At 46.2% G+C, this 43,467-nt stretch carries 37 protein-coding genes; 9 read left to right on the top strand and 28 right to left on the bottom strand.

All coding sequences use genetic code 11. The annotated features are described in order from the left end of the window. Nucleotides 1–307: 307 nt before the first annotated feature. The 16 genes from IT291_03310 to trxB form a co-directional block, all read right to left on the bottom strand. Nucleotides 308–1,477 carry an ATP-binding protein gene (locus tag IT291_03310; GenBank protein MCC6220251.1) on the bottom strand — a complete coding sequence of 390 codons (1,170 nt, stop codon included), beginning with the start codon at nucleotides 1,475–1,477 and terminating at the stop codon, nucleotides 308–310. A 391-nt stretch (nucleotides 1,478–1,868) separates the two neighbouring features. After that, on the bottom strand, nucleotides 1,869–2,855 hold the full coding sequence (locus tag IT291_03305) for an LOG family protein (GenBank protein MCC6220250.1): 987 nt from the start codon (nucleotides 2,853–2,855) through the stop codon (nucleotides 1,869–1,871). A gap of 219 nt (nucleotides 2,856–3,074) precedes the next feature. Next, on the bottom strand, nucleotides 3,075–5,822 hold the full coding sequence (locus IT291_03300) for a cation-translocating P-type ATPase (protein MCC6220249.1): 2,748 nt from the start codon (nucleotides 5,820–5,822) through the stop codon (nucleotides 3,075–3,077). Between the two features lie 40 nt (nucleotides 5,823–5,862). Continuing rightward, on the bottom strand, nucleotides 5,863–7,197 hold the full coding sequence (locus IT291_03295) for a hypothetical protein (protein MCC6220248.1): 1,335 nt from the start codon (nucleotides 7,195–7,197) through the stop codon (nucleotides 5,863–5,865). Continuing rightward, nucleotides 7,194–8,627: a DnaJ domain-containing protein gene (locus tag IT291_03290; protein ID MCC6220247.1), complete on the bottom strand. Its 1,434-nt coding sequence runs from the start codon at nucleotides 8,625–8,627 to the stop codon at nucleotides 7,194–7,196. Before IT291_03290 ends, IT291_03295 begins: the two co-directional genes overlap by 4 nt. A 22-nt stretch (nucleotides 8,628–8,649) precedes the next feature. Then, nucleotides 8,650–9,693, bottom strand: coding sequence for a DUF1573 domain-containing protein (locus IT291_03285; GenBank protein ID MCC6220246.1), 1,044 nt, complete (start codon nucleotides 9,691–9,693; stop codon nucleotides 8,650–8,652). Beyond that, the gene (gene accC, locus IT291_03280) at nucleotides 9,690–11,048 is read right to left on the bottom strand and encodes an acetyl-CoA carboxylase biotin carboxylase subunit (GenBank protein ID MCC6220245.1); all 1,359 of its coding nucleotides are present in this window, start codon (nucleotides 11,046–11,048) and stop codon (nucleotides 9,690–9,692) included. Before accC ends, IT291_03285 begins: the two co-directional genes overlap by 4 nt. A gap of 46 nt (nucleotides 11,049–11,094) precedes the next feature. Continuing rightward, the gene (gene accB / locus IT291_03275; GenBank protein ID MCC6220244.1) at nucleotides 11,095–11,577 is read right to left on the bottom strand and encodes an acetyl-CoA carboxylase biotin carboxyl carrier protein; all 483 of its coding nucleotides are present in this window, start codon (nucleotides 11,575–11,577) and stop codon (nucleotides 11,095–11,097) included. A 52-nt stretch (nucleotides 11,578–11,629) separates the two neighbouring features. Further along, the gene (efp, locus tag IT291_03270; protein MCC6220243.1) at nucleotides 11,630–12,187 is read right to left on the bottom strand and encodes an elongation factor P; all 558 of its coding nucleotides are present in this window, start codon (nucleotides 12,185–12,187) and stop codon (nucleotides 11,630–11,632) included. A 13-nt stretch (nucleotides 12,188–12,200) separates the two neighbouring features. Next, complete coding sequence (gene aroQ / locus IT291_03265; protein MCC6220242.1) at nucleotides 12,201–12,674, bottom strand: type II 3-dehydroquinate dehydratase; 474 nt, start codon at nucleotides 12,672–12,674, stop codon at nucleotides 12,201–12,203. A 22-nt stretch (nucleotides 12,675–12,696) separates the two neighbouring features. Further along, a complete protein-coding gene (locus tag IT291_03260; protein ID MCC6220241.1) occupies nucleotides 12,697–13,194 on the bottom strand; it encodes a hypothetical protein in 498 nt (165 codons plus the stop codon). A gap of 109 nt (nucleotides 13,195–13,303) precedes the next feature. Next, a complete protein-coding gene (locus IT291_03255) occupies nucleotides 13,304–14,314 on the bottom strand; it encodes a hypothetical protein (protein MCC6220240.1) in 1,011 nt (336 codons plus the stop codon). A gap of 102 nt (nucleotides 14,315–14,416) precedes the next feature. Continuing rightward, nucleotides 14,417–15,163, bottom strand: coding sequence for a hypothetical protein (locus tag IT291_03250; GenBank protein MCC6220239.1), 747 nt, complete (start codon nucleotides 15,161–15,163; stop codon nucleotides 14,417–14,419). A 74-nt stretch (nucleotides 15,164–15,237) separates the two neighbouring features. Beyond that, entirely contained in the window at nucleotides 15,238–16,962 is a 1,725-nt protein-coding gene (gene aroB, locus IT291_03245) for a 3-dehydroquinate synthase (GenBank protein MCC6220238.1), read from the bottom strand. Between the two features lie 62 nt (nucleotides 16,963–17,024). Continuing rightward, nucleotides 17,025–19,520: a type IV pilus secretin PilQ gene (pilQ, locus tag IT291_03240; protein ID MCC6220237.1), complete on the bottom strand. Its 2,496-nt coding sequence runs from the start codon at nucleotides 19,518–19,520 to the stop codon at nucleotides 17,025–17,027. Between the two features lie 364 nt (nucleotides 19,521–19,884). Then, nucleotides 19,885–20,802 (bottom strand): thioredoxin-disulfide reductase, encoded by a 918-nt coding sequence (gene trxB, locus IT291_03235; GenBank protein MCC6220236.1) that lies wholly within the window; start codon nucleotides 20,800–20,802, stop codon nucleotides 19,885–19,887. A 145-nt stretch (nucleotides 20,803–20,947) separates the two neighbouring features. On the opposite strand from trxB, the gene IT291_03230 reads away from it, so the two are divergent. The 7 genes from IT291_03230 to IT291_03200 all read left to right on the top strand — a co-directional run bounded on the left by IT291_03230 (nucleotide 20,948) and on the right by IT291_03200 (nucleotide 28,309). Next, on the top strand, nucleotides 20,948–22,342 hold the full coding sequence (locus IT291_03230; GenBank protein ID MCC6220235.1) for an ATP-grasp domain-containing protein: 1,395 nt from the start codon (nucleotides 20,948–20,950) through the stop codon (nucleotides 22,340–22,342). Between the two features lie 430 nt (nucleotides 22,343–22,772). Next, a complete protein-coding gene (locus IT291_03225; GenBank protein ID MCC6220234.1) occupies nucleotides 22,773–23,069 on the top strand; it encodes a hypothetical protein in 297 nt (98 codons plus the stop codon). A 76-nt stretch (nucleotides 23,070–23,145) separates the two neighbouring features. Next, a complete protein-coding gene (locus IT291_03220; protein ID MCC6220233.1) occupies nucleotides 23,146–23,928 on the top strand; it encodes a DUF3365 domain-containing protein in 783 nt (260 codons plus the stop codon). An 18-nt stretch (nucleotides 23,929–23,946) separates the two neighbouring features. Then, nucleotides 23,947–25,302, top strand: coding sequence for an ammonium transporter (gene amt, locus IT291_03215; GenBank protein MCC6220232.1), 1,356 nt, complete (start codon nucleotides 23,947–23,949; stop codon nucleotides 25,300–25,302). 34 nt (nucleotides 25,303–25,336) lie between these two features. Next, nucleotides 25,337–26,086 (top strand): hypothetical protein, encoded by a 750-nt coding sequence (locus tag IT291_03210; GenBank protein MCC6220231.1) that lies wholly within the window; start codon nucleotides 25,337–25,339, stop codon nucleotides 26,084–26,086. Nucleotides 26,087–26,096: 10 nt separating this feature from the next. Then, nucleotides 26,097–27,431, top strand: coding sequence for a DUF4388 domain-containing protein (locus IT291_03205; protein ID MCC6220230.1), 1,335 nt, complete (start codon nucleotides 26,097–26,099; stop codon nucleotides 27,429–27,431). Between the two features lie 2 nt (nucleotides 27,432–27,433). Then, on the top strand, nucleotides 27,434–28,309 hold the full coding sequence (locus tag IT291_03200) for an OmpA family protein (GenBank protein MCC6220229.1): 876 nt from the start codon (nucleotides 27,434–27,436) through the stop codon (nucleotides 28,307–28,309). Between the two features lie 40 nt (nucleotides 28,310–28,349). Here IT291_03200 and IT291_03195 read toward each other — a convergent pair whose 3' ends face one another. The 10 genes from IT291_03195 to IT291_03150 are packed head-to-tail and all read right to left on the bottom strand — an operon-like array spanning nucleotide 28,350 to nucleotide 38,987. Continuing rightward, nucleotides 28,350–29,819, bottom strand: a complete 1,470-nt coding sequence (locus IT291_03195) for a hypothetical protein (GenBank protein ID MCC6220228.1) — start codon at nucleotides 29,817–29,819, stop codon at nucleotides 28,350–28,352. Continuing rightward, nucleotides 29,785–31,650, bottom strand: a complete 1,866-nt coding sequence (locus IT291_03190) for a hypothetical protein (GenBank protein ID MCC6220227.1) — start codon at nucleotides 31,648–31,650, stop codon at nucleotides 29,785–29,787. Before IT291_03190 ends, IT291_03195 begins: the two co-directional genes overlap by 35 nt. Nucleotides 31,651–31,663: 13 nt before the next feature. Continuing rightward, entirely contained in the window at nucleotides 31,664–32,431 is a 768-nt protein-coding gene (locus IT291_03185; GenBank protein MCC6220226.1) for a hypothetical protein, read from the bottom strand. Between the two features lie 3 nt (nucleotides 32,432–32,434). Then, a complete protein-coding gene (locus IT291_03180) occupies nucleotides 32,435–33,352 on the bottom strand; it encodes a type II secretion system F family protein (protein ID MCC6220225.1) in 918 nt (305 codons plus the stop codon). After that, the gene (locus tag IT291_03175) at nucleotides 33,349–34,221 is read right to left on the bottom strand and encodes a type II secretion system F family protein (GenBank protein MCC6220224.1); all 873 of its coding nucleotides are present in this window, start codon (nucleotides 34,219–34,221) and stop codon (nucleotides 33,349–33,351) included. Before IT291_03175 ends, IT291_03180 begins: the two co-directional genes overlap by 4 nt. Nucleotides 34,222–34,230: 9 nt before the next feature. Next, nucleotides 34,231–35,640 (bottom strand): CpaF family protein, encoded by a 1,410-nt coding sequence (locus IT291_03170; protein ID MCC6220223.1) that lies wholly within the window; start codon nucleotides 35,638–35,640, stop codon nucleotides 34,231–34,233. Then, nucleotides 35,637–36,545 (bottom strand): Flp pilus assembly protein CpaB, encoded by a 909-nt coding sequence (cpaB, locus tag IT291_03165; protein ID MCC6220222.1) that lies wholly within the window; start codon nucleotides 36,543–36,545, stop codon nucleotides 35,637–35,639. The genes IT291_03170 and cpaB overlap by 4 nt, the downstream gene beginning before the upstream one ends. Nucleotides 36,546–36,595: 50 nt before the next feature. Beyond that, nucleotides 36,596–36,793 (bottom strand): hypothetical protein, encoded by a 198-nt coding sequence (locus tag IT291_03160; GenBank protein MCC6220221.1) that lies wholly within the window; start codon nucleotides 36,791–36,793, stop codon nucleotides 36,596–36,598. 25 nt (nucleotides 36,794–36,818) lie between these two features. Beyond that, complete coding sequence (locus IT291_03155) at nucleotides 36,819–38,213, bottom strand: AAA family ATPase (protein MCC6220220.1); 1,395 nt, start codon at nucleotides 38,211–38,213, stop codon at nucleotides 36,819–36,821. Nucleotides 38,214–38,240: 27 nt separating this feature from the next. Beyond that, complete coding sequence (locus IT291_03150; protein ID MCC6220219.1) at nucleotides 38,241–38,987, bottom strand: hypothetical protein; 747 nt, start codon at nucleotides 38,985–38,987, stop codon at nucleotides 38,241–38,243. A gap of 218 nt (nucleotides 38,988–39,205) precedes the next feature. Between IT291_03150 and IT291_03145 the strand changes: the two genes are divergently transcribed. Both IT291_03145 and IT291_03140 read left to right on the top strand, forming a co-directional pair. Then, nucleotides 39,206–40,861 carry a hypothetical protein gene (locus IT291_03145; GenBank protein ID MCC6220218.1) on the top strand — a complete coding sequence of 552 codons (1,656 nt, stop codon included), beginning with the start codon at nucleotides 39,206–39,208 and terminating at the stop codon, nucleotides 40,859–40,861. 165 nt (nucleotides 40,862–41,026) lie between these two features. Then, nucleotides 41,027–42,286, top strand: coding sequence for an ATP-binding protein (locus tag IT291_03140; GenBank protein MCC6220217.1), 1,260 nt, complete (start codon nucleotides 41,027–41,029; stop codon nucleotides 42,284–42,286). Nucleotides 42,287–42,400: 114 nt separating this feature from the next. Here IT291_03140 and IT291_03135 read toward each other — a convergent pair whose 3' ends face one another. Both IT291_03135 and IT291_03130 read right to left on the bottom strand, forming a co-directional pair. Continuing rightward, the gene (locus IT291_03135) at nucleotides 42,401–42,799 is read right to left on the bottom strand and encodes a clan AA aspartic protease (protein ID MCC6220216.1); all 399 of its coding nucleotides are present in this window, start codon (nucleotides 42,797–42,799) and stop codon (nucleotides 42,401–42,403) included. Then, entirely contained in the window at nucleotides 42,775–43,050 is a 276-nt protein-coding gene (locus IT291_03130; GenBank protein ID MCC6220215.1) for a hypothetical protein, read from the bottom strand. Before IT291_03130 ends, IT291_03135 begins: the two co-directional genes overlap by 25 nt. Nucleotides 43,051–43,467: the final 417 nt, after the last annotated feature.

Below are 43,467 nucleotides of genomic sequence, written 5' to 3'. Positions count from 1 at the left end.
TATAGCATTTACAAAAAGGATTTTTGTAAATGCTATAAACAGCAAGTGCGTAAGCACTTGCCAATAAACAACAAATACCGTTTCCAAAAAGTAAAATATTTAACTTACTTTTTGGAAACGGTATACAAAAATCATTTTTGTGAATGCTATAAACAGCAAGTGCGTAAGTGCTTGCTAATAAACAACAAATACCGTTTCCAAAAAGTAAAATGTCTAACTTACTTTAAAAAATTTCTCGATGAGTGCTTTGGGCGGGTGGTATTTGCTTAGGACAACAAAGCAATACCGCGCGCTCCAATTGCTAGCGTCAAGAGTCGTCGATTTTGAGAATCTCTCTTATTCCATTCTGCCACGGCATGATTTTTACGTTATCGATTTCGCTTGTTAAGGGAACCTGTGATAAGCAGTAGCATTTGGTGTCTATGAACTCTTTAGACAACTGTCGAAGATTTGAGATGTCGGACGCATCGATTGAATCTGAAGATTTTATTTCGACAAAAATGCGATAGCTGCCGGGCCGCTCTAGCACTAGGTCAATTTCTAAGCCATCCTTGCTTTGAAAATAGCTCAACTGAAATTTTTTTCGCAGATACTCATTTAAACGAAAGATTTCTAGTATAACCAATTGCTCGAATCGCTTGCCATAAGAATATGTCCCGGCAACGACATCTAAATGTAGATGATTGGCTAATGCACGACTAACTCCGCAGTCAAAAAGATAGAACTTAGGACTCTTGATATACTGTTTGCGAAGCGATCTATCATAAGCTGAAAGCCTAATTCCTATTAAAGTATCTTCGAGAATCTCGTAATACGTCACAACAGTTTTATCGTCGACGCCAATTGCCCTAGCAAGCTTAGAATAGTTTATGATATCGCCATCCTGTTGAGCGGCAATCTCTAGAAACTTGCGAAAAGGCCGCACATTTCGCACCAATTGTTCAGCAACTACTTCCTCGCGCAGATATGTATGGCAATAACTCTCCAAAAATCGTTCCCTTTCCTCACGTTGCTGATAGCGCTGCAAGCGTGGCAACGTTCCCCATGTCAATGATTCTTTTAGAGAAAATTGATCGCCAAATTCAATGTGAGTTAAGGGGTAAAGATTATATATAAAAGCTCGACCTGCTAAAAGGTTAGCTCCTCCGCGCTTTAGCTTTCGTGCGCTCGAACCCGTAAGGGCAAATTTTACGTTAGTTGACTCTATTAGTTTGTGAACAACATCGAGCAAAGCAGGTATTTTTTGCACCTCATCGATTACTACCCATTCAATCTCCGACGCGACACTGCGAACCTCTATCAGCAGTTTTTCCGGCGATAAGAAATATCGATCAGCCGCACTTGGCTCAAGAAGATCAATCCAAAGTTTTTTCTCTCCCTCAAATATGCTCTCAAGCAGCGTGGTTTTCCCGCTACCCCTAGGGCCAAACAGAAAAAAACTGTTAGTTTTCAGTATATTAAGAAGCCTCGGATACATACTCCGAAAATATACGCGGAATCCGGAGTTTAGGCAACGATAAAGCGGCAAGACCAGAAATCGTTAACTGCTCAAAAACACAGAGTAGCTATATCGCTTAGTAATTTAAACTTTATTTTATAGAGAGATTAAGAAATAAGCACTGTGCAAATTACAAACTATATTGTAATTCGCACAAATATGCTCCAAAGGCTTCAAAAAACTAACATTATTAAGCGATTAGCACCTCGTAGCTAGACATAATTGTTATATGATAATAATCTGATATTTATCAACCATGATTGGTGCGCTACGCGAGAGGGGAGAGAGCTGACTAGGCCGCTCACGCCATGCCATATAAATATTTAAAATGAGGTTTGGGCCCCCTGAACCAAAACCTCTAAAAAACGGACTACCTTACGAGTTCTCTTGCAGTGGGAATTAACTTGGCCGAATTCAGCCTCTCCCACTCTTCGACGAAAGAGAACCCGTAGATTCTCTGTGCCGCTTGATCTTGGATCGACATGATCCGATCAAGCGCACCAACTTCCTCTACGCAAACCTCCTCAATGAAGTCTGGGTAGTTTGCCCCTATCATCCCCTCCTTGGCCATCCTGGCCAACTGAGACATGAAGGGCTGATAATAACTTGTCCCCGTATCGTCCATCGACGAAACAAGAACAATCTTTGCTCCACGGGTAACTATTGTATTTACACCCGTGTTTTCCAGAACCCTGTCAACCAGGATCCTGAAAATCTCCTCGCTCGTTCCATACCCGCCTGGGTAGGCATAGACAGCGAGGACGTTCCCTAGAGCCATAAGCATAGCGGTTCTGCTCATAAGACTACCCTGGCTCCAAGTTATTAGGTCAGCCGAACCCCATTCGTTCGGTTTCTCCCCGGGAATTCCAAGCCGGACTTGCACAACATCCGACTTGGCAGCAATTTTGCCGCTGCCATTAACCTCGTACGATGGAGCTAAAAAACTGCTCTCTCGCACCTTGTTAATGGCATGTCTGAGGTGCATGGAATCGAGCCCCATGACTCCGGGGCCTCCTCCATTCGTGCCAGAAATGCCCAACAAGGCATCGCAAGCACGATGGAGCTTGTTAAACTCCACCACCTTTGGAGCCGCCTTCCCTCTAGCACCACCCAGAACAAGCGTGGTGGGATGGCCCTCCATACTAAGGAAAACTTCCAGGAAAGGCCGCCCTGGATGTTTGGCCTCCCGGATTGTCCTCTCCCTACCTTGCGCAACTAACTCGGCGCCAAACACCGAGTCGTAAAAAACCAGCGCTTGAATAGCCGCTGGTAAACAGCAAAACCACGCGCCAAGCTTCTGGCGCATGGCGAGGAAGGTTTCGTCGACCCTCCTCAGATCGTAGCTATGACTCTTCATAGCTACCTCCTTTCAAAAAAAGTTTACAAACCTAAAATTGGGCCCAATAGCCCTCACGTGAAGACGGCGACACGCACTTGCTCACGTAAAAGGACTACTAGAAAGTAAAATCTACTCGGTATTTCGTTTAGAAAAGAGCTTAAGAGAACTTACTATGCCTATCAAAATCGCAATTCAACCGCAAACGACCCCTGCAATTTGGAAAACTGACTCAACAAATCAGCGATTTGCACTAACTTTAAGACTCGCTCGACAGCGTAAAAACTTGTGTAATTCGATATAGATAAACCCTAAAGTAGATGCCGCTATAACCGTCATTAGGAGACTAAAGGGCAAGGGCGTTAGGCTCATTACGGCTTGGAGGGAATGGTTCGTGTAGGGGATATTCACGGGTAAGTAAAGAAGAGCACAGACAAAAATAAACGAAAGACTCATGGCCAAGAGCAAGTATTTGTTCTGAGTAAAGCCTACTTTCCACACTGGAAAGCGAGTGGAACGGGCGGAAAAACCGTGAAATAGTTCAAATATCGCAACAGAAATAAAAGCCGTAGTTTGGGCTTGCGCCAAATTGGCATTACTAGAATCGTAAACCCAATACACCAGGAGCAAAGTAATAGTCGCCATCACTAAGGGATAGCCTAGCAAAAATGGGCTAAGGCCCCGATAAATGGGCTCGTCTTTAGGGCGCGGTCGGCGAGTCATGGCATTTGGCTCAAAAGGATCGAGACCAAGAGCTAAAGCCGGCAAACCATCACTAATGAGATTAATCACTAGAATCTGCGACGCAGTAAGAGCTACGGGAAGAGAAGTTAGCGCACTGCTCACAAAAACCAAAATTATTTCGCCTACATTGCCAGAAACCAAATACGCAAAGAACTTACGAATGTTATCGTAAATCCCTCTCCCCTCCTCTACCGCCCTAACAATGGATGAAAAATTGTCATCCGCTAGCACCATGTCAGCTGCCTCTTTGCTAACATCCGTACCCGAAAGACCCATAGCTACGCCTATGTCGGATTTTTTTAGAGCCGGCGCATCATTTACGCCATCGCCCGTCATGGCAACGACGTGACCTCGCGCCTGAAGAGCTTCGACAATCTTTAACTTGTCGCTTGGGGAAACTCGCGCGTATACTGAAACCTCTTCTACGGTTTCTAAAAACTCTGCGTCACTCTTCTGCGCCAACTCGCCACCAGTTAAGATAGTATCGCTATCCTTAAATATACCCAAATCCTTGGCAATAGCTTTAGCCGTAAGCTGATAGTCGCCAGTAATCATGACTACCTTTATACCTGCCGCTACGCACTTACTTACAGCCTCCCTTACTTCCTCGCGCGGGGGATCTATAATGCCTACTAGCCCAATAAAGACATCGCTTGGTTCTAAATCTTCCAACAAAACGCCATCGGCACAAGGGCGATATGAAAAACCCAACACTCTATAAGCATCGCTTGCAAGGCCGTCATACGTAGCGAGCACTTTGTCCCGCAACAATGGCGTTAACAACTCTACTCTTTCCGCGGAAATGATTCTATTAGACCTACCTAAAATTACCTCCGGCGCACCGAGCGAATATACGTACCTGCCGTCAGGCGCACCATAAAGAAAACTAGCCATCTTGCGCTTTGAATCAAATGGAATTTCATCCAAGCGCTCATAGTCATTTACCAAGCTGCTTTTAACAAAACCCAGTTTTGCACCAAGAGATACGAGAGCGGCTTCCGTGGGATCTCCGCTTACCGAGCCATTTTGCATAGTGGCATGATTGCAAAGCACACCAATCAATACTTGCTTTTTCACCACATCTGGTATCGCTCCACACTTATTCCCATTCTCGTCTAATAAGGCACCAACAGTGCCAACCCCTTTATCTAAGAGCGAATACATTTTTCCATCGGCCCAAAGCTTCTTAGCTGTCATCTCATTTTTCGTAAGAGTTCCAGTTTTATCTGTGCATATAACAGTGGTAGAACCAAGGGTTTCAACTGCAGTAAGTTTTCTAACTATGCAGTTAATTTTAACCATGCGCCTAACTCCTCGCGCCAACGCTATTGTAACCACACCCGGTAAACCTTCCGGAACTGCGGCAACACCAAGAGCAACGCTAATCATAAATATTTCGATAAAAGATTTTGCCTGGCCAAAATACCCCAGCAAAAACATTGCTACGCAGAGAACTAATGTCGCTAGGCCAAACTGCTTTCCCAGCTTGTCCAGGCGCTCCTGCAAGGGGGTTTTTTCCTTTTTTATAGCCTGCAAGGAACTAGCTATTATACCTAGCTCGGTCTTCATTCCTGTTTCAACTACTAACGCCAATGAATGGCCATGCACAACAGCAGTGCCGCCAAAGAGCATATTAGTTCGATCGCCAATTAAAGTAGACTCATCTAAATCTCCAAGGATCTTTTCGACCGGGAGAGACTCACCGGTAAGAGATGACTCATCTACTCGAAGTTGATTAGACCTTATTATCTTGCAATCTGCTGGAACTTTCTTGCCCTCAACTAGTTTGACTACATCTCCCACAACTAAAGTCGACGCATCGATTTCGCTTTCACCGCCGTCCCGAATAACGCTTGCAAGAGGTGACAATAGATTTTTCAAAGCTTCTAACTCTCTTTCAGCGCGATACTCTTGATAAAAACCCAGTGCGACAATAAAACCAACAATTAAGAGAATTAAAGATGCCTCAATGGCCTCCTGCATACTTCCCTCAAGGACTCCTAGACTTGCAGAGATTAGAGCCGCTGCTAAAAGGATAAATATAAAATAGTTATTGAATTGCTTTAGAAGGAGTTCAGCAACAGTCGTGCGAGTAGCTTGCTCGATTACGTTCTTGCCATCTCTCCTTAGCCGCGACATAGCCTCTGCGCTGCTTAGACCGCTATCGCTCGAATCAAGTTTGGCATAGGCATCCGCAACTGAGAGCGAATGCCACTTAATCGTTCTTTCTTTTATTTGCACCATGATGCGACAATTCCCCGACAGAACAAATCATTCAACTCTTTCACGCGACACCGAAAAAATAAGACAACTGAAAATATCCGCTGACCGCAATATTAGACGATGACACACCTACACCTTCCGGGCTTTTGCCGAACTCGCTACCCAGTGGGCCAAAAGGCAATCCGACACTTGCAGTAATTTGCAAATTTTCAAGGCAATCATAACTTAAATTTATCCACGCTTGGCCACTCTCATCGCCTAAATTAAAAAAAGCATTAGCGTAAGCATTCAGCAATGGAGTTAGTTCTAACCTAAGGCCAGTGCCGAAATAATCGCATCCGATAGTAAACATTTCGCCTCGCAACAAGCGAGATATTAGGAAATCGGGCGGCGCCTTGTAATCCCCTGAATCAATGCCGAAGCCATTATAAAAATACTCCACAAAACCATATAAGTTTTTGGCAAAAATCACCCAAGAGCGATCGTAGTTAAAGACATAACTAAACTTCCAATCCCCATTTACCAGCTCCACACTCGAGACATCCAACCTAAACATTCCATCCCAGAGATCTCGCGAGACGCCGCCACCTAGCAAATTCTCGTCAAAATGCCTAGACAGAAGAAAATCGAAGCTTAGCTCATCTACATTTGTGCGCCATTTTACAACATATGAACTCTCTTTACTCTCTATAGATTGCGTTTGAAAATCTCGCCGGGGAACTACCACAAATTGGATATCGCTTTCGTCGTTCAATAACCATTGAGAATAGAGCATATCAGTGCCGACTTTATAGTCTCGATCGAATTGAGTAGGCGAAAACGGATTAAAAAAATCCAAGACGGGAAATAAAATGGCATTTCCCCAGGTAATTGCCTGTCTTCCCACAGAAGCAACGATCCTTCCCTTAGCATAACTAAACATTAATCGGTCGACTCTATTTACCCAAACAATGTCATCACCTTCTTTACCTTGAAGAGTTAAATCAAAAATTTGCCGTTTGTCGTCATCGTTAGAAGCTGAGGCTTGCAATAATGGCAATAAGCCCTCGCCGGGCGCTAGATCGCTAGACCTAAAACCAGAAATGGCAAAAACCTCGTCGTGGACGATAAATTTAAGGTATTCGCGCTGATAGGCTGTCTTTAGGCGAAAATCTAAAATGTGCAGTGGCAATGATTCTAAATAACCATTGTCAAGAAGCTCATCCTCGCCGTGCCATAATCTATATTTTAGATGCCCCTCAGTTTCGAAATTCTCGGCATCTGCGCGTTCAGAAAAGAAAAACAATATCAAAAGAAACATGGCAGTTTTTCGCCATGCGATAATGCTAACATCCGTCTTATATGTAGCGAAGTGCTTATAGAATACAGTTCGCGGAAAGCTAGTATTTAAACTCACTTCTTCTTAAAAAACATTCCCTTTTTCATTATCAAGAGTTGTTCATAAGCTTCTCTAAGTTCTAAAAACCTTGCAGAATAGAATTCTTCTTTTTTCACATTGCCAGGATTATGTTGCATATCAGGGTGATACGCCTTAACCATATCCCTATAGGCATGTTTTATGTCCTCTTCGGTTGCAGTATCGTCAAGGCCAAAAAGCGCGAGTAAGCGGGAATATTCGTCCTCGCGCTCAATCCTGCCTAAGACCACCTTTTCGGGCATCTTGCTTTGGATATACCTCACTGCTCGCAACACAAAATAAGCAACTACAACAACAAGAACCAGGCCGCATACTGTAAACAACAAAACAAAAAACCATCCAAAGTAATATCCGTCAAAAAATAGTCTAATTTTCGAGAAGAAAGAAAGGCGAGAACGAGATTCAAGCTCGGCTATGCGCGCCTCCGCAAACGCACGCGACTTATTATCACTAGCTACAAATGCAATATCTAATCTAAGCTCGTCATTCTCGCGATTATCATCGGGACGAAGCCTTAAAACTTCCTTAAAATAAGCTGTGGCGGAGAAAATGTCCTGGCTTTTAACGAGATACAATACTCTCCGCGAATAGAGCGCAGCCAATTTCTCAACAACATTTGGCTCCCGTCTTGCAAGTTCCTCGACTAAACTTTGAACATTTTTAGCATCAAATGGCCATACCTGCATAATTGCTAACAGAGAAGAATCATTCTGAGAAAATTTCCAAAGTTTTTCAAAACTCTCGCTAGCCAGCGAAACTGTATTGTCTGTCCGCCTATTTGCGCTTACCTCGGCTAGCTGCGCAATCGCTACCTCCGGCCTCCCCTGCTCCAAGCTATCTTTGGCAATAAGGTGTAGCCATTTAATTAGCTTGTCTAAAAATAGGTGATTTTCCTCCTCTCTTTCAATCCTCTCGCGCAATTTTGCAACAACCACTAAATCCTTCGTTGCCTGAACATACTCAAATCGCTCGAGCATAAAGACATAGCGAGAAATGCGCTTTGTCGCTTCATCTCGCGCGCCAAAATGCTTTTCGGCAAACTTTTTAAATACAAGTAAGTCGAGCGAAGAACCGTTCAGCGCTAGCCGCTTGACTCGCTCGACCAACATTTCTCTAAGAACATCTGCAACCGACTGATTTTCTAAGAGAAAATCAATCAAAGCCGGGGAAAAGTCGAATTTCTTTTCGACCATATCCAGCACAGCAGTAGAAAAATCAGCCGCTCCGATACTTCCCGCACTAACAGAATCGGTTAAGGCTTGAGTATCGGCCTGCTTAATCGCCGCGTCCTCCGCATAGACACAAGCTGGAAGCATTTTACAGACAAGAAACACAACACTAAGGATAGACAAAACTAGAGAGCGACGAGCTAAGCGGCGAGGAAAATCAAATGATTGTGTTTCGCACATTGGTCTTAACTCATAACGTTCATTATCCACCTTTTGAAGCAACTATAGCATAGACGGGAATACTTAGCTCTCTTTGCTGAGGATCGGGATGATTTGTTAGAATCTTCACTTGCTCTTTTAAGGTTCCATTAGCTCCGGCAAGAAGCTCAATAGATAGCTCGAACTCACGACCCTTGTTTTTTTCTGTAAAACTCACGCCAATTTGCTTATTGCTAGTAGAGGCAGACAATATCTGCACAGCTTGTGAGCCACCGTTACTTAGCCTTACTTTTCGCGCTATAGCTCGAGCCAATGGCCCCTCTAGTAGTCCAAAGGAAACATTTGATGGCGACCATTTAAGATCGCCTTCTACTCGCGCGAAAACCGGTAAATTTATTACTGGCCTCTCTGCACTTGTCGTCTTAATAACAACTTTTGACTTAAGCAAACCAATAGGAACATTGTCTCTTAACCTAACTATAAAGCTTTGCGAGCGAGCGTCAGGTTGCTGCTCCTTTGGACGCTCAACTAAAATATCGTCGGAAAGCGCCACTATATCGAGGATATTAGCACTTGACGCCTCAGAGAAGCGCACTTCAACGGACTTCTCGACCGGGTCACCTTTATTTACATTCCCAAAATACAAACGTGGTGGATCGACGTCGACATCGGTAACTACAGTCCCGCGGAATCCTATGACTGCAGTCGCATTCTTTGGATCATTTGTATATATTCGGATTGTCTTAGTTTTATACGCGTAAAAACCTGCTGTATTAAAGGTAGCAGCAATTTCGCTTTCTTCCTGCGGGGCAATTTCCTTAACCTGAGCCGTCGCAACTGTGCAACCGCAATCTGCTAAAATTCTATGAATGATAAGCGGTGCCGTACCAATATTTTTCACCTTAAACGCATGATTCACGACCGTACCCTGAGCAACCTTACCAAAATCATGCATGGGTTTTTCTATTGCTATTTTTGGAACTAGCTCTTCAGCGTTAGCCGATAGAGCAGAAGCAAGAAGGCAAAAAATCCATACAGCAAACTCAATTCCAGTGGAACTAAATCTAGAAAGCGAAACTCCATTCATCGCTGAATATTAATCTCCTCTAATAATTTTGTATGAACATTGCCGGAAAGGAAATCGGGATGAGCTAAGACCTTGCGGTGTAGGTCTAGGTTAGTCTTAATACCTCCAATAATACATTCGTCAAGCGCCACAGAGAGTTTTCTTATTGCTTCAGCTCTCGTCTGTCCACGCGCAATTATTTTAGCAATTAGCGAATCGTAATAGGGAGGAACTGTATACCTATCATACAAGGCCGAATCTACGCGAATTCCCGGCCCCCCAGGCATATGAAAGCCTACAATTTGACCTGGAGACGCCATCTGCGTAACAGGATCCTCAGCATTGATTCTCGCTTCTATAGCATGTCCAACCATTTTTACCGAATTCTGAGAAATAGCTAGTTCCTTGCCCGCAGCAACCCAAATTTGCTCCTTTACGAGATCTACCAGAGTTATCATTTCAGTAACGGGATGCTCGACTTGAAGCCTAGTATTCATCTCTATGAAATAAAACTCCTGCGTAACCGTATCTACGAGAAACTCAATAGTACCTAAACTAGCATAACTTATAGCGCGCGCTAAATGAATTGCGGCATCGTATAATCGTTCGCGAGTCTCCTTGCGAAGACCTATTGCTGGCGACTCTTCTACTAGTTTTTGATAGCGACGCTGAATGGAACAATCCCTTTCGCCCATATGAAGGGTATTTTGAAATTGGTCGCCCAATATCTGGATTTCTACGTGACGCGCTTTCTCTAAATATTTTTCTACGTATATCCTTGGATCGTTAAAGGCTGCGGCAACTTCTCTTGTTGCCTGATTAAAAGCCGCCACGAAATCCGCCGGATCCCTCACTATCTTCATCCCCCTTCCGCCGCCACCAGCACTTGCTTTAATCAAGACCGGGAAACCTATCTTTTCGGCCTCGAGCAGGGCCTCGCGCGTGTTTACTCCAGCTTCCTCGCTTCCGGGAATGACGGGCACATCGTTTTTTATAGCGACGCGTCGGGCCCGAGATTTATCTCCCATAAGGCGCATGTTTCGCACTGTTGGACCAATAAAAATAATGCCGCACTGGCTGCAAATCTCTGCAAAAGAAGCATTCTCGCTCAGGAAACCATAACCTGGATGAATTGCCTCGGCGCCAGTTGCAGCAGCCGCAGAAATAATTGCAGAAACATTTAAGTAAGATTCGCTAGCCTTTGCTGGCCCGATGCAAATGCTCTCGTCCGCTAATTTGACGTGCAGAGCGTCGGCGTCAGCAGTAGAATATACAACTGCCGTTCGTATGCCTAATTCGTGACATGCTCGCAGAATCCTAACAGCTACTTCACCGCGATTGGCAATTAATACCTTGCGAAATGGGGGTTTCGGCATTGTCTAAATATCCGCTAGTTAATCTGCCATACCGGCTTACAAAATCCTACGCTGGCTCGATTTGAAAGAGGACTTCCCCATATTCGACCATTTGCGTATCCTTTACGCAAATCTCAACTATCTTGCCGCTTACATCCGCCTCGATTTCGTTCATCAATTTCATAGCTTCAACAATACAGAGCACATCGCCCTTGCTCACTGAGTCTCCTACGGCGACATAAGCTTTCGCATCGGGCGAAGGTTTATCGTAAAAAGTTCCAACCATCGGGGAAAGCACTTGATGCCAATGATGCTTACCTACCGTCTCTTCAGCAGCTCCTCCCTGAGTAAGCGCCCTTTGTTCAAGTTCCCCCTGAATGGCGTTGCGAGAAACAACTGGCGAGGCGAATCCTTCACTGGCCCCAAGGAACTGAACACCTCGTCCACTGCCAACAGTAGTTACACCACCAGCCTCGCGCTTTATCTTTAATACTTCCCCTTCTCTTTCAAATTCAAATTCTGTAACGTCTGACTCCTTTAACATCCGCATAATAGTCGCCAGGTCGCTAAGATTAAATAAACTCGTCACGCAATGACTCTCCTTAGGCTCGTTCAATATACTCACCAGTTCTAGTATCAATTTTTAGGTGATCTTTTTCATTTACAAACAGTGGAACCTGCACAACGGCACCTGTTTCCATTATCGCTGGCTTAGTTGCACCAGAAACAGTATCACCTCTCACCCCTGGATCGCACTGTGCAATCGCCAAAATGACAAAGCTTGGAAGCTCGATACTTACTACTTTCTGATTAAACAGCAACACTTTAACCACTTCGTTTTCTTTTAAATAGAGCCTTCTGTCGCCGACAGTAGAGGCAGGTACGACTATTTGCTCGTAGGTATTAATATCCATGAAATGAAAGCCGTCATCAGATGCATACAATAGCTGCATTGAGCATTCTTGAATATCTGGCCTTTCCACTCGCTCGGTGGCTCTAAAGGTTTTCTCAACAACCGACTGATTGAGAAGGTTCATTAGTTTAGTCCGAACAAAGGCCCCTCCCTTACCGGGCTTTACGTGCTGAAAATATGTTATTTCATAGGGAATCCCATCAACTAAGATCTTCAAACCATTTCGAAAATTACTTGTCGTATACATAAACTAATAATTACTAAGTTTTTTTGTTTTCGAGCTGTTCAATAAGCGCTCTAAGAGCTAACCTATAGCCCTGTGTTCCAAGTCCACATATCAACCCATCTACCACTGCCGTTATGTGCGAATGATGTCGAAACGACTCCCTAGAAAACACATTTGAAATGTGAACCTCAATCACTGGAAGGCTAAGGACTGCGATAGCATCCCTTAGCGCGATGCTGGTATGGGAGTAGGCAGCCGGGTTAATAATGAGTGCAGATATATTTTGCTGTATGCGCTTATTGGGCGCCGTCATGACAGCTTGCACTGCATCCACGAGCTCGCCCTCCGAATTGCTCTGATATGACCATATGTCATATCCTTGCCCTGCCGCCTCTTTTACTAAACCTTCCAGCAATCCTTCTAATGTCTGGCTGCCATAAATTTCCGGTTCACGGCTTCCTAGAAGGTTTAGATTGGGTCCATTTATTACTGCTATAACCTTTTCCATCTAATGGCTGCTTATCCGCTTTCTATTCGTCGATCTCGTCGAGCAGTTCTGCAAAATCCGCCTCAATGTCCATCTCTGCAACCACTTTCGACTTAATATCTTCATTATCGGGATTGCTTACAGCACCTCCGCCACTCTGATTGCCATGCTTAAAGTGACTGCTTGCAACACATGCTGAATCGCTAAGCCCCGAATGAGGGCATAGTATATCGCCAAAGGAAGCAATAAGTCTATCTAATGACAAATTTTCACGGTCATTTACGAGAAGTCCGAATCTTCTTCTTAATTCTAGAAGCTCCTTTAGACAGAACTCATTCATCCCATCCAGGTAAAACAATCTAGCTAGCAATAGCCGAGCTTTTAGGTTACTAGGATCTCGCGCCAAACCGGCAAAACACACCTCTCTCGCTTCTGGTCGCGTCTTAGCATCAGTCGACAGCATTTCAGCAAGCTCAACAAATTCCGGACACTCTGGTCTCGCCGCCACGAGCAGTCGGAGTCGTTCTAGTGATTTTTCCACAACTACCTCCAGTCAATATACGGACGAGATTTTTTTCAACAAATAAAAATGGGGCCGAATGCAAGGGCCCCATTTTTTTAGAATGTTTAAATGTTGGTATCTATCGAGACTATCCGCAGTTATTTACTCCAAACAGCGTAATTGTGAACGAGTCGGTTAGCGTAAACGCCTCACCGGACTCCGTCTCTCCGGTCAACACCACATCGACAACATAAGTTCCATCGATAAGCGCCATTCCAGTTCCAGCATACGACTTTGAGCCCCCATCGAAACTCGCTAGGAACGTCGTTACGCTACCAACTGTCCCAGGAGCAACTTCTGTGGTTACTGCCTCGGTTATTGTTAGACCCGGCCGACCATCGTATACAACAAACGTAGCCTCCCCGAATATTAACCGCTCGGCAGTATCATTCGAAACTTTAAGCGTAACAAGCGTATCCGTAAAGGTCTCCGGATCGTCATGAGTTCCATCAGCGTTGCAATCCGTGGTAAACACAGTATCAATCGGATCAGTTTCAGACGCCTCGCCAAGACCATCCGCAATTAGCACAGATGAGATACTGATTCCGCCATCTGTTACATCATCCGGTGTTAAATCCACTATTAAGCCCCCGCCCATGTTTCCACCAGCCGCTCCTGGCCATCCCTCAAAGCCTTGTGGAACATCGCCAACGCATTTTACCTGTGCGCGAGTTTTCAGGCCGTAGCCATCGGGCCCACGGCACTCCATCATAAAGCTCCCAGGCGTAGTGCATCCAATCACGCCGCTCATCATGCCATTTGTTCCAGTGCTCTCGAAGCTAGTTCCCCCGGCTGATGGCTCAAGTATGGCAATGCCGCGTTCCGATTCGCAAAACAATCTTAGCCAGGCCAATGGCGCTCCCAGTGGATCTAAGGCTGTAACCGAAAAACCAGATGTCGACCCAGTCGCCAGCGTTGTGGGAGCAGAAATCGTAAGACTCGCTCCCGCGCCACCATCCGCAACAAACTGAGCGCCAAGCCCCGCAACATCATTCCCCTCATCGCCATCAGTGCTACCCTGTGAACAACTAACAAGCCCAACTGCTACTAGAACCAGCATGACCCTAGCAAGTTTTTCCCTCATTTTGGCTCGCAACATTTTCTTAATTTCCCTTAAACCAATCTACGACTTATCTGTCTCTACCATTAGCTCTGGCCGTTCTAGACCACAGCGACAAAACATCATTACCTAGCCCTAGTCCTAAGACTCTTCATCCTCAGTCAAGACTTCCTCAACAACAGCTTCCTCCTCTGGATCACCGAAGCTATTAATGTCCCCACCTACTCCTGCGCCTTCTTGGAATCCTCCGCCGAAGCCTTCCCCTACTCCTTCACAGCACTCTGGCAGCTCCGCGAACTGAATCTGATAAAACACCGGATTAGTCTCAAATACATCGCCGGCCTGAGACACTCCCACAACTGTGCACTCCGCCACCATGCGATACGGCAATTCCGGTAGCGAGTTAGTATTGACATTAAGGTACGCTATTATATCTGGAGATACAATTTCCACCTGACTATATGAGGTAGCAGGCTCTTCTCCTTCTGACGCTGGGAGCACCGTAGTAAAATGCCATGAATCGCATGGTATATTTAATGAGCTATCAGCCCCTGGTACCGTATAGCAGCAGTCTATTCGCTCAGATCTAATAAACTGGGCTGACAAATTATTCTGCAGACCAATATAGCCACCCTGCAAGCCTTCTTCCTCCGGATCCTTATCGATTGGCACAAAAAGAGGAATCACTCCCTGCAAGCCCTCCACGTCGTTATTTAGATAAACGACAGTGCCAGCATCGCCGGCATCGCCATCGCCAGTTTCAAAAAAACCAAGCGCCAAGAAAGACGTTCCCTGGTCATTATTGGTCGCTGAACCACACCCAAGTGCCGCAGCCACTGTCATTGCCATCACTACATTCTGCAGACGAATCCGCTTAAGAATCGACATTCGGTCGCCCTCCTAACAAACTACCTGTTACAATTCCTGGTCAATACCACTTACTATTTTTTTCCTGAGGCTCACTACACAATAGACGCCTCGATATTTCGCACTCCCAAACTATGATACACCGACGACAGAGGCACTACCTGTTGCGTAGCCTTACCCATCTCGCTCAGCAAGATGAAATTCAAACCACTTGAGCTTCGCTTTTTATCTGCCCACAAAGCTCTAACCCACTTCTCACTTGCCAGGGCTCCACCTACCAGGTCAGCCGGCACTTCGACAGGCAGATGAAATTTCCTAAGGAGAGATTCCACCCTGTCAAGAAGCCCTGACTCACTAACCCCAAGGAGCTCACCAATCTTTAGAGCCTGCACCATCCCAATCGACACCGCTTCGCCATGCAGGATCTCCCCAAAACCAAGTAGCCCCTCAAGCGCATGCCCAATCGTATGTCCGAAATTTAGCTGTGCCCGCTTGCCCAAGGTATCGTGCACATCCTGCGCCACGAACCTTAGCTTCTCCTTCACGCAGCGAGCAACCATCTCGCATACAACTTCTTCATCTCGAGCAGTTATTTTATCCGCCTTCTCTTCAAGCCAGATAAAAAAATCACTCGATCCAATCAGTGCGTACTTAACTACCTCCGCCAGTCCTTCGCGATACTCTCGCTCTGGTAGTGTCGACAATAACCTCACATCCTCCAATACCAGCGCGGCTGGGTAAAAGGTTCCGATAATGTTCTTGCCACCCTTCGCATTAACAGCCGTCTTTCCACCTATCGCCGCATCTACCTGCGCCAACAAGGTCGTAGGAACCTGCACCAGTCCAACGCCACGCATATATAGCGACGCGGTTAATCCAGCCAAATCTCCGACCGATCCGCCACCCAGCGCCAGAATTACGTCGTCCCGATTAAACCCATTTTCAAGCAGCAAATCCACAAGCCTCTCAACCTCAGCAAGCTGCTTTGCAGCCTCTCCTCTAGGAACCGTCGCTACAACAACGCTTCTCCCATCTCGCTTTGCTACCCGCTCCACAGTCTCACCCCACAGACCATTCACCACCTCATCGGTAAGTAACAACACCTTCGTCGCCGATGCGTATATCTCATCAAGATACAACCCAACGCAATCCAGCAATCCTCGGCCCAACACCACTCTAGCGAGTCTCTTGCCTAAAGGTCTTATGTCCGGCGAAACCGGAACAACAACCCTTCGCTCACTAACGAGAACCTTAGCTTCCGCCTCGACTACCTCACTTACCACTTCAATATCCGCCCAATCGGCGAACACCTGAATATCGGCGCAATCATAGGCAGTAGCCCTAGCCCTAACAAGCCTTTCAACCGCCTTGCAGAAGTCCTCCTCGTCAAGGAACTCGCTAACTGACTCGACGAGTAGCGGCCTAATTGCCCCCTTACCCGCTTTCCTCGCTGCCAGTTCCTGCAGCCACAAGCGACCTGCAAGAGTCCCTGGAGAACTAGTTAAACAAACTACCTGCGCAGCATTGAGGGCCGCAATGGCATCGACATTTTCCGATCGAGTGGTTAACCCTCCACCAACCGAGAGCAACTGCACATCTCCGCGTTGAAGAACCACTCGCAGCGCCTCAGTCTCATACTCCCTAAAGCGACTCTCTCCTTCTACCCTTATTATTTCTGACACACCCCTTCCCAGCCTCTCCTCGACAAACTCGTCTAGATCTACACATTTTAGCCCCAGCCGCTTACATAACGACGACGCTACCGAAGACTTACCTGCCCCCGGCGGGCCTATCAATATCACTAGACCACAACCGCCCATGCCACCCAAACGGCCCTACTGCTACTTCGCCACTAGGTAACAACTCACCAAACTGCACTGCACTACATCAGACTTGCGTCGAAACTACCTTCGACAATGTGGGGGGTAATGAAGAATATTAGCTCCTCATCTCCCTTATCCACCAACGACCGTCTAAACATGTGCCCTAAGAATGGAACATCCTTCAAGAACGGCACACCGTCTATGCGATCGTTATCCTCTATTCTATAGACGCCGCCCAAAGCGAAGGTTTGGCCACTCTTAACTAGGATAGTCGACGTTGCCTGACGCTCAAGCGTCGAAGGTATGTTGTCAACTATCCTATCACCAAAGGTGCTCGATTTTGCAAAGATATCGAGCAGCACATAGTAATCGGGCGAGGCCTGAGGAGTAACGTGCAATTCTATACCAACGTCAATTTCTTCAAAAGCCGAACTCCCACCACCAGAAGCAGTCGCTCCAGCACCGGTAGCAACCGACAGACCCGAGTTAGGAAGCTTAACGCGTACGGTTTCTACGCTCTTTATCTCTGCTTCTTCGTTATTAACCGTTGCTACTTGCGGACGGCTGATTACGCGAACCTTACCCTCAGTCTCTAGCGCGCTAAGGCGAGCCGACAACATTCTACTCCCATCAGCCGAGTCTAGAACCGCGCTTACCGCACTACCTGCAGCATCAGTTAAGACTGCTGGGAAGTTTACCGCCTGCGGGTTCGCAACGTTCCCGGTTGCTCCGCCGCTAGTTATACTATTTGGGAAATTGAGCCCAGTTGCGTTCCCAGTTTCGGGAGATTTTGCATAACTAAAATTCCACTGAAAGCCGAGATCCCGCAGTATGCCGCGTTGAGACTCAACTATTTGAGTCTCCAACAACACCTGAGGCGTCCTCAGATCAAGCTTGGAGGCGAGCTCCATTACCGCTTCCTGTCCCTTTTGTATGTCCTTAACGATTAGCTGATTTGTTCTCTCGTCCACGCTCACAGTGCCGCGCTCAGACAGTACCGTCTCGACTTGCTCCTGAATATCAGTTGCTCGCGCGTAACTAACTCTAATGTAGTTAATCGACAGATCCTCTAGCTCCTCCAGCGCTTGCTTAGCTTGCTTAAGAGCCTCGCGCTCCTGTCTTAGCTTTTCAATTGGAGCGATTCGCACTACATTTCCCTCGACAACCTGCCCAAGGCCATTCGTCTTAAGTATCACATCAAGAGCCTGATCCCAGGGAACATCTATTAGGCGCAACGTAACCTTACCGCTTACATCGTCCGCTGCTATAATATTGAGGTTAGACACCTCCGCAATAATGCGAAGCGCATTGTCGATATCTGTGTCTTGCAGATCGAGCGATATTAAGCGGCCTACGTATACCTTTGCACCATCGGCCGAACGAACTCCAGTGACATCAGAACCACTAACGCCAGTTGCGGCTCCTGGAATATCGTCCTCAAGCGCTTCTGCGCCTGCGGTCGGTTCGCCATCGGACTTCTTATCATCTTTGGCTTCTTTTGCCTTACTATCATCCGCTAGCTGCGCCCGAGCTTTCGACTTGTCGTCAGCAGACGGCAACGCAGCTACTTCTATAGTATTACCTTGGCTTTTTGCCTCCAGATCAACGCCAGCTTCCACAAACATGCGAACGACGGCGTCTGAGCCCTCTTGTACTACCCTAGCGGTTCTAATCCCCGGCGTCGTCGCTGTGGTAATTTGCGGCACTTTTGTTGACTCGACTGCCATAGCCCCGGGAATCGTGAGCACATATTCGGTTGGCGCTGCCTTTTTAAGTTGATAGGCGGCTTTATCGCTAAGGGCAACTACAATCTTACCATCCGTGCTGCCATCCCTAGCGGCGAACTGTAGAGAATCTACTGTCAGATTAGCGGCGGCTGGTTTAGCGTCTTGCTCTACCAGACTAGAGACTTGATCGACCTTGTCGATACTTCCTTCAGCAACAGCGTCAATATCTGAACCGCTCGCTAGAGCTTTCTCGTCAGCTTCGGGCCTCGCAGCGAGTTGCTCTGAATTTCCGGCACTAACGACATCAGCATTTGCGCTATCCTGGACAAAGGTTACAATCACTCTGCCCTCAGATGTCTCTACGCTTTGCTCAGCGGCTGACTCATTTGCCTGTCTAGCTAAGTCGATCACCACCCGCGTTCTATCGGCATGACTGCCAACGCGAACAGCCTTAAGGAAGTCGTCGTTTTCTACCGAGTAGGCGTTATTTTCGGCAATCGCCTTGCCAAGCAAGTCAACGACTAGTCGAGCTGGCTCCTCCACTGAGGACACGTCGATTTGAGGCTGTTGCTCGTCCGTAGAGATTATCAAACGAGTAAAACCTACGCCTCTCTCGAGCTCTAGACCTACGCCGGCGTCAGATGCGGACGCTATCTGATGCAGCTCTAATACCTTTGATAGGTCCGGGCTTGCGCTAGCCAATACATCCGACTGTCCTTTTACTTCCGCAGTCGAGTCATTAACGCCTTCTAATGTCGAATTAGCTGCACAACCATTTATAACTGCTAATAAGGCAACACAGCCAAGAGCTTTGCTAAGCACGCTCATGAAGTTCTCTCCTCACCCTCGGGTCAATCTTAACGAAAATTCTTTCGCAATATCACTGGCGTTACTTTGCCACGCCAGTGAAGGCTTAATTATTTAACCAAAGCCCGAGAAGCCTCATCTAGCTTGCTCAGGCGAATACCGTCGAGTATCAAAACTGGCGGTAAACGAGTCTTTCATAGCCTGCAATTGAAGGTGAGTAAAGGAAAAAAATGACAAAATTCCAAGTTCATTTAACTTTTAGTTGCTTTTTTTTACCAAAAGCTCGGTAAACAAGCATTAAAAAAAGAGCAAATCAACAAAAAAACCCTCTTTACGTCCGGCTACGCACAGCTACTAGGCCAATTCGCATGCTTGCAACACATGCCTATCTAGCTAAAAAAGCTTGCGCCTCTAAAGCTGCCATGCAGCCATTGCCGGCAGCCGTAATTGCCTGGCGAAATACGTGGTCCCTTACGTCGCCGGCAGCAAATACACCGTCAATATTAGTTAGCGTGCTATCAGCTCTTGTTAATAAGTAGCCGTTACTATCCATGTCTAGCGCTCCTTTAAACAAGGCCGTGTTGGGGACATGTCCGATCGCATAGAATATAGCATCGCATTCGACTGTTTGCTTTTCAAGAGTTTGAGCGCATTCCACTACGAGGCCAGTAATGCCGCCTTTCCTTTCTCCTATTAACTCGACTGGCTTCTTGTTCCACAGCACTTCTATCTTTGGGTGAGCCAAAACCCTATCGGCCATTATCTTAGATGCGCGCAGTTCATCTCGCCTATGGACTAGTCGAACGCGACGTCCGAATCTCGTAAGGAACAAGGCCTCTTCGCACGCCGAATCTCCTCCCCCAATCACGACGATTTCCTTATTGCGAAAGAAGGCGCCGTCACACGTAGCGCATGTCGATAAACCATAGCCCATTAGCTCAGATTCCCTAGGCAATCCTAACAGCCGGGCCGATGCGCCGGTAGCAACTATGAGAGCTTTAGCCAACACCGAACCGCCATCGAAACTTACGACAAACGGCTGTTTGCTTAACTCCACCTTAGTTACTAGCCCCTGGACGATCTCCGCACCAAATTTAACAACTTGCTTTTGCATATCCTCCATAAGCTGCGGGCCCATTACACCTCCTGGAAATCCTGGAAAATTTTCTACCTCCGTCGTCGTGGTCAATTGCCCACCAGGTTGCGGCCCATGCATAATAAGAGGCGATAGATCTGCCCGACTAGCATAAAGCCCCGCGGTTAGCCCTGCTGGACCGCTCCCAAGAATAATTATGTTTCTAATGTTTTCTGACATATCAACCTCCTATATATTGAGACATTGCCACACAGCATCATTGGCGCAACTTCGACTTCGGCGAACTATGTTAATTTGATACTAATGCAACTACAATTACAACAACCTTTAAGCAAATTTAAATAGGCAACTCATGAAACGTTTATTGGTAGCCAATCGGGGAGAAATAGCAGTTCGCATTATCCGCGCGGCTAGAGAGCTAGAAATAGAAACCGTTGCAATTTACAGCGACGCCGATCAAGGCTCGCTACATACTAGACTAGCCGATTATCGCATTGCGTTAAATGGGCGCAGCGCTACGGAAACATATTTGAATGTTGACAAAGTTATCACGGCCGCCATTCAGTCAGGAGCGGACTCGATTCACCCTGGATATGGCTTTCTGTCGGAGAATCCTTATTTTGCCGAGGCAGCAAAAAAAAATGGGCTTATTTTTGTTGGCCCGAGACCAGAAACAATTTCTTTAATGGGAGCAAAAGATCAGGCTAGAAAAACAGCCTCGCTAGCCAATGTCCCAGTGCTACCAGGAACGGAGGTTCACTCATGCCAAAAGGCGACACAAGCCGCAATTAACGAGTTCGGCTACCCCGTCATGCTTAAGGCAATATACGGCGGAAGTGGTAGGGGAATGCGAATCGCGACAGATCCAAGCCAACTTAAGGAAAAATTTGAAGAGGCATCGCGCGAGGCGCTAGCTGCATTTGGAAATGGCGGCATCTTTGTAGAGAAATACCTCCCAAATCCTCGTCACATAGAGGTGCAAATTTTTGGCGATGCGTACGGGAATGTCGTGCACCTCTTCGAGCGAGACTGCTCACTTCAGCGTAGGCACCAAAAACTAGTCGAGGAATCACCTGCGCCAAACTTACCTGCGAACCTTCGCGACAGAATATGCAAAGCAGCCGTAGAGTTGGGAAGGCACGTCAATTATATAGGGGCTGGCACAGTAGAATTTCTAGTGGAGACTGATGAGGAGAACTCTGCTAGGGGCAACTTTTACTTTCTAGAAATGAATACGCGGATTCAAGTAGAACACGCTGTTACAGAGCAAACAACCAGCATAGACTTAGTAAAACTGCAGCTTCTAATCGCTGATGGCAAAAAACTTCCGTACTCACAGCAGGAAATTTCAAACCGTGGCCATGCGATTGAATTTAGAGTATATGCAGAAAATCCCTCGAAAAATTTTAGCCCAACGACGGGACAAATCAGCTACATTTCGCGACCTTTTGGGATAGGCGTTCGAGAAGATAGCTGGATTGAAGCCGGAACCGCAATAACGCCTTACTACGATTCACTATTATCCAAACTAACAATATATGGGAATACCCGCAGCGAAGCACTCGCAAGAGCCGGATCACTTCTAAGCGAATATCGAATCGAAGGGGTAAACACTACACTTGAATTCCATCGTTGGCTGCTCAAACAAACTGAATTTATTCAGGGGCAAGTGCATACTAATTGGACAGAAAAAAACTACAACAATCAAACAGTTTACCCAGACATGGTTGGCCCGTTGAACGCATAATCTCAGCTGCACATAAAGAAACCAATCAAGGAAGTTCTGTATCTAATCTAACTATAGGTGCGTGGATAATCAGTAGCTTTCCGACCCCACGCTTAACAAAAGGCTTTTGCGTTAGGAAAAACATGCCGTTACCATACCGTATAGCGGAGTGGTATCAGCTATTGCGCCGTAATTGGAACAGGCCGAGGGGGCAGATAGGTAAACTAAAGCTTCCTCAATCAACCAACAGAAGTGGTTGAAAAAAACAATTGTTTCGTTCGGTGTTTGACACCTTAGTAAAAAGTAGTAAGAGAGAGTTAATTGGTTTCAGGTAGTTAAGGTTTAGTGTGGTTTCGTTTTTAAATAAAGGTTGAACTCATGAGTGTCCAATCTCTACTATTAAAATCAATAAATAATTACTAAGGGAACGAATCGAACACGGAGAAAATTCATGCGCGTTTTGATTATTTTGCTTCTTTTTGCTGGAGTAGGCCGTTTTGGCCCGCAAAATTACTATCAATGCATTTTAATGAAAATTGAAAAAGGTGGTTCTTTTGAATTTGTGCAAAAAGTCCTGGACGACTGCGATAAAAGTTTCCCGAACAAAGAAACCAAGAAGATGGGTCTTGGCATGTTTGGGCCACAAACTGCGGACGAATGTATAGCGATTTACACTAAAAACGTCAAAGGAGACGAAGCTCGCGAAATCGTTAAGAAAGCTTGCGAAAGGCTTTTTCTCCTACAATGACAGGCGCTCACTAGAGATAAGACTTAAGAGAGTGAATAATTTTAATAGATAATAATTTTTTTAAATACACAGAATTATGGTTACAGCAATTTTCCGAAGGCAAGAAATCAAGAATAAAAAGCAACAGTTCTCAGCGGGAGTTTATTGTTTATTCTTATTTATTATAATTTCGCTATTCATTTCGCCAACGGGAATAGTTTCAGCGCAGCAAGTAAACTACGAACAAATATCAACTGAGATAACTACTTACTTTCGGGCAGCTCGAGCTGTTATTTCAGACAACCAGGATCTGATAAATAACCCCGATATTGGCAATAAAGATCTTACGGCTACAAAAGTCGAAGAAATGGCAAAGAACAAGTACTACGACATGACGAGCATGCCCCTACCGTTTAACGAAAGTGTCGTAGCGCTCACTAACGCAATCCGCTCAGTCATGGATCAAGCTCAAGACAACATAAACAAGCCGGGCGTGCGTTATAAAAACTTTTTACCGGCAGTTTTCGCCAAGAAGGTAGCCGATGCATTTAACAGAGAGATGCGAGACAAAATGTTTATTAAGCTTACAGCTCCAAGTACATACGTGCGCAACTTAGCTAACCATCCAGACTCCTGGGAGGCAACAGTGCTGGATACGAGATTTAGCCTGCCAACATGGACAAAAGGGAAAGCATTTTTCGAAGAGAATCTTCATAGAGGCAAACAAGCATTTCGTTTTATTCTACCAGAATATTACGGAAACTCTTGCTTGAAATGCCATGGAGAACCAAAGGGAAGTCTAGATATAACCGGTGGTAGAACCGAAGGAGGAAAGCTAGGGGAGCTTGGCGGTGCGATTAGCCTAGCAATTTACAAGTAACATTAGGGCATCAGTCATATGGACACAATATTCAACACCAAAGCTACTATTCACAGCAGTAAAATAGCCATTTCAGCTATTCTTGCAGTGGCGATATGGGCGTTAATCGCACCAGATGTCGTTTTTGCTCAAGGCGCTATCAGTGCAGTAGAGGTAGTGAGCACCAGGTTAGATATGCTTTGGGTAATTATATGCGCAATGCTTATCTTTGGAATGCAGCTTGGATTTTTGTGCTTCACCCTCGGATGCATAAGAGAGAAAAACACAACAGTAGTTGCTCTAAAGAACGTTGGAGACTGGGTTGTAGTAACGATTGTATACTTTCTCTTCGGCTTTGCCATCAACTTCGGGCTTAGCGATAGCAGTTTTATCGGCAAGGGCTTCTTCCTTGGCAACGGCTTGGACGAGCCACGGGAGATAATGTATTTCGTCTTTCAGCTTGCCTTTGCAGGCACTTCGGCCACTATTGTTTCCGGCGCTATGGCCGAGCGCACTAGCTTTAAGGCTTACCTAGCTTTTATGATTTGCATGGGTTGCTTTATTTATCCGATGTTTAGCTACTGGGTATGGGGGAATGGCTTGGTCTACAGCAACCAGCCCTGGCTACAGCAACTTGGATTTAGGGATTTCGCGGGCGCTAGCGTAGTTCACAACATAGGCGGTTGGTCATCATTAGTAGGAGCTTGGATAGTTGGTCCACGTATCGGCCGTTACAAAAGCGATGGAACGCTCTGCAACCTAGAACGCACCAATAGCCCGTACTGGCTATGCGTTGGAACATTTATTTTATGGGTAGGCTGGTGGGGATTTAATGGGGGGAGTTTTCTCGAGTGGAACGAGCAAGTTCCTGGCGTTATTCTAAACACAAATATTGCGGGTGCAGTAGGAGGAATATTTGCCTTTTCGCATTGCTGCTTGTTTCAAAGAAATGAAGACATATACGCAAAATCCATCGGTGGCATTCTCGGCGGACTCGTTGCAATAACGGCTTGCGCCGACGTAGTCTCTCCCGTTTCCGCAACTGTAATCGGCCTATTGGCAGGAATAATTCACAACTTAAGTTACGATCTCGTTTTGAAGAAATTGCGCTTAGATGACGTAGTGGCGGCGGTTCCCGTTCACGGCTTTTGCGGAGCCTGGGGTCTTCTATGCGTAGCTCTGTTTGGGAAACCGGAGTCGCTACCAGCCGGCTCTATGCTAGAACAGCTTCTCTCGCAGGTTATTGGAATAGTCGTGTGCTTTGCCTGGTCCGTAGGCACATCCTTGCTATGTTTCTTCCTAATTAAATCTTCGGTGGGAATTAGAGTGCCGGCAATGCACGAAATTCGAGGGTTAAAAGTTTCGGAACTAGACTCAGATGAAGATGCCGAATAAAAGTCTTTAAATCTGCGTTAAGGAGTAAATCTTTATGAAAAACATCTTAGCTATACTGGAAAAAACAAAAGGCGTTATGGGAAGTGCTATCTTTGACGAGCATTACGGCTGCCAAGAACACTCCTTACAGCCTCCCTATAATGCATCGACACTGTCAAAAGTAGTTAGGCAAGTGGAGGAACTAGCGGCGATCAATAGCTCTATTAGCGATTCGGACAATATTTCATCATTTGCTGCAACATTTGAACGAGCATCGGTGCTTATTAGACACGTTCACAATTTGTACCTTGTAGTTATTTTCGAAAACTCAGTAAACACTTCCATGATTAGCGTTGCTCTTAACGCCGCCAGCATGAAACTTGAGAAATCAGCTGCTTCCGTTTCTATTTCTCCAGCCCGAGTTAGCGCAAGCAGGAAGGGTACAATCAGCACCAATCTCACAAAGCTAAATTCGCTAGAAACTAATACACCACCAGTAAGACCAAGAAGTCCTTCTGGAAACCTACAGGCTCTTTTAGACGAGATGCCAGACAAGGCACAAAGAATTCCTCGCGATGCTGTGGGAGAAGCCATGATTAACCATATCTTAAAGACCTGCGTTCACTATTTTGGCAGCAATGCAGTAGACATAATCAAGCAGGAGCTCGAAGCTTTAGGGGTAACGCCTAGGACATTGAGAATTGGACAAGTTGCTGACTTACTACACGGATTAGCCGTGAATCTTCCAGGGGCAGGACAAAGAGAGGAATTCTTAGCCAAAGCACTCGGAGATCAAGTTCACTAATAACAACATTATGGATAGAAATAAACAACAGCTATGGAGAGCAAACGCGACCGCAGAGCCGCTAAACGCTCACTGCTGTCTATACCTTGGGAATGACGAACTTGTAGCAAACAATATTAGGGCATTCTACTCCTTACATGGATATAAGTTTAGCGTTCTAAAGGCTAAGAGCGAGAGAGAAGTTAATGATATAGTAGCAAAAAACCGAATTGCATTTGTATTGGCACATGTGTCAGATCCTTCCTTAGCTGGTCAAAGCCTCTCTCCATCATTCCCTCTTCCTGCCGTTTGGAGTCCGCCATTAGTTATTGCCGTTAACAAAGAACCGAATTCAAACGAGCTAGAAAATTTTAGGCGCCAAGGAGCCATCTTAGTTGTTGGCAGCATGGACTCCAGCATGAAACACGAGAAGGAACTACTTTCTATTATTAGCGGCAAAGCTTACAAATATCATGCAACTTCGCTTCTAAAAGTACTATGGGCATCAGTAAAAAACGAGGGGTTAATGATGCTTGTTGTGGTCTCTTCCAAAGGGTGGCACGGAAGTATCTACATAGAAAACAACATGTTAGTTCATGCTGAAACGCTCAGCAAAGTTGGACTAGACGCACTAATTGAGCTAATTCCACTGCAAAATACCTGGTGTCAGGAGCATAGGGTTTTTATACCGCCTCCTGAAGCTATGACTTTCTTACCTTTAAACGAAGCCATACTTAGAGCTATGGGAAAACTAGATGAACAGGGCGATTGGAGTTCTGGTTTTTCGCATCCTAGCGAATCTCCTGATATCGCTAATGTTTTCATTTCGGCCTCAGCTTCTTCCAGACACGATATCGGGCGACAGCAAAAGCTAGAGCGTTTGAGTGAAAAAGCACCACAACCTCCAGCCGCTCATGTTAAGACTAGTAGCGAATCACACGGCGCTACTTTAATTGAATTTCCTAGAGGTTTTCAAAATCGAGAGGAAAAAACCTCTCAAAATCACGATAGAGAGATTACACAAACAGACAAAGGACGCACGACAATGGGGCAACTTGCAAACTTATTAAGCATTGGCGATAAATTGAATGGTCTAGTATGTGCCGATTTTTCGGGAACAGTTGTCGAAGAACATGGAGAAATTGATGGACAAACGGCGGCTGCGGTAGCACAATTATCAGAGGGCACGGTTGCCGAAATCGGCGATTTACTCGATCTAGGTGCGCCACGGCAGTGGGTGAGCCAATCCGCAGACAATGCAATCTATGTTATAATTGGTCGAGACGCTTTAGTGACAGCTGTGGGAGAGCCAGTTAACTCTCCTTTAATATCCCTCAACAAACTCGTGACAGGGGGAGGTAATTAGCCATGACTATAGAAAATGAAGAAGAAGAGATAATCAGCAAGCGACGCGCAGCAATAGCGCAATTGTTTCAAATCTTATTCGTGCCGGCAATTATCATTCTAATAATGATGGCAATATTCACTGGAAACGAGCCGCAAGTGGCAGAAGAAGAACAAGAAGAAGATTTGGCAACTGAAGAGAGCGCAGTTGAAAACACAATAGTTGCCGCCGTTAACCAGGATAGAGATGAAAAGCTCACAGGCGATACTGCACAACCGACGGCCGTAACTGACATCAAGCCAGAGCAATCAGGACAGTCTCCAGAAGCCATTCCACAGCAAGAAAATATTCCAGATTCAGCAACAACTTCACAAACGGCAGAACTGCAAAATAACATTCCTTCACCATCCCCTGAGACAGTCGCCACTAATACATCAGTAGCAGTAGATACTCCGGCTCCACAAATTCCATCTACAGAACCAACCCAACCTACTGACACACTGCCGCTAGACAGCAAGACTACCAAGACGACTTCGGCGCAGCAACAATTCACGGTTGGCAAGGAAGTTATATACCCAAATCAATACAAACCCGCTGAAGTTCAAGCACTAAACGTCAATAGTAGCCTAATTGCAGAATTAGTTTCTAGGCTGAACGAATGCCCTGGCAGGATAGTTATTGTTGGACATAGCGACACTACCGGCGAAGATCAATCAAACGCGATTCTTAGCAAACTAAGGGCTGATAACGTTCTAAAAGTCCTTTCACAACATGGGCTGCAAAAATCAGCTTCGACCGAAGGAGCTGGAAGCAAATTCCCGCTGGGAGACAATTCCACCTCGGAAGGGCGCAATAAGAACCGAAGAGTAGCTATACAATGCCGCAAGGCCGCGAATTAGTTCGCTAAAGGTTAGAGCTAAAGACGAGGTGCTTTTCTTTCTAACGGCCGTTAAGTAGGTAAAAAGCACGTTCAAACTTTCTCTTAAGATTGTTTAGTTCAACGACATCGCCATTTCCGGTATCTGGGTGCAGATCCATAATTCTTAGGCGGTAAGCTGATTTTAATGCCGCCGCACTTGCGTTAATTGGCAGACTAAACTCGCTTAAGAGATTGCCCAATTCGCTACTGTAAAGGGCTTCTAGGTGAAATTTTTGTCGGCTCGAGAAGTTTGCTTGCCGCTTGCGCAAAAAGACGACAAACAAAAAGCCAACAACTGCGACGATAATTATGGCAAGAACTACCACCCCCATCCAAGTCGAGAATGCCGATCTCCACCACGAAGTCGCACCCCCGTGACTCACACCCTTAACCAAGCCGTCAAGGCGATTTCTAATTTCAGCATCGCTTTGCGAAAAAACCTTCCTCATGTCAGAATACTTTTCGCTCAAAAAGATCTTAGCAAACTCAGCATCCTTCTCGGCAAATTCTATAAGTCTCAACAGAGCGCCATGAGCACGTGAATTGCGGAACTGCCGATAATCAGTAGCATTAATGCGACTTAAAATTTCATTCGGATCGCTTAGATCATCGATAGCGAAAAGCAGCGATACCGCATGCGTTCTCAACAAAACCCTAGAAACTGCACTAGGCAATTCGGCTAACATCTGCTTTGAGCAGATCTGGGATACATCACCACTAGACGACATCCTACAAAGAAGCGAAGCTTTTACCGCCGGATAAATCACCTCTGCCTCCTTAGCGTCTACCTCGTTAAGAACTGAATAGATCTCAATCAACGCATTAAACGCCGCCTCAAAACTATCTGCGCTAATAGTTGACAATAGCGCATTAACTCCTACCGATGGAACTTTATAAGCTAACAACGTGCGGAGGCGCCCGAAATCCCTTTTTCCTAAAGACACTTGCTCCCATAACTTAAGCAAAACCGCTTCGCCAAAAACTCCATTCGATACCGCTTGATAAACTATCTCGTGATACCGCGAGATAAGCTCGCGCCCATTACTAGCAATAACCTCAGAACCATGAGCGGTACGTGCCAAGACAAATAGCACATCGTAAACTTGCTCCGGCGACAGATTCTCCGAAAAAATAACATTGCGAAGCTCGAGAACAGATAGAGCATTGGCATATTCAATATCGTCCTTCGCGTAGCTAATTAGCTTATTAAAAGCCTCGCCAGTGGAAAGAATTCGCACTTCGCCGTCCACTTCAATTTCGCACTCACCATTCGGAAAGACATAGCAATTTTCGCAAGGGAATGTGACGTCCATTACTGAAATGACGTTTTCCTCTGCGACAGCGTCAACTATAAGCATGGCGGAAAGCACGATAATCGAACTCACCAACGTGAATCTCAGTCCTCTGATAAAAACCACGACATTTCCTACGCACCTATAGTTCACGCCCACACTACTACATCCCTCCATCACGAACTCGCGCAATTGCATCTAATAGCACTTCTCTGGAAAGGGGTTTTTCGAGCGCCATCACTCCAAGACTAACTAAATGCGGGTAGCGCTCCACTAAATCGGTGATGCCCGAAACTAGTATCACCTTGCACTTAACAATCCCCTCTTCAAGCATTTCAATGACGCTGCCGTCAGAAAACTCCACATCTGAAATCATCAAATCGATGCCATCTCGAGAAATGAGCTCTCGCAGATCTGCTAAATTAGATACCCGCACGACATTCTTCGCCACTCCCGCTGCGTAACGCGCAAAGGTATTTCTTATCCCCTCGTCGTCATCAGCAATAACTATTGTCGGCAGCGCAATGCGCTTCTCGACGACAGCACCAACCGAACTAGAACTATCGACGACCTCGCTAAAGGCCCCCCGTCGCAAGCCAACAGTAAAAATCGACCCCCTAGGAAAATTTGGCCGGTAATCCAAAAATCCCTCATTGGCACAAGCTAGCGCCTTTGTAATAGCTAGGCCTACGCCCACTCCTTGCTTACCTCTAGCGTTTTCAAACCGCTGAAACTGTTGAAACAAGTCCTGCTTTTTAACCGCTGATGGAATGCCGATCCCAGTGTCGCAAATGTGAATCTCGACGAAATCCGGCCTAAGGCTAAACTGAACCTTAACAGAACCGGCATCAGTGTATTTTTCTGCATTGGAAAGGAGATTCAAAAGAATTCTCTGAAAATGCCTCTTATCTACGCGAACACACTCCTCCGGAATCTTGTCACACAAAAACTCTATATTCCTTAGCTCAAAAGCTCTCCTAAAATCGCTTACAACAGATACGAGAATTTTTGAAAGCAGAAAACAAGCAGGCTGCGGCCGCAACATTCCGTTTTGATATTTGGCAAAATCAAAGAGGTCTTCAAAAATACTAAACTGACTATACAAAGCGCGCTCAATGACCCTTAGGTCTGCCAATTGAGCATCGGATAATGGACCACGTGCTCCATCTAACAAAGAAGTCACGCAATATAAAGCCGTGTTCCCTGGCGTGCGCAAGTCATGCGACATACCAAGAATAATGTCGCGCTCGCGCTTAGTCGCCGTAGTCTTCTCTAAAGCCGCCTGCGCGGCATAAAAAGATGCAGCGGCATGCTGCGCAACGGCTTTAACAAAAGTCTTACGCTCCGGAGTTAGTGTTCCACTACCTTTTCTAAAACCCAACCACACTCCCCCCATAAGACCAACTACTCCCTCTAGAGGCACCAGCAACGACATGCCTATATCAAAGGCAGAGAAATCTTCCAGATCGCCTCTATTGGGATTCACATAACCCCAGGCGCGTTCTGATGATGAGCACACAGGATCAAAGCGAGCATCGAATAGAACTAAAAGCGCTTCCTCCACTCTTCTAGCTGGAACGCCAAAAACAGACTCTATCTCCAGAGCATTAGAGCGCGCATTCTTCAGCACAACTGCAACCGCCTTTATTTCGGGGCCAACGTTACTTAGCACTTCCACGAGCTTTTGCGAGGTTAGATTCTTCTCATGAGACACCTTTGCCAATTCTTCTGTTAAATGAATGGCTTCATTATAGGTCTGACTAGTAACATTTGTTTGGACATTAGCATTTAGCCGGGTGAGCTTAAAAAAATTCCACAATCGCTGCATATCTCGCTCAGCAAACACTGCATCCACGCTGGCTGGACGAGGCTGCAACAATTGCTTAACACTTTCTACCAAGCGGCATCCTTCGAGCCTCCTTCTATGCAAGCGAAACTGCAAAACTACGCAATAGAGACAACTACCCATAAGGGCTAGCGATAACACTGCGACATCTAATCTAATTGCTGAGGCTAAGGAAAAGTTCATAGCTTCTTTACCCTCATGTTCCAAGCATGGATAAAGCGCGAACATTCCAGCGCAGACAAATTACATCCTGCGCTACTCCAGCGACTATGCTCTCTATGTTTTCATCATCCAACGCCCATACCAGGGGTTGACTGGGCTGCACCAACTCGCAAAGCGATAAGTAGATACTTAAATGTATCGAGCCTCGATGCTTCCCTGCCCTACCGATAAACTCGTAATTCGATCTAGTAGGTGCGCCAACAAACACTTCTTTCGCCCCTTCGCGATGTGCATGAGACAGTATTTCCACAAATACCGCTTTTAGCGTCTCCTCGGATACCCGCATCTGAGATGATAATTTTAAGCCGTCATACTCCTTCCACGCGGCCTGAATAGCCATATCCGTTGACAACAGCAGCGGTATTCCCTGGCTTTCGTATGTGGCACGATCGATTGCGGACGGATCCGAAAACACTAGTTTGTAGCTACTCTTATCGATCTGCGGCAACAGACCTAAACACCGCAACTGATTTGCTGAGTAGCCACTAAGGTCAATTGCCTGCTGAGTTGGGCAACTCGGCCTGGCAAGCACAGAATAGCCCAGCAATGCACCCACCTTACCCAAGACCCGATCGCTCTCATCTCCACTCAGATCAGAAACTCTTTCGATTAACTGACCCGCTGGCGTAGACTTAGCTACCCTCCTCACTATACTAGGAGGCGCAATTCTACTAAGAGCATCCACAACGGATACCGGGGTCTTTAGCTGATAGCGCATTCGATAAAACGCATCCAATAACATCCTCTACCTTCCCCCCAAAGACCTGTTAACATTTATTAGCGATTTGGCCGACGATACATCGGCCCTTCTTTTCTCCATCTCTCCCTTAAAATCGGCAATCGACGCAAAAGGACCCGCCGCCGCCAATACCAACAGCCCCAAAACAGAAGCAAAGATGGGAAACACTACTTTGTTTTCCAACCTCTTTATTCGAACACTTACCGACTGCTTCCACTCGGCATGAGCGTAGTCGCTAAGGCTCTGCAAAGATTTTATTATCTCCCCTCCCTCCGAGCCACTTATATCTAAGTGCAACAAGACATGGCGAAGAACTTTTTGATTGCAAGCATTAGCTACTAACTTCGAGGCTTGATTAAAAGGCAGTCCATGAGAGGTCAACTGATAGACCAAGTTCAGTATTTTTATCACCGGATTCCTACCGCGACTATTAGAATCTAACGACACCAGCCGCTCCAGGGCCGGAAGAATCTCTAGTCCAGACTCCACTAACAAAATAAAAGACTCCAGCACCATCGGCAGGCGATAGCAAAGCTCCCTCGTAAAATCCCTTACTCTATGTCGGTAGTAAAAAAGCGACAGCATCACTCCAATATAAGCGCCAATAATTCCACCCGCTAATCCTGCACAAACAGCTCCGAAACAGAGCGACAAAATAGGCATCGACGACAACCAAAACACTAACTTGCGCCGCTCCATGCTAGAAATTCCGCCAGCCTTTCCCAAGCTCGATTGCAGATATGCAATGCGCGCACCGCCACGAGAATCCACCTCTCTCTCCAACTCAGCTTGCGCCAACAACATATCTTCGCCTGCAAGCAGTGATTCTACTCGCTCGACACTGCGATTATTATGGTGCCCTCGCAACCACCACAGAGCAAGCAACAGACCGACAATACCCAGCGCAAGCAGTTGGTAAATCATGGCTTAAAATCACTCATAATGCGCAGAACCAACTGTCCAACAACAATCACGACTATCCCCACCGACGAGGCAGCCTCTCCGACCGGATGGTTTAATAGCAGATTCCAGTAATTGTCGTTTTGAGAGTTAAGTATCGACAAAAGCACCGGCAACAACAGCAAGAGAAGATTACCGGTCATGCGCATGGAAGCTGTCGCCACTTGCGCCTCCTGCATAAGAACCGAAGTATCGCTAGACACCTGCGCCAGTCTCTTAAGCGCAGGCGCAAATCTTCCCCCACTATCCATTACCATGAGAAATGCCATACGAAACAGCTCTAGCTCTGGAAGGCAAACACTTCTGCCATAATGCATCAACGCAACACTAAGGGGCACATTGGCATTAAGATCAGCTACCAATTTTTTCGTCTCCTGACGACACAAACTGCTTTCCGGTAATAGCTCAACGGCTCGCTCTAGTGCGTTTACTGGAGTTAACCCAGCCCTGACACTCGAGGAGGTGGCAAGCAAAACGCTCGGGTAATCCTCTAAAAACATCACTGCTCGCTCTCGCGCTCGCCTTCGTAGCCACATAAGAGGTGCGATAAAGCCCACCACAAAGAAGCCAATTGCTACCGGCCTAATTAACAGCATCGATGACAAGGCAAACAAGGCGGTGCCGCTGATGGCGCAAAGCAGCAATAGCATTGCTCGAGACAACGGAACCCTCGCTTGTTCAATTAGCAGGAGAAGACTACTCGACTCCGAATTGCGCTCCGATCGGGGCAATTTAAACAAAGAGTCGACATGCACTGCGCGCTCATCGGCTACAAAAAGAGACTCCAACCTCCTTCGAGCACCACCGCGTTTTGCAAAACCCGCTAGCATCAAAACCACCTCCTACTCATCACTGCCCTCCGCCGCGTCCTTACCAAAACCAAACTCGCAATTTACCGCGGGCATGTTTACACCGGCGTTCCGTAGCAACCTATCCCAACGCGAGACACCACTTAGCCTTTTCCATTTTGACCCTCTCTCGGTTCCAACGAACGCAAACATTGGCTGAACTTGCAGCAACCCATCCGCCGCCGAACCCAACTCGAGAACCTCCATTATGCGATGTCTACCGGTCTTATCCACCGCCAGGTGGACTACGATCCCAACTGCATTGGCTATCTCGCGCCTGATATTTTCAGCCCCAACCCCTGACCTCACTCGCGACAGTAACAGCTCCAGCCTACCGAGCGCATCTCGGGCGCTTCGTGCATGAATAGTAGACAATCCAGCATGCCCAGACGAGCACACATCGATAAATGCCTCTGCCGTCTCGCCATCTCTCATTTCGCCTAACACCACCCGATTCATAGCCATGCGCATTCCTGTGCGTATTGCGCGCGAGGGAGTAATGCGCCCAACTCCCTCGATATTGTCCTCCCTAGTAAGCAACGTTCGGACAAAGGGCCTATTTAGGACGATCTCATGAGTATCTTCTATGACCAATATGGCCTCCTGCTCTGGCATGACCGATGCCAAGGCCCGCGCTAGCGTTGTCTTCCCAGTTCCGACCTCGCCGGCAATTAGCGCAGTATTGCCAAGGGTTGAGATCGTCATGGCTAGATAATCAAGTATTTCGCGAGGGGCTAATTGATAGGTAGCAAGCTTCTCAATGCTCACATCCTTGTGTCGCGCAATTCTAATCGTCAGCATGGGGCCAGATCCCGGCGGAGAAAACGACTCGTGTGTAACGCAAACGCGAATATCGGACTCAATCGCAGCATCTACAATGGATTGCTTCACGGTGCATGCCTTGCCGACGCGCTTTAGCAGATTTTGCACAAATGCCTTATAAGCAGACTCATCGTGAAATCGAAGATCCGTCTGAAGATTTTTTCTTCCCCTAACCTGAACACTTATGTCTTTCCAATTTTTAACGATTACATCACTAACTTCGGGATTTTCGATCAGCGGCGTCAACACGTCGTAGTCGAGCCGCATTACTTGCAAAGCCTGAACGACAGCTCGTGCCTCTCGCTCCCCCAAATCCTCTCCGTGCTGACTTTCTATTCTACGGACAAGTTCTAGGAGTGTCTCCTCGTCAACATGTTGCTCGATTGCCCCCCTAGCTCTCTCCTCGCTAAGTATGCGGCGCGCCTCCGACACGACGAAACGAGCTGAACTCGTAAGGTCTACGACCTCTCGAGCAAGCAGAGCCGATGTCCCGCCGTCAGTCTTTTTTGCCAAATGACTAGCGCCAAAGTACAGCTGGCGAATTTCCTCTGCTGACACATAAGCCCCGGAGCGGTAAGTCATGGTTGTGAAGCCTCCGGAGAATCTACAGCCTCAACTGCCGCGCCGCGCTTCACCCACTTGTAGTCCCCTTTTCGCAAATAATACACCGAACCATCTGGCCCCTTCGCTTCTCCCACGTAGCGAGAGGATGGCGAGGCGTTATGTTCCAAACCACCGTGCAGAGTGTTTTCATTCAACGTAACTACGCGAGTAGGCTCGCTATCTACTACGCCGCGAAGGGAGAAAGTTATGCTCCCAACTTTCGCAGCCATCTTTATCTTAAGAGCATCCTTTTGATTGCACAGAATGGTGACGGTGGTAGGGGCTCGTGGCGCCGTATCTCCCACTGCGCTAGGAACTAGCGATCTGCCGGCCGAGAGAATCTTTACATTCTCGGCTATTACGCGAGCCGCTAGTTTTCCATCTTTAGAATCCGCAGAGAGTGAAATTACATCGACATAGGTTCCAGATTGCGCCCAACCTTCTACAGCAGTCTCCTCGTTCACAGCTACCGTAATTGCCCTCATGCCCTCGGGAATTTTTTCAATGAGCGCATTTGTGTCCATATCCCCAGTCGTCACTGAGGACAGGGGAATTGGCACTCTACTGGCAAGCGTCATTATGGCGCGAGCATTTTTAAATTGCTCAATGTTTTGCACGTAACTATCTGGCGAGTTAGCCCTAGACCAGGAGACAGTTGCGTATTCAACGCTTCCTAGCGGAGCGCCGCGCTCCACCTCGGATAACGGAACTGGCAGCTCCACAAAATCAAATCCATTCGCAACGTATCTGGGCGACTCAATCTCTGTTGACTTGCGAGCACTTCCGTCCCAAACGAGTTTAATTGCCGTTGCACCTATTAGCAAAAAGCTTCCAATCGCCAAATAGACATGAAACCCCGTAGCTCTTCTGAACCTTCGAGGCATTTTTTTCTTCTTGACCGCCATACTTAACACCAAGCAACGCGCCCAAACTGCTAGAAACTTGGGGGTTCGGGCAAGGTGATGCCACCAAACCAAGCTCCGATATCCGTGTAGAACGTCGCAACCGCACCGGCCAATCCTGCGACCGCCACTATAAAGAGAATATGTTCTAGGGATAAATTGCCGCGAACCTCAGCTAACTTAGAAGCTCCAGCATCTTCTCGAACTCCGTGTTCCACGATATTTTTCATACTTCCTCCTCAATCTTAGTTTTTTTCATTCGTTAATGACCTTAGCACTCTCAAACAGCCTAAACGGCTCTTCCATACTGCCAACTGAACGAACCTCGGCTTTATGAAACGGCTGCCCCAAGCCCTCATCGGATCGCATCTCTAGCGGCGGCAAGGCCACTCTTGGGATCTGGCTCTTCTCCTCTGGCTCTCTCCTAACCAGGCGAGAGAGCAACCCCAATAAGGACGATGGGCGCGTCTTGTCGCTTAACACTGGATTGTGCACCTGTCCGCTCAAGCCAACAACAACTTGCTCGAGAACTGCGCGCGTAGCAGATCGGGCCTCTGTATAGAAGCTGTTCTTCGTGCCAATCCAAGCGCCAGCCCTTGGATCTAGGGCCAGCGCATAGCACTGGGTATTAGTTCCTAGCAGCTCATCCTGCTCGTCGAGAAAATATCGAATATCTTTTGTGTCGATACCGTACTGGTTTATCTCATTTAGTATTACACTACTGCCGGCACTGCCGGGTATCTCGCTAAGGGAAACAAGCGCATTTCGCAATAAGTGAACAGATGCGGGATCGTTTGACGACACGACCAGCCTGGCAGATGCGTTACTATTTAAGGCAAAAGTCAACACGCCTTCGACGCAACCTATATCGACCAGAACGAGATCGAAATCCTCTCGAAGATAATCCATTATCGACAAGCTGATTTCAAAACACTCCTCATTGCGAAGCCACTGTTCTCGCACATCCAAGCCACCGCTCGGTGGCAACAACAAGTTTATTCCATTGGGAGCAGTCGTCACCATCTTTCGCACGATGGTTTTGTCCGGCTGTATGCGGTCCATAAGTAGCGACCGGTATTCTGGCGACTGCCAGGTAGTTGTTCCCATATAAAATGGAAAGACGCTTTGTGGCGAAAGATCGACGACTACCGCCGACATGCCTACAGCTTCGGCAGCATGCGCCAATCCACCGACAACAGAGGTCGTGCCGACTCCGCCTTTAACTCCGATACAAGTAATTAGCTTACCTTGCGGATCTGTGGACTTCGCGTGATGGAGCGAACCCAACTCATGAACGATGCGCATCGGCTTGTCATCGCTTAAAAGTATTAAGCGCGCGTGCTTTTCTAGTCTCCGAATGGAACGCAAGGAATAATTAGCAGGATCGAGAATTACGGCGATGGGAACTTTTGGATGAATGCCGTTTATGTCCTTACATGTAATGTGAGCATCTTCTACCGAAAAGCCGGGCCCAATCACTATTACGTCTGGTGGCGAACTGACGATTACCTGTTCCTTAGAGCAACTTACATATTGAGACGGCTCCAGGTATCCAGTAGATTGGCGAGATTCTCTGTGCGCATCTTCCAGCAAAGCCTTGAGTTCTTGCCGCTTTTCGGCATTCATGTCGACACATACTACTCGTGCCATTATCTTATCCGACCTATTGCTACCCTATTACAACTGGACTACCAAAATAAGATCGTTATTAGTCACAAATGCCTGAGTGTATCCATTTACGCCGCGAGCCACCTCGCCTACGTAAAATAAACCAATAGACTCAACTCTTTGATCATTCTGCGCTAGCTCGCGAAAATCGCATTTTTGCATTTTTCTCCCGCGGCCCAAATTAGTAGCCTTAAAAGACAAATTGCAGTTATCGTGTCCGCCTTTTACAGAACTAGCCGAAATCACTAGCTCTTTATTATAACCCCCTGACACCTGAGCGAAGCCAGCATGAATGTATTGGAACAGAAAATGAATAACTCTGCGAAAAATGGGCTCATCAAAATTAATACTGCTAACCGTGAGCTCACCAAATGAGATTTGATAACCACTTTTTGCGAAGCTCTGCGAAAACTCTTCGAATAAGCCTGCAAGATCAATCACATGGCTACTAAAAGAATTGGCACAATGCGCAAAAAGGCGCACGCTGTCTAGAATATCAACTATTTGCCGCATTGACTTCGACGCATAGTCAATATCATCGCGAGACAATTCAAAATTTGCGCTTAAATCATCTATGGCGCTTTTTGCCACGCAAAGCGGCGTGCGAATTAGATGCGATAATTTTGAAAGCAGCAACTGCGACATCAACAAAGAATCGCTAAACACCACTGGCGATTCACTCGATGCAAGATTGACTCCCGATTTGCCCATTCTTCTAACTACGACTACAACTACTACGACTAAGAACGGCAACAACGAAAGCTGCCTAACATTTCCTCACGAGAAACGTGGTTTTACCCCTTTTTGCTCGGAAAAGCAATAGTTGAAAGGAAAGGCACTTGTCACAATTAATAGCTTCATGCTGTAAACTTGTCTTTTAAGAAAAAATTCGCAATCATTGAAAGGCCTTATATAGAAAGGGTTTATCTTACATACACTCCTAGACTATTAGCTCGTAATTTAGGGAGGCTCTCTTGCGAAACCGAAAATGTATAGTCACTGGCAGCAACTTTAATATCACAGAGGCCGAAGAGAATTATTGTCGCCAGCACGACATCCCGCTACCCGATACCTGCCCAACAGAACGATTGCGAGACTTGTTCACTTTTCGCAATCGCATACACTTGTATCATTCTACCTGCAACTACACTAAAGCTCCAATGCTGTCCGGCATCCCTCCGGAAAGCGGCTTCAATGTTTACGACGTTGACATCTGGGAATCGGATAAATGGGACGCGCTTAGCTATGGTCGCAGCTACGATTTTAATCGCCCTTTTTTTGAGCAGTATTACGAGCTGCTCCGCCAAGTGCCGCTGCCTAATCTGGCAGTAAAGCGCTCCACCATGGAGAACAGCAACTATACACATGGAATAACTAACGCGAAAAATTGCTATCTCCTCTTTGCCTCTGGTACTAATGAAAATTGCATGTTCTCTAAAGCTTTGTGGAGATCCCGTGATGTTCTTAACTCTATTTACACATTCGACTCAGAGTTAATTTACGAATGTGAAGATATTCGAAATTGCTACAATCTTAAATTCTCAAATCATTGCGCCAATTGTCGAGACTCGGCGTTTTTACTTAACTGCATCGGTTGCCAGGATTGCCATGGCTGCACCAATTTGCATCACAAGCAGTATTGTCTTTACAATCAACAGCTCACCAAAGATGATTACTTTAAACAGATTGCCAAAATAGATCTCGGTAGCTACCGCACACTAATAGAGGAACAACGTGAATTTGAGAAGCTCAGCGAATCGAGCTTTTTTAAGTATTACTTTGGCAAGAACAACGAAAATTCTAGCGGAAACTATTTAAACAATACTAAGAACTGCTTGTCCTGCCATTTTACGAGCGATTCGCAAGATCTAGAGCACTCAATTCTAGTAGACAACGCTAGGACTTCCTTTTTTTATGCTGTATACGGCAATGGCTCAGAGCTCGTTTATAACTCGGTAAGCTGCGGCGATAGTGCTTATAACTTAAAGTTTTGCGTGGATTGCTGGTGTGGAGTGCACGACTTAGAATACTGCTCCTTTGTGTGCCACAATGCCAATAATTGTTTTGGCTGCGCTGGACTTAAAAAGAATGCTTACTGTATCTTGAATAAGCAATACTCCAAGAACGATTATTTCGACATGGTTGCGCGCATTAAGAACCAGATGAAAACAGCCGGCGAATATGGTCGCTTCTTTCCGCCCAGTTTTTCTCCCTATTATTACAATCAGAGCGAGGCACAAGAATACTTTCCGCTCTTGGCAGAAGCCGCCATCGCTCGCGGTTTTAGGTGGAAAGTTGAGGAAATGGAGGAAAGACAAGCCAGTGCTGAGCTACCCGATCACATTGGGGACACAAGAGACAGCATACTAAGTGAGACCCTTAAGTGTAGCACCAGTGGCAAACTCTATCGCGTAGTTAAGCAGGAACTCGAGTTTCATAGAAAACATAACCTCGCACTACCTAGAGTGGCTCCAATGGTTAGATTGCAGCATCGCGCGAGCTTCTTTAACATTAATCCTTTGATTTCTAGGCCATGCGATAAGTGTGGAACTGCAATCGAAACAGTCTATGACCAAAACTGCAGAAGTAAAATCTACTGCGAATCCTGCTACCACGACGCCATGTTCTAGGCCTTAAGTCGCATTACACCACCTAACTCTATTAAAGGAAATCGCTTTACTCGTGAAAGCTTAATGGCAGGAAATGCACTTCTGTCTGGCTGGCTATATTGGCGAAGATAAGGGCACTTTAACAATCTGCTTGATTTTTTAAAGTGCTCTTGCTATGATAATGACATGTTTCAACGTGCCATAAGTAATAAATTTAAGGAGTTATTGCATACTTTTCGCTGCCTATCCCTTACTGGGGCAAGGCAGGTGGGAAAGACATTTTTTCTGCGCAACTTCGCGCAGGAAACTGGTGGAACATATTGGAGTTTCGACGATCCCCTAGTGCGCGAAGAGGCAAATAGAGACGCCCTTGGCTGGTTAACGCTTAACCGCAAGGCAGGCAAGCCATTTGTAATTGACGAGGCTATCAAATGTCCTGAAATATTTAGCGCTGTAAAAATTACCGTCGATCGCGAAGATCCCGTTCCCACGCAAATCATCTTAGCTAGTTCTGGAAACTATCTCTTACTGCGCCAGATAAGAGAATCTTTGGCTGGGCGAGTGGTTTTGTTGAAACTTTTTACACTTTCTTGGCCAGAGCTACATGACAGGTCAAATTCGCGACTGGCAAGTCTGTGGACTCCTAATGAACTAGTCAACTTAAAACGCATGCGCGGGATGGCAGAAATAGATCGCGAGCGAGAGCAATTCTTGCTTATGGGCGGCTTTCCCGAAGTGCGCGCACGAAATAATCTTCAATTTACCACTGAATGGTTTCACCAATATTTTGCTACCTATGTTTTACCGCTGGCAGTCGATTTATTTCAAATTGCTAAACAACGCTCGTTTGAGCGCACCTTTTATCAACTCGCCTTGCGTACCGCGCAACTCTTAAATTACAGCGATATCGCAACGACGTGTGATATTAGCTCAGTTACGGTAAAAAATTACATTCACTACCTAACAGCCATGATGCTATGTGAAGAGGTACCGCAGTTTTTCCCTAGTAGAATTAAACAGCTCGTAAAATCCCCTAAACTTCACATGCTCGACCCCGCGCTCGTTCTTGCAAGCACTGGCGTTTCATTTAGCTTGTCTACCCTACAAGACAGAAGACTCCTTGGACCTATCTACGAAAGCTGGATTTATTCCGAGATTGAAAAAGCAAGCCACTACGAGTCGCAATATCTCCAAATTACGACCTTCCACACCCAAAGCCAATCCGAGGTCGACCTCATCCTCATGCAAAATCAGAAAATGATTCCCATCGAGATTAAATATAAGAAAAAAATTGCGCGAAAGGATCTAAGCGGTATCAAATCTTGGCTGGAGGCCTACGACGAACAAACCCCCGCCGCCTACATCATCTATCCCGGACATGAAATCCAACAACTAGGCGACAAAATCTGGGCCTTGCCGGATTACTTTTTGTTTGGGGTGGAGTGAGATAGAGCAATGTTTGGCAATAGCAAACTGGAACTCAATGTCATGATAGCTCGAATTTCTTCGACAATGGGGTCAAACCATAGCGCCACTTGTTTAGTTTTGATCAAGCCGGTTTTAAGTAAGCACTAAATTTTCACAATCAATCTTTGCATTGGTTACTCTAAGAAAATTCATTCCAATGATTGCATCAAACTGAAAACCATAATCCAATGCACCGATCTCAATTTCATAGGAAGTTACTCTTAGATGTCCGATTGAGATTGAATCTACTGTCTTTGAAAATACGTAATCTTCTCCACCGATTCCAGAGATTACATAAAGATTATCATCAGCAGCACAAAACAATCCAAGCTCAACCATCTTATCTGCTGAAAATACACTGGTTGCTGAACCTGTATCTAGAAGTACGTTGTGAAGTATAATCGAACGGCTATTTGCCGATATTTCTACAGACACGAAGGGAAGATTATGAACCAATCTTAACGAGACTATGCCATTCGTATTCCCAACCATTTCTTCTCTGTAATATCTAACTGTTGTTTATCTGTATGAACGACATAGAGTTCTTTTTTACGATCTTCCCGATGAAGCCTCAGATACTCCCTCATCGCCTTTTCGCCATCATCAAAGGAATTAATCACATTAATAGCGTCTACCACTCTCTTATTGTTCGTTGAATGTGATTTAATCGCTTGAAAAACAACAAACTTGTGTGGATATGCAGCGCGAACTTGCTCCCAAGTATAATTTGAATTTTGTTCCATATTACCTGTCTCCTAATAAAACAGCTGTAACAAAATTTTCCGGTATTAGGAAGTGTTTATACCAAGAGGTCAGCAATTCTAAATTTAGACATCTACTTAGCATTTGAGGGCCGATGAAAGGTAAAGTTAGGAGCAAGATGCCACTTTTTTTACCGTGCGCGTTGGCTTGCCTGAGTCTAAATTTAGAATTTTTGTAACTACACGCCCCCCGATTTGGGATTTTGGGATTGGTGTAGGGCGTTTAGAGTTGCAAGTTAGGGAGGCTTAATATTTATAGCTTCCCTATGTCGTGAGTTTTCGTTGGTGTTTTGCCGCCCGTCGGAGGCGGTCGTGGGTAACTTACGGCGGCGCGGTAAAATGCGAACCAGAACTCATGAAATGAGGTGCGAACAAATATTCAGTGTCCTCAATTTCCAG

Source organism: Deltaproteobacteria bacterium (assembly GCA_020845775.1).
Taxonomy (GTDB): domain Bacteria; phylum Bdellovibrionota_C; class UBA2361; order SZUA-149; family JADLFC01; genus JADLFC01.
This window is presented reverse-complemented; position numbering and strand designations above follow the sequence as displayed.

Bases quoted from the DNA above. Each gene is read 5' to 3' on its own strand.
- IT291_03310 (MCC6220251.1), bottom strand. From the start codon at position 1,477: ATGTATCCGAGGCTTCTTAATATACTGAAAACTAACAGTTTTTTTCTG.
- IT291_03305 (MCC6220250.1), bottom strand. From the start codon at position 2,855: ATGAAGAGTCATAGCTACGATCTGAGGAGGGTCGACGAAACCTTCCTC.
- IT291_03300 (MCC6220249.1), bottom strand. From the start codon at position 5,822: ATGGTGCAAATAAAAGAAAGAACGATTAAGTGGCATTCGCTCTCAGTT.
- IT291_03290 (MCC6220247.1), bottom strand. From the start codon at position 8,627: ATGTGCGAAACACAATCATTTGATTTTCCTCGCCGCTTAGCTCGTCGC.
- IT291_03285 (MCC6220246.1), bottom strand. From the start codon at position 9,693: ATGAATGGAGTTTCGCTTTCTAGATTTAGTTCCACTGGAATTGAGTTT.
- accC (MCC6220245.1), bottom strand. From the start codon at position 11,048: ATGCCGAAACCCCCATTTCGCAAGGTATTAATTGCCAATCGCGGTGAA.
- accB (MCC6220244.1), bottom strand. From the start codon at position 11,577: ATGCGGATGTTAAAGGAGTCAGACGTTACAGAATTTGAATTTGAAAGA.
- efp (MCC6220243.1), bottom strand. From the start codon at position 12,187: ATGTATACGACAAGTAATTTTCGAAATGGTTTGAAGATCTTAGTTGAT.
- aroQ (MCC6220242.1), bottom strand. From the start codon at position 12,674: ATGGAAAAGGTTATAGCAGTAATAAATGGACCCAATCTAAACCTTCTA.
- IT291_03255 (MCC6220240.1), bottom strand. From the start codon at position 14,314: ATGTTGCGAGCCAAAATGAGGGAAAAACTTGCTAGGGTCATGCTGGTT.
- IT291_03250 (MCC6220239.1), bottom strand. From the start codon at position 15,163: ATGTCGATTCTTAAGCGGATTCGTCTGCAGAATGTAGTGATGGCAATG.
- aroB (MCC6220238.1), bottom strand. From the start codon at position 16,962: ATGGGCGGTTGTGGTCTAGTGATATTGATAGGCCCGCCGGGGGCAGGT.
- pilQ (MCC6220237.1), bottom strand. From the start codon at position 19,520: ATGAGCGTGCTTAGCAAAGCTCTTGGCTGTGTTGCCTTATTAGCAGTT.
- IT291_03230 (MCC6220235.1), top strand. From the start codon at position 20,948: ATGAAACGTTTATTGGTAGCCAATCGGGGAGAAATAGCAGTTCGCATT.
- IT291_03225 (MCC6220234.1), top strand. From the start codon at position 22,773: ATGCGCGTTTTGATTATTTTGCTTCTTTTTGCTGGAGTAGGCCGTTTT.
- IT291_03220 (MCC6220233.1), top strand. From the start codon at position 23,146: ATGGTTACAGCAATTTTCCGAAGGCAAGAAATCAAGAATAAAAAGCAA.
- amt (MCC6220232.1), top strand. From the start codon at position 23,947: ATGGACACAATATTCAACACCAAAGCTACTATTCACAGCAGTAAAATA.
- IT291_03210 (MCC6220231.1), top strand. From the start codon at position 25,337: ATGAAAAACATCTTAGCTATACTGGAAAAAACAAAAGGCGTTATGGGA.
- IT291_03205 (MCC6220230.1), top strand. From the start codon at position 26,097: ATGGATAGAAATAAACAACAGCTATGGAGAGCAAACGCGACCGCAGAG.
- IT291_03200 (MCC6220229.1), top strand. From the start codon at position 27,434: ATGACTATAGAAAATGAAGAAGAAGAGATAATCAGCAAGCGACGCGCA.
- IT291_03195 (MCC6220228.1), bottom strand. From the start codon at position 29,819: ATGCAATTGCGCGAGTTCGTGATGGAGGGATGTAGTAGTGTGGGCGTG.
- IT291_03190 (MCC6220227.1), bottom strand. From the start codon at position 31,650: ATGAACTTTTCCTTAGCCTCAGCAATTAGATTAGATGTCGCAGTGTTA.
- IT291_03185 (MCC6220226.1), bottom strand. From the start codon at position 32,431: ATGTTATTGGATGCGTTTTATCGAATGCGCTATCAGCTAAAGACCCCG.
- IT291_03180 (MCC6220225.1), bottom strand. From the start codon at position 33,352: ATGATTTACCAACTGCTTGCGCTGGGTATTGTCGGTCTGTTGCTTGCT.
- IT291_03170 (MCC6220223.1), bottom strand. From the start codon at position 35,640: ATGACTTACCGCTCCGGGGCTTATGTGTCAGCAGAGGAAATTCGCCAG.
- cpaB (MCC6220222.1), bottom strand. From the start codon at position 36,545: ATGCCTCGAAGGTTCAGAAGAGCTACGGGGTTTCATGTCTATTTGGCG.
- IT291_03160 (MCC6220221.1), bottom strand. From the start codon at position 36,793: ATGAAAAATATCGTGGAACACGGAGTTCGAGAAGATGCTGGAGCTTCT.
- IT291_03155 (MCC6220220.1), bottom strand. From the start codon at position 38,213: ATGGCACGAGTAGTATGTGTCGACATGAATGCCGAAAAGCGGCAAGAA.
- IT291_03140 (MCC6220217.1), top strand. From the start codon at position 41,027: ATGTTTCAACGTGCCATAAGTAATAAATTTAAGGAGTTATTGCATACT.
- IT291_03135 (MCC6220216.1), bottom strand. From the start codon at position 42,799: ATGGTTGGGAATACGAATGGCATAGTCTCGTTAAGATTGGTTCATAAT.
- IT291_03130 (MCC6220215.1), bottom strand. From the start codon at position 43,050: ATGGAACAAAATTCAAATTATACTTGGGAGCAAGTTCGCGCTGCATAT.